The sequence below is a fragment of the Burkholderia sp. FW306-1C-G01B genome (assembly GCF_058781685.1).
Genome location: NZ_JBYSWZ010000008.1, coordinates 1 through 57,671, shown reverse-complemented (window position 1 = coordinate 57,671; position 57,671 = coordinate 1). Strand labels below are relative to the sequence as shown.

The following is a 57,671-nucleotide window of genomic DNA, read 5'->3' as shown; positions in this document are numbered from 1 at the left end:
CGTGAGAACGCCGGCGTCGTCGCGTTCGCGCGGGTGCACGCGTGTGACTTGATTTGCCGGTCGACCGAATTGTCCAGACAGTGTTTGTACAATCCACGCCCGGCCCCAAGTTCGCGACAAACGTGGAGCGCACCTCAGTCCAGGAATAGCGACTCGACCGCTGTTCGTGAGTTCGTGCTCGCGGCACGGAGCTTCGCCGACGCGTGACGTCGGCGATATCCGCTGGACCACCCGTTCTGTTGTTTGAACCGTCTAAAGCATGCGAAAACACTCCGCCTTGCGCCGCCGACCGCTGACGAAGGTGCAATTGCTCCCACTTCCCGCCGACCAGGTCCGCCGCTTGTCGCTCAAGCACCATCTCGCGTTTGCAGCGCTATGTAGCGGATGCGGTGACGTTGAGTCGATCGCCACGCTGTCCAATATGCTCACACTCGCGTTCCACTTACGGGCCGACGGCGAAGCCGAACTATATCGCTGCGCGGATTCCGCACTCGCTCAGTGCATTGCGCGGGTAGAACGCGGGGACGCGTGGATCTTGACGGACGCTGAGCGGGCTGCACTCGAACCGTTGCTTCTTGTCCATGATGAGCAACTTGCTGCAGTGCCTGTCCATCGCTACCTTGAAGCGCTGGAGCAGGTGCAGCATGTCGGCACGCCGGCCTTTGCCTTGCCGATCGAATCCGACTGATACTCGAGCGTTGTCTGCCTGCGGTGGCAAATGCACCGAGCGTCTGATACGCAGGGATGAACCTGCAAGGCGGCACAGCCAACACGAGGTCCGTGTGTGCAGGGGGGCGGTGCGCGAGGGATTTCCCATGTTGGCGGTCTTGCCGCCATTAACGACCTCGGTTTGAAGGTAGAGGGCGTGGCGGGCACGTCAGCCGGCGCGATCATGGCCGCCCTGGTGGCGGCGCACTACCGTGCCGAGCAACTACTGGATCCGTCGAAGGGTACGCTTGCGTAGGTTCCGCTTGGTCGTCCCTAGGTGGGATTAAACCGGCCGGAAAGCTGCGCCGCGTTCACGTGTTGCTGCTCGTCGTTTGTGAGGCGGCGCAGTTGCGCTTCAGGCGTACTCAGAACTTGTGGCGAACTCCGACAATTGCGAGCTCCTGCGAGTCCGTTCCGGAATTCGCACCGTACGAGCCGATCGATGCCGTTGCGTTCACCACCTTGCCGCCTGTGTTGAGCGTTCGGCCGCTTGCCTTCTGATAGCCGAACAGTGCATAGAGATCGGTGCGCTTCGACAGTGCGTAGTTCGTACCGAAGTTGATCTGGTTGTAGTGCGCCGAGGCCGGGCCCGTCAGCGACGTGTAGTTGTAGCCGACGCCCGCGCGCAGCGCCGACGTGAACTGCCAGTTGAAGAACACCGAACCGTTGTTGAACTTCGCGTTCTGGGTGAACGCCGACAACGTGTCCGTGCCGTACTGCGTGTTCGAATACGCGAGGCCGAAGGTTGCCGGACCGGCCACGTACTGGCCGGCCACGCGCACGATCTGGATCGACTTCGCGCTCGAGAAGCCCTGGTTGATCACGGTGTTGAACAGCGTGTCCGAGCTGCTCGACCACGTGCGCACGCCATTCGCGACCGTCGAGCCGCCGTTCGCGTAGAAGAAGCCGGCGCCGAGCGACAGCGGGCCGTTCGCGTAGCTTGCGCCGAAGCTGTACGTGCGGCCGTTGCCGGTGGCGCCCGCGACGCCGCCGAAGCCGTACAGTGCCGCGAACTGGAAGCCCGAGATCAGCGGGCTCGTGTACTTCACCGAGTTGCTGACGCGCAGGCTGTTGTCGTAGTTGTCGAGGTCGCCCGGCGTCGCGAACACGCCGCCGAAGTAGTTGTCCTCGGTGAGGCCCTGCACGAGATCGGTGACCGGATCGTATTGGCGGCCGAGCGTCACGGTGCCGTACGTGCTGCTCGCGAGGCCGACGACGGCCTTGCGGCCGAATTCGCGCTGGCCCTGGCCGAGCGCGCCGGTGCCGATGTTGAAGCCGTTTTCGAGCTGGAACAGCGCGGAGAGACCCCCGCCCAGGTTTTCCGTGCCGCGCAGGCCCCAGCGGCTGCCGGACAAGTTGCCGCTACTGAATTTGACGACGTTCGACGGGCTCCGGCCGTTCGCGTCCTGCACGTTGCGTACGAATGCGATGCCCGCGTCGACGATACCGTACAACGTGACGCTGCTCTGTGCGTGAGCATTGGATGCGAGCAGTGTGCTGGCCGGCAGCGCGAGAAGGGCGAGGCGCTTGATAGGCTTCATCGGATAGTTTCCCTTATGTGTTGGTTTGGTCTGATGAATCGCCGGACGATACCGTGCGTCGATTCATTGGGAAATCAATTAACTTAGAAATTTTGGTGGGGCGCCGCCGTCACGGTCATCGACCTTCGATGCCTGCCCGCCGCTCGGCGTTCTGGTTACAGGCGTCGTGCCACCTGACATCATTTCGGATGGCGAAATAATTGATTGAATCAGTCGACCGGCGAAACACGAGCCTGATCTGATCGGCATAGGTGGCTGCACGTCGAGCGCGGGCCGCGCGACCGCATTCAGGTCGGCCGCGTGGCGCTCGGTGGTCGGCGCGATCAGCTCGTGACGTTTTCAAGAACGATCACAGCCCCCTGGCTATCGACCGATTTCACGGTTAGGCGCTTACCCGAAAGTTCGTCGTAAAGCGACCGGTTCGGCGTGAGCGGCGCATCTTTCATCGAAGAAGTTGCTGGGGTTGTATCCACCAGATAGTTGTGGATATTGCTGTTCCTGTATCGCATCTCGCGTACGATCACGCCGCTGACAAACGGGTCCGTCGGTGCCCAATCCTCGAACTTGATGCCGGGCTGGCGGAACTCCAGCAACAGCCAGGAACCGTCCGAGCGCAGGATGCGGTAACCCTGCGCGCGCCCTTCTTGCCAGAGCGGTGCGAGTCGATAGGTACCCGGCTCGCGGATGACCGGCACCTCGTCGTCACTCAGCCAGCCAGCGTACAGATGGTAGTCGACCGGGTACAGCCTTCGGCCTCCGCCGCCGACGGTGTCGCTGGGATCGTCGATGCCGCCGCTCGTGCAGGCGCTGCCGAGCCGGATTTCGCTGCCGGACTCCGGGCACGCCGTTCGTGAGTTGGGGTGGCTCGCGCCCAGGTTGTGGCCGAATTCGTGGGTCCACATCCAGTACTTGTGCCCGCTCCTGTTCGACAGAATCCAGTTGCCGGGACTGGCCGCGAGGCCCGCCCAGTTGCACGCCGTCATGCCGGACGTTTCGACGAACAGGTAGTCGAAGGAACCGGGCTCCACACCACTGGCGCGCGCGGCGCTTCTAGCGGCATTGAGCAGCGCGGTCGAGTCGCAGGTAGCTGGCCGTTCGCCGATGTCCAGGCCGGAGAGCATGGTACCCGAGATCCGGAGCTTTCCACGGGAAGCGAGCTGAAGGTAATGCCGCAACGAACTGTAGTCTTCGCCGTCCCCGAACACCGCCTTTCTGACCGGCTCGGCGGCAACGGGGTTGTCGCCGCTGAAGTGCGTGACCAGCAGCAGTATCGATTTACTCCCGATCACGGGGCGGCTGGGTGACGGAATCGTTCCGTCGAAAAACCATTTGTTCACTGCGTCGTCGGTGGCCGCTCCCATGGCGGTGGCCAGCGACGCGGGCGAAGCGGCGAGCATTTCGTCGCGCCCCAGATCGCTGCGATATTTGTTGCGCAGCGAAATGCTGCCGTCGAGATTCGGGATCACCGTCCACTGGCGCATCGAGGTATAGCCGTCACCCGAGCAGGCGTCCATCTTGACCGCGGAACTCGAGTAGGCGCGCAAGCAAAGTTTCTTGCCCTCCAGATCGGCACGCGCGTTGTGTATCCGGAAGTAGCGCCCATCCTTTACGAACACCCATCCTTGGGAAGGCTGGTTCATGCACGCGGCGAATGCCACGGTGGTGTCGTTGGGGTGCAGCGCCAGGCACTGGTTTCCACCCGTTTCCGCATTCTTCAGGGACAAATAGCCATTTGTGGTCGATTCCGATTCGACCGAGTCGGACGCACTGGTGGACACCAGTGCGTCGCCCGATGGCTCGATCGCGTCGGTAGTGTTGACTTGTGCGGCGTCGGACTCGTCCGGACGCACGTCCGCCATTGCACCGGCCGACTTGTCAGCTGATGCGTCGATTGACGGTGCGATGGCATCCTCAGGATGAATTCGCGTGGTATCGGATTCATCCGGATGCGGCTCAACCGCGACGACGACACTCGCGCTCTGCGCAGGCACTTCGTCCTGGTCGCCGCCGCAGGCCGCGAGTGAGAGCACAACGGCGATCACGGCGGCACGAAAGGCCAGTGGTCGATCCCATCTGGGAGGAGTACAAACTGTTAACATCGGAATGGCACCTTGGTGATTTCCGTATTGTGCCGGCGAGCAATCGGGCAACGAGTGTTTTCCAGGGCCCGCCGTTTCGATTCACGTGAGCGTGATTTATACGGTTTTGATTTTCTAAACAAGCAATTTAACCAATCGTTATGCTGATCGGGTATTGGAATGCTCACGCGCCTTGATATTGGACAAGAATCGTAATGGGGTATGAGTGGCAACAACCTGACGGTAATGGCATGGACAACTCGTCGCAATCCAATGTATCGGTAAACGAACTGTTTTCTGATTTATATGATGGCTACGGGTCGTATCGCTTTGCATAATATGTGGGCCCGATTTTGCGCTTTCTTCCATATCGGGTGAGAGCAGGAGGGCACCCCTGACTTTCTCAATCGCTCTCTGGTTTTTGTCCCGCCTGTCGTGGCGGGACTTTTTTCCTGTCTTGAGGTTTTGCCGCCGAGCGCTGGAATAAAGGTGGCGCGACAAAAAGGCACTTGACGTTCCCGCCATGGAAGCGTCTAGACTTCAGCCGTTCTTCACAGTCAAGATTTCGATGCTTCGCTGGCGCACGTTCCTTTTCGCAATGCTGTTGATCCTGAGCCTGCCGATTGGGCTGGCCGGAGCAGTGCGGCCGCATTGCGAAGCCGCACCGGCAGTCGGCACGCCGACGCAGGTCATGCGCCATACGCCGGCAGCGGTACGTGAGGATGCCGCCGTCATGGTCCGCGCGCAGTGCCGGCACGTCGGCGCGACAGTCGCCCATTGCGCACACGCGGTCGACCAGTGTCGCGCGAGTACCTCGTGCTGCACCGGTCTGGCCGCCGCGGCCCCCACTATCGTGCCGCCCGGTTTCGACGCCGTGGGGCGCAACGTCCTTCGCCCCGTTTCCGATGCCGTGCCGAGTTTCCTGACGACCGGTATCGACCGTCCACCTTCGTCGTTCCTCTCCTGACGATCCCGGCATGCCCGTCGTGCGTGCCTTGGTGTTTCGGCAGTCCGACGGACTGTCCAATCGACTGTACGAGAGGAAAAATGAAGAACGTTATCGATGAGCCGCGTATCGCGGCACCGAAGATGCCGGCGATGGGCCGGCGCGGATTTCTCAAGGGCGCCATCGCCGGCGCAGCCGCACTGGCATTGCGGCCCGCGTTGAGCCAGGCCGCGCAGGCTGGCGCCGAGCCCGCCATCGACACGGCCGCGTCGACGCAGCTTGCCGTCGTGCGTCGGACGATCGAGGTGAACGGCCGCGCGGCCAGCGTCTACGGCATTCAGCAGGCGGATGGCACGGCCGGTATCCGGCTGCGTGAAGGACGGATGTTCGACGTCATCCTGCGTAACGAGTTGACCGAGCCAACCAGCGTTCACTGGCACGGTCTCACGCCTCCGTGGCAGAGCGATGGCGTGCTCGACGCGCCGCTTCCGTCCATCGCCGCAGGTGCTTCCCGCCACTTCAATTTTCCGGTGGGCGGCGCGGGAACCTACTGGATGCATGCCCACACGCTGCAGGAGCAGCAGCTTCTCGCGGCGCCGCTGATCGTCGACGACGTGGACCACGGGAAACGCGATGAGCAGGAGATCGTCATCCTGCTGCATGATTTTTCGTTCAGGTCGCCGCAGGAACTCCTCGCCGAACTGACGCAGGGCCAAGCCGCCGGCGGTGGCCACGGCGCGCATTCCGGCGGGCATGGAGACGGCGCCGCGACGATCACGGGCCATCATGGCATGGTTGGCATGGATATGTCCGGCGGGCATGGCTCGATGGGCAGCATGCCGATGCGTGCCGCCGCGCTGGCGATGGACCTGAACGACATCGACTACGATGCCTATCTGGCGAACGACCGCACGCTCGACGATCCCGAGGTCGTGCCCGTCGAGCGCGGTGGCCGGTTGCGGGTGCGCGTGATCAACGGGGCGACCGCAACGGCCTTCACGGTCGATTTCGGCCGGCTCGAGGGCACGCTCGTCGCGGTCGATGGCCAGCCGGTGCAACCGATTCGCGGCAGGCGCTTCCCCCTGAGCATGGCGCAGCGCGTTGACGTGCGCCTGCAACTTCCCGCCGAATCCGGCGCGTTCCCGATTTTCGCGCTACGCGAAGGCGAGCGGGAGCGCACCGGCATTGTGTTGCGGACGAAGGGCGCAAGGGTGGCGAAGCTGGCTGCGGCCGCAGCAGCAGCGGGGCCGGTTCTCGATCTCGGCCTCGAATCGCGGCTGCGTGCCCTCGCGCCGCTTGCGCCGCGGCGGGTGGACAAAGCGTTCGACATGGCGCTCACCGGCGACATGGCTACCTACCGCTGGGGCCTGGAAGTCCAGCGTCGGCTTGCCGTCGATCGCGGAGATCGGGTCGAGGTGACACTGCGCAACACGAGCATGATGGCGCATCCCATGCACCTGCACGGACATCGCTTCCAGGTCGTCGCGATCGACGGCCGCCGCTTTGCCGGCGCGGTGAGAGATACCGTTCTGGTGCCGCCCGGGCGTTCGGTCACGATCGCAACCGATGCCGATAATGTCGGCCAGTGGGCCTTCCATTGCCATCATCTGTATCACATGGCAGCCGGGATGATGGCGACGTTTGCGTATAACGCGTGAGTAGACCGACGCGAGGACCGCGGCCGGCGAGCCATCAACGTCGGCCGCGGTCCTCGATCCCATTGATTCGGCCATCCGTCCGGTCGCGCAGCGAGTTGCGACGCAACGCGTAACGTGGAAAACAGCAAGCGCCGTTGCGGTGTGGATTCGAAATCGAATGCGTCGACTACGTTTCGCACGGTCAGGCCGAGTTCTGTATCGCCCTGCAACACCAGGCGCCGATTGAAGAACATGCTATCCGCGTCGATCTCTCTCGTGGCCAGCATGAGCAAATCGCGGCCGGTCGCCGTGATACGCAAATCAGCCTGATCGTTGGGCGGACGCGCTTCAAAGCGCCGGGTGGTCAGCGTGAGACCGATCTCGATGCTGATGTCCGGGACATCGATGACGTACAGGCGGTTTTCCATGCGCGTGCGCGTGAGCGGATCGAGGTCAGTCAGCATCAATCGATTGAGCGCGGCACCTAAGCGACTGCGGGCGGCCGGGCCAGCAGCGGGCTCAGAAAGTTGCGCAGCGATCGAGGGGGAAAGGCTCGCGCGAAGGTCACGGCCGGTCTCCTTCATTGCTCGCAATGTTGCAATATGCGAGATCGCGACGGAGCGTCTGCGCGAAGCGGCCGGTATTGGTCAAGGACGGGCTTCGCGACGAGATCATGCTGCTGGCCGCGCGTGTATGGCGACTACATTGCCGCAGAGATGGCCGTGACGTCGCGGCATCGGCGATTGCCGCTCCAGACGCGCATCATGAACGGCCGGCTTCATGACGGAACCCGAGCGGCTGCCCGATGGATTGCGCAAGCACGGGGGCTTCGCCATCGACCAGACCCAGTGCGCCGGCGAGCGGGCCGGCGACGAACTCGCCGCGTATCACGGAGGCAAGCCCGGTCGCGGCACAGTACAGCGACACGTTCTGGGCGATGCATCCGACCGTGATCAGCGACGACGTTGCGGTTTCGGCCGATCGCTCGCGGGATCCATTCTTGTCCACGACGACATAGACCAGGTTCAACGGTGCGCCCGCAACGAAATCCTGGGAGCCCGTCAGCGCGCGAGCGTCGAGCGCACGCCTGAGGATCAGGCAGTGCGCGAGTGCTTCGTAACGGTAGACCCCACTGGGCAGTACCGCGTAAATGTCGATGTGATAGAGGTCGCGCTTCACTGGCGCAGTCTGTCCCGACGCGAACATCCGGTTGATGCCCGATGCGGCCCAGAGCATCTCGCCGATCATCCAGTCAGGCAGCACGCCGGGAGAAAACTCGCGGGCGCTGGCGCGACGAGCCAGCGCGGTCATCAGCGTGGCGCTGCCCAGAAGATCCGGTGCGGGAAGCTCGATTACGCCAAGTACATCGTCCGGCGCGTGCCCGGGTCGAGCAACGTCTTCGGCTTTCGGATGCCCGGCCTGGTTATCGATCATTTAGAACTCCGTTGTTTATATCGAGACGTCTTGCCGAATACATTGTGCGGTATCCGGCGTCCGAGCGAACGCAGGATGGCACGGAGATGCATGCGGACCTTGAGAGTTGTCAACGTATGTGTGTTGGCCGGGCAGTTCGGCCATCCGTGCCGTTATGCGTTCGTTCGTTATCGGCATCACATGGGTAGCGCGAGACACCGGAGCCGGAACTCGGACGCTCGAAACGAGAGCTCGAGGTATTGGGCCACTGTGCGGCGGGTGTTCCGTTGGTCGAGATCGTCCGCATGACGCTCGCGTGACGGAAGGCATACATCGTTCGGATTAGTCCGCCATACGTAGCGACTGATTGTCTCGCTGTCCTATCGGCGGATAGGCCAGGCCACCGATCCTCTCTACCCTTGTCATGAAACCCTTCAGGACAATGAGGATCGCACGATGAGCGTGGCCAGACTGCCGACCGCCACCGACACGGCACGGGATAACCGGGCGTGGCGCGTACTGGGCGCAAGCACTTTTTCATTCACGATCTGCTTCGCGATCTGGATGATCTTTGCCATTCTCGGCATTCCGCTCAAACAGCAGCTGCATCTGACGGACACGGAGTTCGGACTGGTCGTGGCCACGCCGGTGCTTACCGGCTCACTTGCGCGTGTGCCGCTCGGCGTATGGTCGGACCGTTTCGGAGGCCGTATCGTCTTCTTTGGCGCGATGATCGTCACCGTGCTGCCAATCTGGCTGATCTCGTACGCCACCGAACTCTGGCAATTTCTCGTGCTGGGTTTGTTCATCGGATTGGCGGGAGCCACGTTTTCGGTGGGTACGCCCTATGTTGCCCGCTGGTTTCCGAAGTCGCGCCAGGGTCTGGCGATGGGCATATTCGGCGCGGGTAATTCGGGCGCCGCACTCAACAAGTTCGCCGCCCCGGCACTCATGCTCGCCGCGGGCACCTGGACCATCGTGCCCAAGGTCTATTCCGTGGCGATGCTGATCACCGCGCTTGGCTTCCTGCTCGTGTCCGCTTCGGATCCTTCCCATCGAAATCCGGCAAAGCAGAGTTTCGGCAGCCAGATGCGCGTGCTGACGGATCGGCGCGTGCTGCGCTACTCGCAGTACTACTCCGTCGTATTTGGCGGTTATGTCGGCCTGGCCTTGTGGATGCCTCAATACTACGTGAACCAGTATGGCTTCGACATCCAGCATGCCGCGTTTCTTGCCGCTTGTTTTTCGCTGCCGGGCGGCGTGTTGCGCGCGCTGGGCGGCTGGTTGTCGGATCGTCTCGGCGCCCGGCGGACGACACAGGCCGTGATGTGGACGACGCTCGCCTGCTTCTTCCTGCTCAGCTACCCCGATACCGACTTTGTCATCCATGCGGCCAACGGCCCGCTCGCATTCCGTATCTCGACGGGGCCCGTCGCTTACACGGTGCTGATGTTCGTTGTCGGTGTGGCGATGGCAATCGGAAAGGCATCCGTTTTCAAGTACGTCTCCGACGATTTTTCCACGAACATCGGCGCGGTATCCGGCATGGTCGGCCTTGTCGGCGGATTGGCCGGCTTCCTCTTGCCCATCATGTTCGGATTGCTGAAGGACGTTACCGGCGTGAACAGCTCCTGCTTCATGCTGATGTTCGGCGCCACGGCCGTCAGTCTCATCTGGATGCGTTTCACGTTCCGCGCGCACGAGTGTGGCGGACGGTGACGGTCAACACGCAGGCTGAATGCAATTTCCTATGTATCACGCGCTTCGCGCGCGCCATCTCATCGAGCAAATACCATGTCCAGATATCTTCTTACCCAATGGGAGCCCGAGAATACGAGCTTCTGGAAGGCGAGCGGCGAAGCCGTCGCACGCCGCAACCTTTGGATTTCGATTCCCGCGCTGATGCTGGCGTTCGTCGTCTGGTCGCTATGGAGCGTCGTGGTCGTGAACCTCGACAAGGGCGGATTCCATTTCTCGAAAGACCAACTGTTCTGGCTCACCGCGCTGCCCGCGGTGTCCGGCGCAACGCTGCGCATTTTTTACTCGTTCCTCGTGCCGATCTTCGGTGGACGGCGCTTTACCGCGATCTCGACCGCGAGCCTGCTGATTCCGGCGCTCGGGATGGGTTTTGCGCTGCGTGACCCGTCGACGAGCTATTCGACGCTGCTGGCATTCGCATTGCTGTGCGGCCTGGGCGGGGCGAACTTCAGCTCGTCCATGGCCAACATCAGCTTCTTCTTTCCGAAATCGAAGAAAGGTTTCGCAACCGGGATGAACGCCGGGATCGGCAATCTCGGTGTGTCGGCGGTGCAGTTCGTCACGCCGCTCGTGGTGTCGACCGCCTTGCTCAGCGGGTTCTTCGGTGACGGTCAGACGGTCGTCAGCCATGGCGTCGAGCACCGCATCTGGTTGCAGAACGCGGGCTTCGTGTGGGTGCCGTTCATCGCGCTGACGGCGATCGTGGCGTGGTTCGGCATGAACGACATCGCGGACGCGAAGGCTTCGTTCGCCGAGCAGGCCGTGATCTTCAAACGTCGGCACAACTGGCTGATGTGCGTGCTCTATATCGGTACCTTCGGCTCGTTCATCGGCTTTTCGGCAGGTCTCGCATTGCTGACGAAGGCGGAGTTTCCGGCGGTCAACCCGACTACTTACGCGTTTCTCGGGCCGCTGGCCGGCGCGCTGACGCGTCCGGTCGGCGGCTGGATCTCGGATCGGCTCGGCGGCGCGCGCGTGACGCTGTGGACGTTCATCGCCATGATCGCGGCGGTCGCCGGCGTCATCGCGTTCCTGCCGAGCGGCGGGACGGGCGGTAATTTCGCCGGTTTCCTCGCGATGTTCATCGTGCTGTTCGCGCTGACCGGCATCGGCAACGGCTCGACGTTCCGGATGATCCCGGTGATTTTCCTGACACAGAAACAGCGCGAGGCGGAAGGCCAGCCCGAACATCGCCGGGCGGAGTTGCTTCGCGAGGCGGGCAAGGAATCGGCCGCGGTGCTCGGGTTTACCGCAGCCATCGGCGCGTATGGCGGGTTCTTCATTCCGAAAAGTTTCGGGACCTCGCTGAACCTGACGGGGTCGCCCGTCATGGCGCTGTACTGCTTCATTGGTTTCTATGTCGTCTGCGCCGCGGTGACGTGGTTCTGCTACGCCCGGCGCAATGCCGGCATGCCGTGCTGACGACGGCCGCCGGCTACGTCTTTCGGACTAGTCCATGCGGAGTGGCCGAAGTCGGCCACTAGTCCGGATGCACCGGCATACCTGCTCCCTTCGAGGAATGGGTAGCGGACCATCGCGCCCATACACTCTAACCGTCGCATCAGTGGCCGCGCAGGTGCACATACGTGCAGCGCGCGCTTGCCAAGCCCGGAGATACGAATGAGTCACTTTCTGGACCGGTTGAAGTTCATGTCGCGCGTCAAGTCGACCTTTTCAGGTGGGCATGGCGCGGTGGTGGATGAAGATCGCAAATGGGAAAACGGTTATCGCAGCCGATGGCAACACGACAAGATCGTGCGCTCGACGCATGGCGTGAACTGCACGGGATCGTGCTCGTGGAAGGTCTATGTCAAGAACGGCCTGATCACGTGGGAAACGCAGCAGACCGACTACCCGCGCACGCGTGCCGACCTGCCCAATCACGAGCCGCGCGGCTGCCCGCGCGGCGCGTCGTATAGCTGGTATGTGTACTCGGCGCAGCGCGTCAAGTATCCGATGATCCGCGGCCGCCTGATGGAAATGTGGCGCGAGGCGCGCCGGACGCTGGACCCGGTCGCGGCCTGGGCATCGATCTGCGAGGATCCCGTCAAGGCGAAACGCTACAAGAGCGTGCGGGGGCTCGGCGGCTTCGTGCGCGCGGACTGGGACACCGCCACCGAAATCATCGCCGCGGCCAACGCGCATACGATCGGGAAGTACGGCCCCGACCGCGTAGTCGGCTTCTCGCCGATTCCGGCCATGTCGATGGTGTCCTATGCCGCAGGTGCGCGATACCTGAGCCTGATTGGCGGGACCTGCCTGTCCTTCTACGACTGGTACTGCGACCTGCCGCCTGCATCGCCGCAAGTGTGGGGCGAGCAGACCGACGTTCCCGAATCGGCGGACTGGTACAACTCCACCTACCTGATGGTGTGGGGCTCGAACGTGCCGCAAACCCGGACGCCGGATGCGCATTTCTACACCGAGGTGCGCTACAAGGGAACGAAGACGGTGGCGGTTTCGTCGGACTTCGGCGAAATGGTCAAGTTCGGCGACATCTGGCTCGCGCCGAAGCAGGGGACCGACGCGGCGCTCGCGATGGCGATGGGTCACGTGGTGCTCAAGGAGTTCCACGCGACCGGCAAGTCGGCGTACTTCCGCGATTACGTCAAGCAGTATACCGATATGCCGATGCTGGTCGTACTGCGCGAAAACGACGGCGCGTGGGTCCCGGACCAGTTTCTGCGCGCGTCGCAGCTCGCCGGCAATCTCGACGAAGCGAACCATCCGCAATGGAAAACGCTCGTGTTCGACGCGACGAGCGGCGACATCGTGGCACCGAACGGCTCGATCGGTTTTCGCTGGGGTGAAGGCGAACATAACGACGGCGAGAAAGTGGGCCGCTGGAACCTCGAACTCAAGGACGGCGGCAGCACACGCACGATTGACCCGCGACTCTCGCTGGTCGACGCGCACGATGATGTCATCGAGGTGAGCTTTCCCTATTTCGGCGGCGAACGGGATGCGTTGCTCGCGCGCCGCGTGCCGGTGCGGCGCGTGGCGCTGGTGGACGGCACGAGCGCGCTGGTGGCGACCGTGTACGACCTGCAGTTGGCCAACTACGGAGTCGACCAGGGTTTGGGCGGCCCGAACGTGGCCGCGTCGTTCGACGACGACGTGCCGTACACGCCGGCATGGCAGGAAAAGCACACGACCGTGCCGCGCAAGTTGGTGATCCAGGTTGCGCGCGAATTTGCCGACAATGCCGACCGTACGCACGGCCGAAGCATGGTGATCGTCGGCGCGGCGCTCAATCACTGGTACCACAACGACATGATTTACCGCGGCATCATCAATCTGTTGATGATGTGCGGCTGCATCGGGCAGAGCGGCGGCGGCTGGGCACACTATGTCGGCCAGGAGAAGCTGCGCCCGCAGTTCGGCTGGGCGCCGCTCGCGTTCGCGCTCGACTGGTCGCGCCCGCCGAGGCAGATGAACGGTACGTCGTTCTTCTACAACCATACGAGTCAATGGCGCCACGAAAAGGTGGGGCTCGATGAAATCCTGTCGCCGACGGCCGACCGCGGGCGTTACGGCAAGCTGTCAATGCTCGACCTGAACGCGAAGTCGGAGCGCATGGGGTGGCTGCCGTCGGCACCGCAGCTCGGCGCAAATCCGCTCGATGTGGTCGACGCCGCGAAGCGCGCGGGATACGAGCCGATCGAATATGCAGTCGAGCAGCTCAAGTCCGGTGCGCTGAACTTCGCCTGCGACGACCCGGACAATCCGGTGAACTTTCCGCGCAACATGTTCGTCTGGCGCTCGAACATCCTGGGCAGCTCGGGCAAGGGACACGAATATTTCCTCAAGTATCTGCTGGGCACGCAGAACGCGTTGTTCGGCGACGAGGCCGATGCGATCAAGCCTGCCGAGGTGAAGGTGCGCGACGCCGCGGAAGGGAAGCTGGATCTGCTGACGGTGCTCGATTTCCGCATGAGCACCACATGCCTGTACGGCGACATCGTGCTGCCGAGCGCGACCTTCTACGAGAAGGACGATCTCAACACGTCGGACATGCATCCGTTCATTCACCCGCTGTCGGAGGCAGTGCAGCCGCTGTGGGAAAGCCGAAGCGATTGGGAAATCTACAAGGCCATCGCCCGGAAGTTCTCGGAGATCGGCGGCGCGCATCTGGGCACGCGTACCGATCTCGTCTGCACGCCGCTGATGCATGACACGCCGGGCGAGCTCGGCCAGGCATTCGAGCCGAAGGACTGGCGCCACGGCGAATGCGACCTGGTGCCCGGCAAGACGGCGCCTTCGATGACGCTCGTCGAGCGGGACTACCGTGAAATCTTCAACAAGTTCACAACAGTCGGCCCGCTGCTCGACAAGCTCGGCAACGGCGGCAAGGGGATCAACTGGAATACGGCGCACGAGGTCGACGAGCTTGCGCAGCTCACCGGAAGAGCCCACCGCGCGGGGGTGAGCGCTGGCCGTCCGCGGCTCGAAACGGCAATCGACGCCGCCGAAATGATCCTGACGTTTGCGCCCGAGACCAACGGTCACGTTGCAGTCAAGGCGTGGGAGGCGCTCTCGAAGATCACCGGGCGCGCGCATACGCACCTGGCCAACGGCCGCGAGCACGACAAGATTCGCTTTCGCGACGTGCAGGCCCAGCCGCGCAAGATCATTTCCGCGCCCACGTGGTCGGGGCTCGAATCGGAAGAGGTCAGCTACAACGCCGGCTACACGAACGTGCACGAGCTGATTCCATGGCGCACGCTGACGGGCCGGCAGCAGTTCTATCAGGACCATCGATGGATGCTGGACTTCGGCGAAGGTTCGTGCGTGTACAAGCCGGCAATCGACACCAAGACGATCTCGCCGATGCTCGGCGCGAAGCCGAACGGCGAGCATGAACTGGTGCTCAACTGGATCACGCCGCACCAGAAATGGGGCATCCACTCCACGTACACGGACAACCTGCGCATGCTCACGCTCTCGCGCGGCGGGCCGCATGTCTGGGTGTCGGAGTCCGAGGCGAAGGAAGCCGGCATCCGGGACAACGACTGGGTCGAGGTGTTCAACGTGAACGGCACGCTCACGGCGCGCGTGGTGGTCAGCCAGCGGGTGCCGCGCGGCATGTGCCTCATGTATCACGCGCAGGAGAAGATCATCAATGTACCGGGCGCCGAGACGAGCGGCATGCGCGGCGGCATCCACAACTCGGTCACGCGCACCGTGCTCAAGCCCACGCACATGATCGGCGGTTACGCGCAGCAAGCCTACGGCTTCAACTATTACGGGACCGTGGGCAGCAACCGGGACGAATACGTGATCGTGCGAAAGATGAAAAAGGTCGAATGGTTGGAAGGGCCGCTGAAGGAAGGAGCCGCATCATGAAAATCCGCGCCCAGGTGGCGATGGTCCTGAATCTGGACAAGTGCATTGGCTGCCATACGTGTTCCGTGACGTGCAAGAACGTATGGACTTCCCGCGACGGCGTCGAGTACGCGTGGTTCAACAACGTCGAGACGAAGCCGGGTATCGGCTATCCGAAGGAATGGGAGAACCAGGAGAAGTGGCAGGGCGGTTGGGTACGCAAGGGCGAAGGACGCATCGAACCGCGTCAGGGAGCGAAGCTGAAGCTGCTCGCGAATCTGTTCGCGAACCCCAATCTGCCGGCGATCGACGATTACTACGAGCCGTTCACCTACGATTACGAGCATTTGCAGAAGGCGCCGCTCTCGCAGACGCCGCCCACGGCGCGTCCGGTGTCGGTGCTGACCGGCAAGAAGATGGAAAAGATTCACTGGGGGCCGAACTGGGAAGACGATCTGGGCGGGGAATTCGAGTCGCGCAGCCGGGACCAGCTGTTCGAGAACGTGCAAAAGGAGATGTACTCGAGCTTCGAGAACACCTTCATGATGTACCTGCCGCGCCTGTGCGAGCATTGCCTGAACCCGGCATGCGTCGCATCATGCCCGTCGGGCTCGGTCTACAAGCGCGAGGATGACGGGATCGTGCTCGTCGACCAGGACAAGTGCCGTGGCTGGCGGATGTGTATTTCCGGTTGCCCGTACAAGAAGATGTACTTCAACTGGAAGTCGGGAAAGGCGGAAAAATGCATATTTTGTTTTCCGAGGCTGGAGGCCGGCCAGCCGACCGTGTGCTCGGAGACCTGCGTGGGGCGCATCCGCTACCTGGGCGTGATGCTCTATGACGCGGATCGTATTTCCAGCGCCGCGGCAGTCGAGGCGCCCACGGATCTCTATCAGGCTCAGCTCGATCTGTTCCTCGATCCGTCCGATCCGGAGGTGCGCGCCGAGGCGTTGCGCCAGGGCATCTCGCAAAGCTGGCTGGATGCGGCAGTGCGCTCGCCGGTCTATCGCATGGCGTGCGAGTGGAAGGTTGCGTTCCCGCTGCATCCGGAGTATCGGACGCTGCCGATGGTGTGGTATGTCCCGCCTCTGTCGCCCATTCAGTCTGCCGCGGACGCAGGCCACATCGGCATGGACGGCGTGATTCCGGATGTGCAGAGCCTGCGCATACCGATGCGCTACCTGGCGAACCTGTTGACGGCGGGTGACGAGGCGCCTGTCGTCGCCGCGCTGAACCGGATGCTCACGATGCGCGCTTACAAGCGTGCGCAGACCGTGCACGGCGTCGCCGACGAGCTGCTGCTTCGCAAGGCAGGGCTGACGGCGGAGCAGGTCGAGCAGATGTATCAGGTCATGGCGATCGCGAATTACGAGGATCGCTTCGTCGTTCCGTCGTCGCACAAGGAGATGGTGGAGGACAGCTTCAACGAAAAGGGCAGCTGCGGGTTCACGTTCGGCAACGGCTGTTCGGGAGGGGCCACCGGGGCCTCGCTGTTCGGCGCCCGGACGGAGGGCAGCGTGGTGTTCGCCGATATGCCCGGGTCGCGCAAGAAGTCCGCCTCGAACGGATGACGACCGGTTGATCCACGGAGATTATGATGACGCTCTATCCCATTCTCTCGGCGTTGCTCGACTATCCGGGAGAGGAACTGCTCGACGCGCTGCCTGCGATCAAGGATGCGCTGCGCGCGTCACCTCACGCGCAACGCGAACTGGCGCCGCTGCTCGCGGCGCTCGAAAGCCGTTCGTTGATCGACTCGCAGCAGGTGTATGTCGCCACGTTCGATCGCAATCCTTCGCATTCGCTGCACTTGTTCGAGCACGTGCACGGCGAAAGTCGCGAGCGCGGACAGGCCATGGTGGATCTGTTGAACGAGTATCGTCTGCACGATCTGGACGTGACCGCAAACGAGTTGCCGGATTACGTGCCGCTGTTCATCGAGGTGCTGGGCCTCGTCGAACCAGCGGTTGCCCAGGCCCTGCTCGACGAGGCCATCCACATTCTGGCCGCGGTCGGCGAACGGCTCGCGTGCAGCGAAAGCCCCTATGCCGGGGTGTTTACGGTGCTTCGTCAGCACAGCACGGTCGAGCCGAAACCGATGATGAAACCACCCGTCCGCGACATGGACGAGGCGCTCGAAGTCTTCGGCGTCGGTCCGGACGGCGTCGAACCGCTGCTCACACCGGACAAGATCCAGACCATCCACTTCCATCCGCGCAATCCGGCGCCCGCTTCGGAGCCGGCCGCCAACGCGCACATCGAAAAGGACGCGAGATGAATACCTTCAACCAGTTCCTCTTCGGCATCTACCCGTATATCGCCTTTTGCATATTTCTGTTCGGCAGCCTCGTGCGCTTCGAGCGCGAACAATATACGTGGAAGGCGGACAGCACCCAGCTGGTTCACCGGGGCAACCTGCGGCTGGGGAACATACTTTTTCATGTGGGCATCCTGGGACTGTTCTTCGGTCATCTGGTCGGCTTGCTCACCCCGGTCGCCGTATGGGACTGGCTCGGCGTACCGCATCACGTCAAGCAAGTGGTCGCCATGATCGCCGGCGGCATGATGGGCACGATTTGCCTCGCCGGCCTCGTCATCCTGTTGCATCGCCGGCTCACCAACGCGCGGCTGTCCGCGCTCACGAAAGCGGGTGACCGGGTGCTGCTGCTCTGGATTCTCGCGACGTTGCTGCTCGGCTTGTCGACGATTGGCGAATCGACCAATCACATGGACGGGGCAATGATGGTGCGGTTGATGACGTGGGCGCAACATGTCGTGACGTTCCAGGGTGATGCCGCGGCGTATGTGGCCGGCACGCCGATCGTGTTCCGCCTTCATCTGTTCATGGGGATGACATTGTTCGTGATCTTTCCTTTCACGCGGCTGGTACACGTATGGAGCGGATTCGCTTCCGTGACCTACCTGTCGCGTGCGTGGCAGCTCGTGCGCGGTCGCTGAGCAACGGGGCGCGGCGAAGTGACGACGTCCTTTGCCGACGCATCGCGTTGCGATGGATCATGCGGAAGCCACGATGACCCATCTGACCGACTGTCGATGTGGTGGATAATCGTTGAATCATTCATCGTGCCAATGACTTTCACATGGCTATCGATACGCAGGGCGAAATAGCCCGAGGGCCATTGCTGCGCCAGCGGCTGACGACGCGCATCGTCGTGCTTTCAGTCGTTACGCTCACCCTGGTGCTGACCATGATCGGCGGCACGTTGTATCTGTCGTGGCAGCTCCAGGGCGCCGGCGCGGCCATCAACGACGCCGGTAGCCTGCGCATGGGGGCGGAAGCGGTTGCCGTGGCGCTCGTCGACGCCCGCGCGACAGAGCCGTCGAGCCTGCATGCAGAGCTGGGCCGGATCGACGCCACGCTCGAGCGATTGCAGCGCGGCGATCCCGCCCGCCCGCTGCTGTTGCCCAACGATGCGGCGATCCAGCGCCAATTCGGCACCGTGGTCGACGCGTGGCGTCTGCAACTCGAGCCGGCGGTGCTGGACGACCTGCGCGCTGGACCGATGGCCGCACGGACGTCGTATCGCGCGTTGCTGCCGCGTTTCGTCGCAGAGGCGGACGCGCTGGTGCGCCTGATCGAACAGGAAAATGCGCGCAAGACCGACTGGCTGCGCATCTCGCAGATCTCGCTCGCGGCACTCTCGTGCGTCGGAACGGTTGCGATCATGTATCTGTTGTACCTGTGGTTCGTCGTGCCGGTCCAGCGGCTGCAGGAAGGACTGGCACATATCGAGGCGCGCCAGTTCGACGTTCGACTGCCGGTCGATACCCGCGATGAATTCGGCCATCTCGCGCTGGGTTTCAACCGGATGACGACCGAGCTGCAGGCGCTTTACCGCGATCTCGAACAGCGGGTCGACGAAAAGACCGCCACGCTGGCCGCGCAGAACCGTGAGCTGACGGCGCTTTATGAAATGACTGCGTTTCTGAACCGGCCCGACGATGTCGACGAACTGTGTCGCGGCTTTCTGGCGCGCCTGGTGCGCCAGTTCGACGCGGATGGCGGAACCCTGAGGGTCGTTTCCGGCGAGGACAACCGTCTGCACCTCGTCGCATCGGAGGGTGTCCCGGAAGCGCTGGCCGATGCCGAGCGCTGTATTTCCACAGATGACTGCCTATGCGGAACGGTAACGAAGCAAGGCGCGTCGACGGTTCAGATGCTGCGCGACGGAGACACCGGGGCGGACGCGTTTGCCGGGCATTGCCGCCGCGCCGGATTTGTCGACGTCGCGGCCTTCAGGATCGCTTCGCAAGGAGAAATGCTTGGATCGTTCTCGTTGCATTTTCGTCGCGCGCATCCCGTTTCCGCGTCCGAGGCCAAATTGCTCGAGACGCTCGGCAAGCATCTGGGGACCGCGCTCAAGAGCCGGCGACTCGCGACTGTCGCGCGCCAGCTTGCCGTCTCCGAAGAGCGCAACCTGGTCGCGCAGGGGCTGCACGACAGCATTGCCCAGGGACTCAACTTCCTCAAGATGCAGGTGCATCTGCTCGATCGCGCCACGCAAGCGCAGCGGCTGGCTGAAATTCGCGAAATCGTGCCGTTGCTGGCCGGCGGCATCAAGGAAAGCTATGACGACGTGCGGGAACTGCTGTTGAATTTCCGCTCGAAGCTGGGCGCCGGCGAACTCCGGCACGCCGTCGACGATACGATCGAGCGCTTTCGTCGACAGACAGGCATGCCCGTCACACTGGACTACCGCGAGGATGGCGGCCCGCTGCTCCCGGCGGACCAGCAACTGCAGGTGCTGTTCATCCTGCAGGAAGCGCTCTCGAACGTGCGCAAGCATGCGCAAGCGCAACATGTTCGCGTGACGATCGCCAATGCGCGCGACTTCCACCTGCTGGTCGAGGATGACGGCCTGGGTTTCGAGCCGGAAAAGATCGCTGCCGCGGGTGAGGCCCACGTGGGGTTGCGCATCATGCGCGAGCGCGCGGGCAGGCTGGCGGCGACGTTGCGGCTATCGTCCTCGCCGGGACAGGGCGCGTGCGTCGATCTCACATTACCGGCCGACGCACGGCAGGCCGCTTGAGACAACCGGGCCGATTCCATTTCCTGATCGACGCATGACTATTCGCATCCTCCTGATCGACGACCACACGCTCTTCCGCTCGGGTGTCCGCGCCCTCTTGCAGCGGGAGGCGGACTTCGAAGTCGTGGGCGAAGCTGCCGACGGACTCGAAGGACTCAAGCGCGCGAAGCAATTCCTGCCCGACGTGATCCTGCTCGACCTCAACATGCCGGGGTTGTCCGGCCTGGAGACGCTCAAGCTTCTTGTGCAGGACCTGCATGACACGGCCGTGGTGATGCTGACCGTTTCGGAAGAAGTGGATGAACTGACAGTCGCGTTGCGCGAGGGCGCGTGCGGCTATCTGCTGAAGAACATCGAGGCCGACACGCTTGCTGCGTCGATCCGCAAGGCCGCAGCGGGGCAACCGGTGATCGCCGACGACATGACGGCAAAACTCGTGGCGCGATTGCGCGAGCCGGCTCCAGCGCCGGCACCGGCACCGGCACCGGCACCGGCACCGGCACCGGCCGGCGATGGCATCGAGGCATTGACCACGCGCGAGAACGACATCATGCGCGAACTGGCACGAGGCGCCAGCAACAAGGAAATCGCGCGAGTGCTGGATCTGGCCGAAAGCACGGTCAAGATTCATGTGCGCAACATTCTGCGCAAGCTCAACCTGACGAGCCGTGTCCAGGTGGCCATCTACGCAGTAGGGCGGGACTCCGGATCCGCGGATGCCGACAAAGGAACGAATACGCAACCGGAAGTGAAATGAATCGGCAGTCCGTGATGTTGAGCAAGGCAAATTTCGAGCAGTTGTCCGAATTCCGTTACCAGATCCGATGCTTCGAGCGGTTTTCCGAGCGTGCGGCAAAGTCGGAAGGGATCACGCCGCTGCAGTACCTGCTGCTTCTCCATATCAAAGGGTTTCCAACGCGCGAGTGGGCCAGTATCGGCGAGTTGGCCTCACGGCTTCAGGCGCGGCACAATGCGGTCGTCGCATTGGTGACGCGCTGTGAGGCATTGGGGCTCGTGATGCGCCGGGGCAACGAAACGGACGGTCGGACGGTCGAGGTCCACCTGTCGCGCCTCGGAGAGGTGATCCTTGCCCGGCTGGCGCAGATGCACCGCGCGGAGTTGACTTCGATCTCGGAAAGCTATCTCGGTCTGCATGCCGGCATCGACACGGATTGCGATCGTTGAATTCGTCCGATCGATCTGTCATCGTGCCCGCCCAGGCGGGACGGCGGGGTGGCGGCGGGCATCGGCGCCGAACGACGACCATTGCGCGGCGAACAACAACGACGCACTCGACAGGTGTCGCAGATAGCTGCCGAGATCAGGCTCGAACAGCATCGATACCGCCACGTGGCCGATCGCGACGCACGCGAGCAGTGCTTGGTGCGGATGAGCGCCGTTGCGTGCGCGGCGCCACATGACCGCCAGCGCGATCGCGACGAACAGTTGCATCCCGATCTCCTTGGGCCCGGGCGAGAACAGCACGGGCAAGTTCAGGCGCAATACCGCGTAGAGGTAGTTCGCGCAGAATCCGATGAGTGAATTCGGCGCGACCGGGTTATGGAAACTGGTACGCGCGCCGAACGGCGAACCGTATGCGAGGTAGTCGGCCGCCATGTCCCGCGGATGCAGCAGCAGGTAATACACGTCGGACGGCAGCAGGCACAGTGCGGCGAGTGCCGCGATCGTCAGCCACACCCGGCCGCGCCACGACGCACGCAGGAACAGGAACGCGGCAAACGCGGCCAGGAGGATCAGCGCGAAATAGCTGCGCACGACGGCTGCATAGCCGGTATAAAGCGCAATGGTCGCGACGAAGATCGGCCACGCCGCCCGGCACCGCGCGATGCGGACCAGCACGATGGCCATCAGCACGACGAGCGTGTCCTTGCTCGCGACGAAGAGATTGAAGAATACGCACGGCGTCAGCAGCACGAGGTTTGCCGCCAGCGACCCCGCGCGACGGCATTCGATGATCATGCGCCAGATGAACAGCGTGCCGATCACGACGACGGCGAGATGCGTGCCGGTCGAGCCCAGCATCGCGTAGAACTGCGCGACTGCATCGAACGACGTGCCTTCGTAGGTATCGCCGCCGCCGATCTGGCTCTGGATCTTCTCCGCGTCGCGGAACACGAATTCGGGCAGAAACGCATCCGCCTTCGCATAGACGGCCCAGTAGCCGAGCACGGCCAACGCGGCGATCACGCGCACGAGCCCGCGGCCGTACACCGCGTGCTCGGTGATTGGATCACGCCGCATCGGACGGTGCCCTGCGGAGCGTGCGTGCCGCCTTGCCCCGCGTCACGATCAGCAAGAGCGATACCGTGATCGCGGTGCTCACCGCGAGATGCGCGAACGCCGCACCGGTGGCGCCTGCCTCCGCGATCAGGCTCCACGCGACCGGCAGGTACGACAGCGCGATGGCCGCCATCGACAGCAGCACGGTGGTCCCGGCGCGCAGTGCGATGGTGGCCGTCCACAGCACGTCGGCGACCGAGCGCAGCACGAACGACACGAGCAGCACCGCGAGCATCGCGACGTCGTTCGCGCTCGCTGATTCATGCGCGATCAGGAACACGTCCTCGTGCAAGGCGAGGATCGCTGCCGACGCGAGCATCGTGACGGCCACACTCGCGGTCGCCGCGCGCGCAAGTTGCCCGTGAAACGCGGCGGGCGTGTCGGCCAGCGTACGGACGAAGCGCGGGCCGGCCGTGACCGACACGGTCGCGAACGCAACCGTCTGCACCGCATTCGCGATCGACCACGCGAACACATAGCGGCCGAGCGCATCAGCGCTCAGATGGCCGGCGGCGATGAATCGTTCCGCGTACTGCAGCGTCGCCAGGATGACCCCGGCGCTATAGAACGGCAAGCCGCGGCGCCATACCGCGAACACGCCCGGGCCATTCCGCGCGTCTGCGAATGACCGGGCCGGGCGCGTGTGGCGCGTGAGCGCGCCGATGCGGCGCCACACGATCGCGACGACGAGCGCATTGCTCGCGAACCACAAGGCGAAGACCGCTTCGATGGAATGCAGTACGTGCAGGACCAGGCCAGCGCACGCGATGCCCGCCCATGCGCCGGTCCGGATGAACAGCAACCACGAACCCGTGCGCGAGCGATGCAGCGAGAACATCCATGAATTGGCTTCGAATGCCGCGTGCTCGGACAGCGCGACAAGCAGCACGCCCCATGCCAGCCGCGAGGGCAGGCCAAACGCGTCGGTCGTGGCACCGCTCAACGTCGGAATCGCGAACAGTGCGCCGAGCAGCAGATACAACCCGCCGTAACGGACGGCGAGCACGCGCGTGTCGCGCAGCGCCGGCAACGGCTCGGCTTCGCTGAGCCGCCGGTTGAGTTCCGGACTGAAGCCGAGCCCGAGTACCTTCGAAGCCACGACCGAAATGGCCACCGCGAGCCCGTAGGCGCCGACCGCGTCGAAGCCGAGTGTGCGCGCGACAACGATGGCGAGCGCGAATTTCAGGCCTAGCGCGGCAAACCTGAGGAAGAATCGAGGGAGCATGCTGGGGTCCGGTCGGGGTTAGGCGCGCCGGGCGGCGCGCAAGGCATCGAGCAGGCGTTCGCGGTCGGCGCGGATTCGTGCAAAGCCGGTCTGGGCGGCCTGCCAGAACGTGAGGGCCGCGTCGGACGCGAGCACGGTGCGCGCGACCTGCACTGGATCGAAGTCCGCGCCGTTGACGACCCAGTCGCCGAGCCGCATGTCGGCATAGGCGCCGAAGCCCTTGCGCTCGTAGCTCAGATGAAACGCGGGGACGCCGTGCAGGACCGATTCCAGTGCGCCATGCAGGCGAACGGAGATCACGCGGTCCGGCCGGTCGCGCTCGAGCAGCGTTCTGAGCGGAACGAGTTCGTCCCGGATACCGATACTGCGGTAATAGGCGACATCGTCGTTGCCGCGACCGGTACTCTGCACGGCGAAACTGATGCGGCACGACGCGCGCAGCAGTTCGACGAGCCGCGCGATCGATGCATCGTAGCGCTTGCGCCGCTCGCGCCCCCAGGCCGGCGCGCGGCGCAGCACGAGTGCGACGTGGCCGGCATTGCCGCCGGCCTGCGCGGCGCGGCGCACGATCTCGTCGCCACGGTGTCCGACCTCGAGCACGGCGAGGTCCGGCGCGCGCCGCGTGTTCGCGTTTGCGGCGAGAAAGGCGGACGAACGATCGTCACGCACGAAGACGGTGTCGAACGACGCGAGCAGTTGCTGCAGATGGACGCCGACGGGCAGCGCGGGTTCTGCCGGCCCGATACTTTGCGGCAGGTACACGGCGGGCTTGCCGGACGCCTGCGCCGCGCGCATTTGCAGCAGATGGCCGGCTTCCAGCTTGAGCGCCTCGACCGCGGTGCGTGCGCGCAGATATCCGCCGCCGACGCCGACGATGAGATCGGCGTCGGCGAGCAGGCGGCGCAGTTCGCCGAGCCGTCCGTTCGCGCGCACGGGCAGCGCGGCGCTGGCCGCGGCAAGCAGCCGGCGCTTGCCGCGCTCGGCGAGCACGGGGGCGGCGCGAACATCGTCGTGGGCGGGAAACGACGCAGGATCGGCTGCGACGATCGACACGCGGGCCGCCTCGCCGAATGCCTCCTTCATGAGCGCGACGGACAGGTCGACCAACAGGCCGTCCCCGGAATTGCATGCGCTGTACGCATGAAGCAGTGCGATGTGAGTGGTTGAAGTCATTCGGTTTCCCGATGCGCGATGCGTCGATAGAGGTCAAGCGTGCGGCGAACCATCGCCGCGGCCGAGTAGTGTTCGAAGGCCAGCGAGCAGTTCTCCCGCATCCGGTTCCGAAGCGCCGCGTCGCCGGCAAGGTTGACGATGGCGTGCTTGAAGTCGGTGGTGTCGTCGTCGTTCGGTACGACAAGGCCGATCCGCCGGGCCTGGATCAGCTCTGCCGCGCCGGCGACGTTCGACGCGACGATCGGCACTTGGGCGGCCATCGCCTCGAGGCATACATAGGGAAAGCCTTCGTAGCGGCTCGGCAGCGCGAAGATGTCGAACGCGGAGAAATAGCGGCTCGCCCGGTCGAGCGTGCCGATGACGTGCAGGTTCGGCGTCGTGTCGTCAGCGTCGCGGCCGGCCGCCGCGGTGAAATCGCCCGGGCCGATCACGACAAACTGAACGGTGTGGCCGCACTGCCGATACACGCCACGCGCGATCCGTACGAGGCGGTCGACTCCCTTCTGGTGGTCGAGGCGACCGACGAAGCCGACGACGAGCGCGTTGTCCGCAAGCCCGAGCGCGCGACGCGCGTGGCTGCGCGTCATCAACGCGGGCGGTGCGACGCCGTTGATGATCGTCTCGATGCGCTGCGCCGGGATGCCGAGCACCTCGTTCAGGTGCGTGGCTTCGTCGTGCGATACCGCAATGATCCGGTTCGTACTCCGGCGGCCGAGCAGGCTTTCGATCGCGCCGTAGAAGCGTCGCTGGCGCTCGGTCAGCGACGGATTGAGCGTGTAGACCGCATGTGGCGTATAGACATGCCGCCACGGCCCCCGGCAAACGCGCGCGATGGCGCCGGCCTTCGAACTGTGACTGTGGACGATGTCAGGGCGGATGCGCCGAAGCAGGCGATACACGTGCGCGACCGAGATCGCGTCGCGCCAGCCGACCGCGCGCGCAATCGGCACCGTGTGCACCGATTCGCAGCGCGCGAGGACGCTGGCATCGAGTATCGACGCGTCGAACCGCGGCCCCTGAGGCACGATGAGGTGCAGCGCGATTCCGTCGTGCGCGCTCAGGCCCTCGATCAGATCGGCGAGATGGACCGCGACGCCTCCGCCCGCGGCTTCGGCGACGAGCACGACGCGCAAATGCGGCGCCGTCGCCGCGCCTGTCCGGTGCGGCTCGGCGACGGGGAGCGACGTGGGCTCGCGGTCCGCGTCGCGGCGGGTGACGTCGTCGACGTCGATCAGGTCGTTCATCGCCCACCGCCTTGCCGTACCCGGGCGGCGAACGCACGCAGCGCGCGCACGAGCGGCGACGCCGCGGAGTGCTCGAGCGGTGCGTAGTCGTATTGCGTGTAGCGATAGGCGCCGTGCCGGGTGCCATACCGGCGCGCGCGAGAGTCGATGCCGTTGAGCAGCACGCCGCTTGTCGCGATCCCGCCATGCGCGAGGCGGCGGGTTGCCTCGCTCAGCTCGGCGACACGTGTCTTGCCGGCGCGCGCCACGAGCAGAGCGGTGCCCGCGCAACGACCCAGCAACACGGCGTCGGTCACGGGAAGAATCGGTGCTGAATCGACCACGACCACGTCGTAGCGCGCCGACAGCGTGCCGATCGCCGTGGCGATCCGCGGATCGGCCAGCAGTTCGGTGGGGTTCGGCGGAAACTCGCCGGTCGAGATGAAGTCGAGATTCGGAACGACATTCGCGTGAATGGCGTCTTGCGGCGCGACAGTTCCCAATGCGAGTTCCCTGAAGCCGCATTCACGCGTGACGCCAAAATACGCGTGCAGATAACCCCTGCGCAGGTCGCCGTCGATCAGCAGTACCCGTAGGCCTGTCGCGGCAAGCAGCGCCGCGAAGTTCGCGGACACGAACGATTTGCCCGCGCCCGGCACCGGGCTACTCAGCAATAGCACATTGTTGCGTGCATCCTGCATCGCGAAGTGCAGTGCGGTGCACAAGCTTCGCAAGCTCTCGATTGCCGGATCATACGGATGATGCATGCCGAGCAGATGCGGGCCGGGAGCGTGTACGGCCATTTGCAGGGCGATCTTCCGCTGACTCGCGGAGTCCGGAATCGTTGCGTAGACGCTCACGCCGAGGTGGCGCTCGATCTCGTCGGCGCTGTCGACACCGCCGAACAGGAAATCGCGAGCGAAGGCGATCGCGGTGCCGAGCAGCAGCCCGAGCAGCGCGGTGATGCCCACGACAGCCGGGCGGTTGGGGCGCACCGGCTTCTCGGGCACGATCGGTGCATCGACGAGCCGCACGTTGCCGGTCTTGCCCGCCTTGACGAGCTCGAGTTGCTGCGCGTTCGCGAGCAGCGCGGTGTAGAGGTCGGTATCGACCTTGACGTCGAGCATCAATCGCAACGCATCCTGCTGGAGATCGGGCAGGCGCTTGACCTGTTGGTCGAAGGCCTGTTGCTGGCGCTCCAGCGTCGCGATCTGCGCGCCGAGCGCGAGCATGTCGGGATGATCCGGCGTGAAGCGCGTCACCATCTCGTCGCGTTTTTGCCGGAGTTCCAGCAGGCGCGTCTTCGCGTCGGCGGTCTGCTGCAGGATCAGCTTCGATTCCTCGGTCAGGTCGATCGTGCCATTCGCATTGCGCATGTTCGTGTAGCGCTGCTCGGCCGCCTGCAGCTGTTGCTTCAATTGAGGAAGCTGCTTGCCGAGAAAGGAAAGTGATTGCGCCGCGTCGGCGGACTTGCGCTCGATGTTCTGCCGGATGTAGTGATTCGCGATTTCGCGAAGTTCCGCCTGCACGCGCAGCGGATCCGGTCCGCGCAGCGTTGCGACGATCACGCCCGATTGCTTGACTTTTTCCTGCACATCGAGCGCGCGGCGAAGTGCATCGATCGTCGTCGTGCGCGATTCGCGCACGAGCGTGAATGCGGTGCCCGGATACGCGTCGAAGCGCGTCACGTCGATGACGATGGGTCCTTCGTCGGTCGAAAACTGCCCGACGCGGCCCAATTGCCCCGTCACGGGTTCGGGCAGCGCCGATCCCGCCAGCTGGTAGCGGTTGGCATCGAGCATCGTGAGCTCGAAACGATCGCCTTCGAGCGGTTTCGGCACGTCGAAGCGAGCGAGCTCGGCGCGCTCGTCGCCCCACGCGTAGCCGCCGATGCCGAGCACGCCCGGGAGGGCAATGCCGCTGTTCAGGCGCGAGATGAAATCGCCGACGATCGGGAAGCGCTTCGGCTCCACGACGATGTAGCTGCGCAGCGTATCGACGGCACGGGTGACAACGAATCGCGACGCGAGGACCTGCGCTTCGGCGGCTGCGGTCGACTTGACGTCGAACAGCGACGACACGTCGCCGAACGCGCTTTTCACGGCGGAAGCATCGTTGCTGTCCTCGACCTGCACCAGGATGTCGGCCTGATAGAGCGGATGGCAGAGAAAGGCATACAACATGCCGGCGGCGAAGCATGCGGCAGTCGTGAGCGCGATGGTCCAACGATGGGTGAGGAGCACGTCGAGTACGACGGCGAGCGTGATCTCGTCGGCGCGGTCGTCGATGCGCTGGGGGGATTGGAGTGAAGTCATCGGTTCAGTCGGGTGAAATCCGTGCGGAGGAGGTCGGCCACAGAGGGCCGTCCTGCGGGGTCGCGGGCAGTCGCGTTGCGCTCGGCGCGATGCGCTCGCACCAGCGTTCGACGCCGCGCTCGATGAGCGCGAGGCTGTGTTCGAACGCCGCGCGCGGGCCGAGGTACGGGTCCGGTACGTCGAAGCCCGAGCCGACGCCGCCGGGCGTCACGCAGAATTCGCCGAGTCGGAAGACCCGGCCGCACAGCACCGGATCGTGGTGCTCGAGCCAGCGTCTTTGTTCGAGATCCATCGTCAGGATCAGGCCGGCTCGCATGCAGAGCCGCGAAGACAACTGACGTGCGCGGTGCGAGGACAGGTCGAGGCCACGATCTCGCATCAGGGCAACGGCGTGCGGGTCGGCGCCATGCCCGCCCAGTGCGCCAAAGCCTGCCGACTGCACCTCGACACTCGGCAGGCGTGCACGCAGCAGCACCTCGGCCATCGGGCTGCGGCAAACGTTCCCGATGCATACGACGAGGAGCGTGGATACGGCGATCATTTGACGGCGAGCGCGGCGGTGGCGCTCGAGTTGAGGCTCGGCAGCAGCAGGCTCAGCACGCGGCTGAAGCGTACGAGACCGTTTCCGTCGACGTAGACGATGTCCTTGGGCTGTAGTTCGAATTCGTTGGCGAGCACCATCGACACCGGCGAACGTGCGTCGAGATGGAATACCTGTGGCGTGTCCGTCTGCGAACCGCGAATCACGAACATCTGGGCGGTATCGGCGGTATTCGCATTCACGCTGCCGGATTGCGACAGCGCGTCGGACAGCGTCAGCCTGCCGTCGCGCAGCGGCAGCGCGAGCGACGGCTTGTTGACCTCGCCCATCACGTACACGCCGTATTCGCTGCGCGCCGGCACGTGCAGCAAATCACCGGCCGCGAGCACGATATCCGCGGGATTGCGGCCGGCGCGCAGCATTTGCGTCAGGTCCAGCCGATGGGACACGCCGTCGCGCACGAGCGCGAGGCGGCTCTGATCGGCGGAAGCGCTCATGCCGCCGGCGCGCCCGAGCGCTTCGTAGAGCGTCATCGGCACGTCGTTGACGGGCTGGCTGCCCGGCGAGTGCACTTCGCCGTCGATGTAGACCTGCTTGGAACGGAACGAGGCGACGCGCAGCGTGACTTGCGGATCGCGGTACACGCGCGCGAGCGCGCCGGCGATGCGTGAGCGCGCGTCGTCGGACGTCAGGCCGGCGACCGGCACCGCGCCGGCAAACGGAAACGAAACGTTGCCGTTCTGATCGACGACGAGGCCGGCGACAGGGTCGGCCGCGCGGGACACGTTCGGCGTTGCGGTGCCTTGCGCCGCCGCGAGCTCGGGATGGTCCCAGACCGTGATCTGCAGAACGTCGCCGGTGCCGATCCTGTAAGCGGCGGGCGGCGCGGTGAGGAGCCTGATCTGCTCCGCGCGTTGCTGCACGGCGTCGGCTTTCAACGTGCGGATGAGCTCCGCATCGATCGTCGTGATCTGGTAGGGCGGCAATTCGCCCGCTGTTTGCGCGTCGGAGGACGCCGGCGGCGGGGCGCTCATCCGCATGCCGGGTGCGAATGCGCAGGCGGTAAGCGCGACGCAGATCGCGGCCGTCAGCAGCAGGCGCCCGCCGGACAGGCTCGCGCTCGCGATTCGCGCTGTCACGTCTGTGTTCATCTGTAATCCTTTTGGGCGATACGCGAACGCGTCAGTACGCGTTGCTGTGAGTCCATCCGCTCGTGATGGTGGCGAGGACGATGCGCATGTCGAGGGCGAATGACCAGTTGCGCAGGTAATAGAGATCGGCTTCGATGCGGCGCTGCATCTTGTCGATGCGGTCGGTTTCGCCGCGCAGGCCGTTGATCTGCGCCCAGCCGGTGATGCCGGGTTTGACGCGGTAGCGGTGGATGTAGCCGTCGACGATCGTCTGGTACAGGTTGTCGTGCTCGATCGCGTGCGGACGCGGCCCGACCACCGACATGTCGCCGCGAAGCACGTTGATGAATTGCGGCAGTTCGTCGAGACTCGTGCGGCGCAGGAACGCGCCGATCCGTGTGACGCGCGGATCGCCGCGCGTGGCCTGTTGCACGACGCCGTCGGCGGCCGCGTGCAACCGCATGGTCCGGAATTTGTAGATCGTGAAGACCTTGCCGTCGGCGCCCTTGCGATGCTGACGAAACAGCGCGGGCCCCGGTGACGACAGCCTGATCGCGACGGCGATCGCGAGCATCAGCGGCGCGATCCCGACGAGCGCGGCCGCCGCGAAGACGCGGTCGAAGACTGCTTTTTGAACGCGCGCGTACGACGACAGCGGTGACGCCACCAGATTGATCGCCGGCGCGCCGGCGAGGTCGACCATCTCGCCATCGAACATCGCGAGCTGACTGACGTCGGGCATGAAACGGACATTCACGAGATCATGCCGAAAGGTGTCGAGTACGCGGATGACGTCGCGCGCCTCCGTGATGGGTAATGCAATCCATACTTCGGGTATTGCGTGTGTGCGGATGTACGATGCGAACGTGCTCAGTTCGTCGAAGTGCGGGACGTCGCTGCCGTTGTCGTTCGTCGCGCCGAACATGTCGAAGATGGCCGCTGCGCGAAACCCGGGCGGCGGTGATTGCGCGATCCGATCGAGAATGGCATCGACGTGCGCGCCGGTGCCGGCGATCGCGACCGGGCAGTCGCGACGCGTCGTGCGGCGCAGCCGATCGAGCATCGTGCCCGTGACGAGCCGCGACGCGACGAGAGCGAGGGTGCTCGTCAACACCCAGCCCAGTTGCCAGACTGGCGGGACGAACAGGGTGTGATACAGCGAGAAGATTGCAAGTGTCGCGCATGCTTGCGAGATGATCCATGCAGTACACGTGTATGCGGCGACGCGATACTTCGATCGGTTATGTTTCGCCTGATAGACACCGAATACCGGGAACAACATCATCGCGAAGGTTGTCGCCGAAGCGACGAGCGATGCTTCGGCGGTCGGATGGCCGCTGCCGCGGGTCAGAACCATGGTCGTCGATAGCGCACTAAGTGCAATCAAGCCGATGTCCGACATACGCGCAAGGAGTCCGACAGCCGCCGACGACGCGCCAGCCCGTCGTTCTTCGAGTTCCGTTTGCATAACCCTTTCTGTACGTTCGTTGAGTTTGTGTCCGTCGTGCCGATCGCAGCGCCTCAGGTGACACTCGGATCATGTGGCTACTGCTTCGTCAGAACTGCAACGAAGAAATGAGAAGATGACCGATTGATATATAAGGTTTGGATACCGAATGAATGGCATCATTAAGCTGTCATATGGCCGTTCTGGGTAACGCATGCCAAAGCGTCGCGATCAATGGATCGAGACGCAATTTTCGGTGACCGGGATGGCGCTGTATATGGGACGTGCGTGGCCACACACGTCGGACGTGTACTAAATTTCTGCGGCCAATTCGGGCAAATTAAGCGGGGAGCTGGATGGTGAAGTCTCGAAATATCGCAAATGCGCAGAGGCGGTCCGCATGCCGCATATGTCGGCATGCGAATCGGGCTGACGTGACAATGGACCTTCGACAACAGAAGTGATGCGGTGACGCGGCGTGATCAATGAGGGTGCATGGTGGCCATCGCGCCGACCGATGCATCCAATCCTACTGTAAACGTTTCGCCATGGCGGGAACGTGCTTGTTCGTCGCCGGGGAACCGCTACGGGGATCATCTCGGGCACACCGTCCGCCGCCACACCTGTCACGATCTACGTCGTCACCGGCAGCAACAGCGCGGGCAGCGTCACGGCGTCGGTCATGATCTCGGTGGTATCGACGGGGAAATGCCTGCCGGTGGATTTCCTGAATACGGCTCGCGCGCTCCATACCGCGACGCTGCTGCCCGACGGTCGGGTACTCGTTGCGGGTGGCCTGACCATGATTTCCTTTGCCGTGCGGCCCATATCCGCCACCGAAGTCTATGTTCCGTAGAGATCGGCTCGAGCAGCCTGCTTGTGTTGCCTGACGACGTTCCGGCATGCGCGCGCAGAGAGGTTTGGGGAATGATTTGTCTCGCGCACGCCGCCGTCCCGGCCATCGGGAAGGGCTGTCGCTGCATGCGGAAAACCCGCGTCGAATCGCGCCAATGACAGGCTTGCCGCGCGCGCGTATTCGCGAAAATGCCGCAGTACTCGATCTTACGATCATTGACATTATGCGTCGTGCATTTGCCTATACTGGCCGCCCCCTTGGGCGATGCGCTGTCGTTCCGAACGCGATTGTCCTTCCTTCAATCAATTTCTATGGAATCCGATATGAATCTTTCTCGACGGCTCGCAGCCGAGGTATTCGGGACCTTCTGGCTGGTGCTCGGCGGATGCGGTAGCGCCGTGCTGGCAGCCGCCTTTCCGGGCCTCGGCATCGGCTTTGCCGGCGTCGCGCTGGCCTTCGGCCTCACCGTACTGACGATGGCGTTTGCGATCGGACATGTTTCGGGCTGCCATCTGAATCCCGCGGTAAGCGTGGGACTCACGGTTGCCGGCCGCTTCCCGGCACGCGATCTCGCGCCGTACGTCGTCGCACAGGTGATCGGCGCGACGCTCGGTGCGTTCGTGCTGTACCTGATCGCGACTGGCAAGCCGGGCTTCGACGTCATCGGCAGCGGCTTCGCGACGAACGGCTTCGGCGCGCGTTCGCCGGGCCAATACTCGCTTGGCGCGGCATTCATCTGCGAAGTCGTGATGACGGGCTTCTTCCTGTTCGTGATCCTCGGTGCCACCGACAAGCGCGCGCCGGCCGGCTTCGCGCCGATCGCGATCGGCCTGTGCCTGACGTTGATCCACCTGATCTCGATTCCGGTCACCAACACGTCGGTGAACCCGGCCCGCTCGACCGGCCCCGCACTGTTCGTGGGCGGCGAGGCGATCGGCCAGCTGTGGCTGTTCTGGGTCGCGCCGATCATCGGCGCGGCCATCGCAGGGATCATCTACCCGCTGATCGCTGGGCGCGACGATGCCGTTGCCCTGCTGCCCGCAGCCGCTCATGCGGTTGAATAGCGCGGCCGGCATCCGTAAGCGGATGCCATTCGCCGGGGAAACACGGCGAGCTGGATGAGTTTGACGACGGGCGCCGACGGCGCCCGTTTTTCATGCTGGGGGGGCACGGAAACCAGCCGTGCCATCCGGCAGGACGATCGTCACGCAACCCACGTTGTCGTGATCGCGCGTATCGACCGATGAACGCTTTTCGAACTTCTGCGATGGATGGCGGGTTCGTTACGCTGCACAATTTCCTTGCCCGTCAATTGATCTCCGTCATTGGGTGGGAGAAGGGTGTCCCCGCACCCGACTCTCTAAAAACCATTCAGGTTTTGGTCCCGCCGCGCCTGGCGGGATTTTTTTGTCCTGACGGTTTTTCGTTGAGTGCCAGTCTCCAGTACTGTCCATCGGCGTCTTGCGACGTTCGTTCCGCTGTTCGGCCGGCGACGCCTCATTTCGCGAGCCTGATATGTGCGTGAGATTCGATGTGTCGCGCAAGTCGGCCTCCAATGCTTGACTGGGAGTACAGGGGAAAAGGTCGGAATCCTGAAGGATGGGCGACGAAGACCTGACGGGGCCTGGCTAGTCGTGCCAGCCGGATAGTCGAAGTGCGAATGGTGCCGCCGCCGGCGAGGTTTGCCGCACGATCAAGCCGGTCCATCCGCTCCAATCGGGCATCGGGGCGCTGTCGGGGCTGGCGGAGAATGCAAGTATTCATCGTGCGGTACCGAACGGCCTGCCCGGATGCATCACGGTGGCCGTCAATTTCGATCCGTCGATCATGGATTTCCAGGTGAGGCCAACCGCAACCGAGCAATTTCCGCTGCGCGATGCTCACGCTCCAGAGGCTACGCGACGGCACCTTCGGCGCCAACGCAATGTTCTCCTTGGCGGCGGCGTGATCGTATCTGCGGTCCTTGTCATCGCCACGTCCGTTGGAATGTGGCTGAGCGCACGCGATTACGTGGCAGGACGATATGCCGGGTTCGTCCAGCACGTGGGCTGGATGCAGCGCGATATTGCTGCACGCGAACAGCTCCTGCGTGTCGAGCATTACCACGGGAAGGCGGTCTGGACCGAACGATCGTCCGCGGCATCGGAAGTCATGAACGCGTTTGTCCACGGACGAGGTGAGCTGTTGATGCAGGGCAACGGCGGTACCGCGCCGATTCTCGTGGCCGGCGACCTCCAGGCGCCGCCGGCAATGGGATTCGCTCGGCTCCTGTCCTTCGCACAGGAATTCAGCGATCGAATCGATGCCTACTCGACCGGCAGGGGCGCGGTGCTGGACAGCTATTTCTACGGCGCTGATGGAAGCTTCATTGACATCGTACCGATACCCGGGCGACCACTGCCGCGTCGGGGCGATGCAACGATCGATACGCGAACGCTGATCCACTCCATGATGCCGGACTACAGTCCAGCCGACGCGCGCGCGAACAGCGGGATCGAGACCGCGTGGCTGCCGCCTGTTTCCAATCCGCTGACCGGCAGGCCCGTGATCCGTGCAGTGTCGAAAGTTAATGCGGACGGCCGACCGTTTCTCGTCTTCGGGAGTGAAATGGCGGTTGACACGTTGCAGGCGAGACTGGGGCGGCAGCAGCCTGATGAAATTGCCTGGATCGCGAACACCGATGGCAAGCCGATCGCGCTTGCCGACAGCACACGATCGGAGCACGTATCGATCATGACGACGCTGACGAAGGCGTTCGTGCCGGCGCCGGACGGCATGAAGCCAGATTTCCGCCATCAGGACGGACGCATGGTATTCAGGGCGGCATTGCCGGGGGCCGGATGGGTCGGGTATCAGACGATGACGTGGAGAACCGTGCTGCACGATATGTGGCGCGGATATGCGGTCGTGGTGGGTCTGCTGATCGGCTCGATCGTCGTGCTGGGGGGACTGTTGCTCGCGGTGACTCGACGACGTATGCCGAGGCCGATCAGCGAAAGCGCGCGGCATGTGCCCGAAAGCGACAACGTCGACACGGCGGCGGCAATGGCGGGACCCGCCGGGTTTGCCGCGAAGGACCTCGCAAATGCCGCGGATCGCCAGCGACGTGCACGCGGTCTCGCCGCGGCCTCGCAAGCGGAAGCGCCGGCGCATAGCGTGGAATCCGTCGATCTCGCGTCCATCGGCAACGAGATCGGTACGCAACTGGAGCTGATTGTCGACGGCCTGGAGACGCTTGTCGACGTGCCGCTGACCGACATGCAACGCAAGCGTCTGCAGGCGGCGCTTTCGTCGGGAAAGTCGCTTCTGGACATTCACAATGACCTGCTCGATTTGTTGAAAGCCGAAGCCGGACAAACATCGATCAAGCATGTCGCTTTTGACCTGGCATCGCTCGCGCGCGACGTCGCCGCCATGTTAGAGCCGAGCTCGAGGGCGAAGGGGCTTGCTTTCACTTGCGTGATCGACAAGTGGCTGGCGCCCGGGTATTTCGGCGATCCGGCTCGTCTACGCAAGGTCATGATCACCCTTTTAAGGAACGCGATCGAATTGACCGATTACGGAGAAATCGTGTTCGAGCTCTATCTCGGGGACGAAGCCCGGCCCGATCAGATCACGATTGGCGTCATCGACTCGGGTGTCGGCATGGTCGTGGCATGGCAGCAATGTATCGCCAACGGAATCAATCCGTCCGCCGTGCCGGACATTCGACATCCGGATGGCGGCGCGGTGGTCGATCTCGCTCTCTGCAAGGAGCTGGTCGCTTTGATGGAGGGCGACATTGAATACGTGGCCGATCCACGCATCGGCGGCACATGTGTCGTTCGCCTGAAACTTCGTGTCGATGACGAGCTGACGGTATCCGATGCGGATGAAGCGACGCCGGGCGCGCACGTGCGCACGGTCGACGGTTTCGAGATACTGGTTGCCGACGATCACCCCGTGACCCGGAATATCCTGCGTGACCGGCTCGCCAAGCTTGGCCATGGATCGGACGTTGCCGACGACGGCATGTCCGCATTGCGGATGACCATCGGAAAGCGCTATCAATTGCTGATGACGGACCTGAATATGCCGGGCATGAACGGCTACACGCTCGCACGTATGGTTCGCGATCGCGATGCATCGATACCGATCATTGCGATCACGGCACATGTGACCGAGCATGAGCGCATGATGTGCACGGAAGCCGGCATCGACGAGATACTGATGAAGTCTGCTTCCCTGGTTGAGATCGATGATGCTATCCGGCGTGCCGTCGAACGACACGGATCGGCGGTGATCGACGCAAGGGGGCGTGCAGATCCGGTCGACGAGACACTTCCGGCGCCGATTCGGCAGGCGCTGTTGAGTACACTCGCGGTGTCGGTCGATCACATCAACGATGCGATTGCGCGACTGGATTCCGAAGCCGTGATGGGAGAATTGCATTCGATCAAGGGCGCGTTTGCGATGGTACGCGAGATGGCCATCGTTCAGTTGTGCGAGCAGTTCGAGTGTTTTGCGAGAGAGGGGACTCTGCCTGCTGTCGATGAAATCAATGCGCTCGCGGCGGTCGCGCGCGATGCGCTCGCACGCCGTGTTTGAGAAGCGCATTGCGCGACCACGTCAGCGTCGGGTTCGCTCATATGCCGGAACTGGCTTTCGCGCCGACCACCGGCAAGGTCGAGGCGTCAGGGGGGGCGACCCGCGCCGGAATCGGGAGGCGCGCGAATGCCGAACAAGGGGAGACGGTATGAAGCGATCAGATCGCGGAAATGCCGGCGGCACGGTGTTGCATGATCGGCCTGCCTTCTCGGAATGCGCCGCGTCTACCGGGCGGCGGGAACCTTGAGACTCGATTGCGCCGGGCTGGCGGTGTCGCCGGATGCGGCCAGCGAGACCCCCATCACGTACTTGACGAGATCGGTGTCGCTGTCGAGACCGAGCTTCTTCATTGCGCTCGTCTTCTGCGAACTGATCGTCTGCTTGCTTCGCTTGAGCTGCTCGGCGATCTGATTCACGCTCAGCCCGGAGACAAACAGCCGGACGACTTCCTCTTCACGCATGGTCAGCGCGCCACTTGCGGTATTGCCGTCTTCGATATGAACCTGCCGCGCGACGTCCGCAATCGACGGTGAAAAATACCGGCCCGATGCGAATGCCCCCTGGATGGCAGTCAGTACGTGATCGGTACTGTCGGATTTGCTGAGAATACAGTGGATGTCGAGCTTGAGCAGCGACCGGATGGTGCCGGGATTGTTCATCATCGTCAATACGACGATGTGCGTATCGGGGTAGCGTCGCCGCAGAAACGAAAAGAGCGTCACGCCATCACCGAACTCGCCGCCCGGCATTGCGTAATCGGAAACGAGCACATCGCAAGGGTACGTGTTGAGTGCCGCGACGAGTTCCGTTGAATTCGATGCGGTCGCAACGACCTTTACGGTCGTGTGATTCGCAAGCGAAGCCACGATCCCGCTGATGATGGCGGGGTGATCATCAGCAATCATGACGCGAATGGCGAATTGATCCATGTTCTTTCCGTCTGGTTCTCGGGCATCCCGCTCGGCAACGCCAGTCGTGCCCGTTTCGATTCTCACGCGTGCTCCTTGACCGTTTGAATGCTGCTTTGGCCCAGCGGGACGGCGGTCTTGCAACGCATTGACAGCGACACTTTAGTTCAGTTGCCGATTGAAATCTATTGATCTCGAATCGAAGATTCTAGGACTAGTACGAAGTGCGTTGCGCGATCTAGCCCTAATAATGTCGCATCCCGCCGCAGCCGCGCCTGACATTGGCGGTGCGCCTGTCCATTCGTCGGGATCGACACATTTTGGACTAGTACGAGGCCAATCGATTTTCGGTCGCATATCGCACAGGGGGTTATTTCCTGAAAATTGAGTCCGTTTCGTGGACCGGACGGTAGTCCGATGGATCGCCAACACATGGCGGCCTGCCGAAAGGCGGCCTGATTTCCCCATCGCTCTCGCTCCCGATCCCGTCGAGTGCACGCAGAAGGCAATGGACGCGTTCTAGACCAGGCCGTCGCATCTTCATGCAGAGTCGGCGGGCAGCACGCAACCTGTCGTGGAAGATTGTCGCGGATCGCGTCAGCAGATGACCGTCTGCCATGCCCGCAACCGGCGCGTGGTCGTGCGCGCGGACATGACGAACGCGAACCGACCGATATTTTCGGTCGTGTGAATCCGCTGGCCCGGATGGTCTCGCCAGTGCTACGGATTCCATATTTATTGCGATCGTCGGATCGCCCACCGTCCTTCATTGGATTGCAAGAACCTCAGCGATGTCAGACCTCAAGCGAAGACTGTCCCCCAACGTGATGCTAGTGTTGTGCGCGTTCGTTGATCTCGATGAAGAATCGCAACGGGCATTCAATGGCGCGATGAACGAATACCTGCTCGCGTCGAACATGAAGCGTCGGCAGATCGTCAAGCAATGGCGCGATTGTCCTTTCGATCAGAGAGATCCGGAATCCGAACTGTGCAAACGTTGCCGTTGCGCCGATCGAGGCTGAAATCCGCTTCTATCGGCGCCACGTACGGGCTGACATGGATTTGAAACAGATGAAAGCAATCAGATCCGCAATTCTCGAATTTTGTTACTCGTACCCGAAGAGGGAAATCAAAATGAAAAATGTAATGCTGGCCTTTGCCGTCACCGGCCTGGCACTGGGTGCATCGGCTGTTGCCAATGCGGGCGTGGCTGAAAGCGCCCCGCACTGGACCTACGACGGCGCGAGCGGCCCCGCGCATTGGGGAAAAATCAGTGCGGGGTTTCATCTTTGCGAAGCCGGCAAGGCGGGCTCGCCGATCGATGTCCGGAGCGCCAGGAAAGCATCGGCCGATACACCGCGTATCCGGTTTTCGTATGAGCCGATGCCTGTCCGTCTGTTGAATAGCGGCCATGCGGTGCAATTCATGGCGATGCCGGGAAAAAGCTCGGTGAACCTGGGTAATACGCAGTACCAGCTCGTTCAGTTCCACTTCCATTCGCCTGGTGAAGAGCGCTTCGCGGGCCGCGCATCGCCGATGGACATGCATTTGGTTCATGCCGATGCCGATGGCAAGTTGCTGGTGGTCGCGGTGCAGTTCGTGGTCGGCGACAAGCCGAATCCGGTGCTCGATGCGCTGATCGACGACATCCCTGCGCATTCAGGAGCGGAAAACAAGGATGATTCACTGTTGATCAATCCGATCGGCATGCTGCCGTCGACGACATCGGGCTATTACACATACTCCGGCTCGCTGACGACGCCGCCATGCAGCGAAGGCGTCACGTGGGTCGAAATGAAAGTACCCGTCACGATCAATCGCGCGCAGTTGGAGAAACTTCGCGCGTTCTACTATCACAATCAGCGTCCCGTGCAATCGCTCAACGGACGGGAAATTCTCGAAGTGGACTGAGCGACCCTCTACCTGAGCGACGCCGGCGAAGCGGTGTCGCAAGGAGCCGCGCAATAGCCACCACGTTTGGCGCGTTGCGCGGCAATGCGCCGGCTGGCCCGCTCATTGGCGGGCAGCCAGGGCGACCCATCGGCAGCCAGGCTGCCGGCCGCATGGAAAATCCTCTCAAACAGCGCGGCGGTCATCCAAACACTCGACCAAGCGTGCCTTATCCGCATGCTGGAAATCGACGTCCGTTTCTGGCCCCTTCATGGCCGCGCTCGTCTCTTCCCTTGTCACCGCGACGTGCCGGCCCCGGCGAGTACTCGTCCTGAATTCATTAAACATACATCCTCGACGCATTTTCACGTTTTTAAATTTTTTGATGAATTGAACAGGAAGTTGCACCTGTTCAGGAATTTTGATTTAAATCAATCAATGAATTTTGTAATTGATTTGTATGCATCTAGTATGTTTATTGAATTATTTGCATTATTTGAAGTATTGAATGCCGGGGCGGCGAGCGACGAAATACAGATTCGAAGCCGTCACCCAAACGATGCGATGGAGACCACGAGGCCTTAGTACGGGAATGGGCCCGTGTTGTGCCGAAGGGTGGTTTCTGGCGTGGGTGGTTGTCGTGGGAGGGCGGCGGGGCTGTCGGCCAACCGGGGAACCGACTTCGGAATGCGTTCGTGCGATCAGGGCGGGCTTGGCCCGGCGCACGCGGGGGAGACAATGTCTATCGAAAAGCAAGTGCTTGCGCTGCCAAGCGGGCTGAAGGTGTATGTCGAGCGTCATGTGTTCGACCCCGCTTTCGAGACGATCATCCTGGTCAACGGCGCGCTGGCGACGACTGCGTCGTTCGGGCAGACCGTCCAGTATCTCGGCGAGCGGATGAACTCGATCTGCTTCGACCTGCCGTATGCCGGACAGTCGCGCCAGCACAATCCGGGACGCTTCATCCTGACGAAGGACGATGAAATCGCGATCCTGCTGTATCTCGTCGAGTGGTTTCAGCCGGCGTATCTCGCGTCGGTGTCGTGGGGCGGCGTCGCGTCACTGTTTGCGCTCGCGCGCGGCTGCCCGAGTGTGCGGCGCGCGGTGATCTCGTCGTTCTCGCCGTTTCTCAACGACGCGATGGTCGACTACGTGACGCGCGCGCGCGACCACATCGCGGCGGGCGAGAACCTGAAGGCGGCGCAACTGCTGAACGACACCGTGGGCCGCTATCTGCCGCGCATCATGAAGCTGTACAACTATCGCTACCTGACGCGCTTGCCGCGCGACGAACAGCACCAGGTTGCGTTTCATGTCGACCAGATCCTGGCACTCGATCCGCAACAGTATCTGAGCGAGTTCGCGAACATCCGCAGCGAGGTCCTGTTCGTCAATGGTGCGCGCGACGAATACACGACGGCCGACGATGTGCGCCGGCTCGCGGACCACGTGCCGTGGACGCAGTTCGTGACGATTCCCGACGCCGGGCATTTTCTCGAGATCGAAGGGCGCAAGCAGCGCGAAAGCACGCGTGCCGCGGTGCTCGACTTCCTGTACGGGCCGCCGCGCGAACGGCCCGTGCGACCGTGCGATGCCGATGCGCCGCGGATGTCCGCGATGTCGTCGTGACGTCGTGCCCATTGCCCGTGCGGCGTCGCGCGGTTCCGATCTTCATTCCATTCCAGGCAGGTGAATCGTGAATATCGTTCAGAGTATGGCCGTCGTCGTTCCCTGGGCCGCATGGCTCGCGTACTGGATCGCCACGTCGAAGACCGTGAAGGCGACCGTGCGCAAGGAGGCGTCGCGCTCACGCACGCTGCAGTCGATTCCGCTGATCGTCGGCGGCGCACTGATCATCCTGCCCGATCCGTCATGGCAGGCGCTCGTGCCGGACTGGCAGCGCTTCGGCCTGCAGGCGCAGTGCGGGCTCGCGGTGCTGATCGCGGGGCTGCTGTTCTCCGTGTGGGCGCGGCTGCATCTCGGCACGAACTGGAGCGTGTCGGTCACGCTGAAGGAAAACCACGAACTCGTCCGCACGGGGCCGTACGCGCTCGCACGCCATCCGATCTATGCCGGCTGCCTGTTCGCGCTGGTCGGCGCCGCGCTGATCGGCGGCGAATGGCGCGGCGCGCTCGGCGTGCTGCTCGTATTTGCGTCGCTCGCGTACAAGGTGCGCGTCGAGGAGCGCTGGCTGACCGACCACTTCGGGGCAGCCTATGCGCAATACCGTCGCGAAGTTGCGGCGCTGATCCCTGGTGTCTACTGATTGCCGCGAGGTGCCGAATGACAAAGATGATCATGACCGCGATCGGCTCGGCGGGCGACGTGCATCCGCTGCTCGGCGTCGCGCGCGTGCTCGCGATGCGCGGCCACGCGATCGTGTTCTGCACGCATCCGCCGTTCGAGGCGGCCGTGCGCCGCTGCGGTTTCACGTTCGTGCCGGTCGGCACCGCGGCCGAATACGAGGCCGCGATGGCGAACCCTGCGTTGTGGAATCCGCGCACGTCGTTCCGCGCGCTGTGGCAGGTGATCGCGCCCGTGCTGCGCCCGCACTACGACGCGCTGCATGCGCTGACCGACGACGATACGGTGCTCGTCGGCACGCTGTGGGCGTTCTCCGCGCGCTTCATGCAGGAGCTGCACGGCACGCCGTACGTATCGGTGCAGGTGTCGCCGTCGACGCTGCTGTCCGTGCACGCGCCGCCGACGCATCCGCGCCTGACGATTCGCGCGCGCTGGCCGCTGCCGGTGAAGACTGCGCTGATGACGCTGATCGAGCGACAGGTGCTCGACCGCGTCTGCGGGCCGGCGCTCAATGCAGTGCGCCGCGACCTCGGGCTCGCGCCCGCGCGGCGCGTGCTGGGCCGCTGGCTGCATTCGACCGACGGCGTGCTGTGCCTGTTTCCCGACTGGTTCGCGCCGGCGCAGCCCGACTGGCCGTCGAATCATCTGCAAAGCGGCTTTCCGCTGTTCAACGACATCGCGGCGCCTGACGAAGATGCGGAACTCGATGCGTTTCTTGCGGCCGGCGAGCCGCCCGTGGTGTTTACCGCCGGGTCGACGCGCGTCGATCACGCCGTGTATGCGCGCGCGGTCGGCGAAGCGCTGCGCGCCACCGGTGCGCGCGGCATCCTGCTGAGTCCGCACGATGCGGCGCCGGACGGCAACCGGTTGCTGGTGCGCCGCTTCGTGCCGATGCGCACGCTGCTGCCGCGTTGCCGCGCGCTCGTGCATCACGGCGGGATCGGCACCGCGGCGCTCGCGTTCGAGGCCGGGATCCCGCAGGTCGTGACGCCGTTCGCGCACGACCAGTTCGACAATGCGCAGCGCGTCGCGGCGAGCGGTGCGGGCGTACGCGTCGACGGTCCGGTCGACGGCGCGCGTCTCGGTGCGGCGCTCATGCGCGTATTGGGCGAACCCGAATTCGCCGTGTATGCGGAGCGCACGCGCGCCCTGATCAACGCCGCGCCGGACGGCTGCGAGACGGCCGCCGATTTCATCGAGCGCTTTGCACCGAAACACGGCCGCGCGAGCTCGCCGGCCGCTGTCGCGACGGCGGGCGTATGAGCACGGCATCGTCGCTTCAGGACACGCCCGCCGCCTTCGATGCGAGCGAACCCGCCCGCGCCGCGCAGCCGCTGCGCGGCATCCGGCTCGCGCTGCTGACGTTCGCGCTGTCGCTCGCGACCTTCATCGAGGTGCTCGATTCGACCGTGACGAACGTCGCGGTGCCGGCGATCTCCGGCAGTCTCGGCGTATCGAACAGCCAGGGCACGTGGGTAATCAGTTCGTATTCGGTCGCGGCCGCGATCGCGGTGCCGTTGACCGGCTGGCTCGCGCGCCGCGTCGGCGAATTGCGGCTGTTCGTCGGCGCGGTGCTGTTGTTCACGCTGACGTCGCTGCTGTGCGGGCTCGCGCGCGACCTGCACGTGCTGGTGATCTGCCGCGCGCTGCAAGGGCTGTGCTCGGGGCCGATGGTGCCGCTGTCGCAGACGATCCTGTTGCGCACGTTCCCGCCGGACAAGCGCACGATCGCGCTCGCGTTGTGGGCGATGACGGTGCTGCTCGCGCCGATCTTCGGGCCGGTGGTCGGCGGCTGGATCGTCGACAACTTCTCGTGGCCGTGGATCTTCCTGATCAATTTGCCGATCGGACTGTTCTCGTTCGCGGTGTGCACCGCGATGCTGCGCCCCGACGCGCAGCGCGGCGCGGCCGGCCCGATCGACGTGCCGGGCATCGTGCTGCTGGTGATCGGCGTCGGCTCGCTGCAGGCGATGCTCGATCTCGGCCACGATCGCGGCTGGTTCGATTCGCCGCTGATCGTCACGCTCGCGGTGGTCGCGACGCTCGCGATCGTGTCGCTGCTGATCTGGGAGGCGGGCGAAGCGCATCCCGTCGTCGATCTCGGCCTGTTTCGCGACCGCACGTTCTCGTTCTGCGTGCTGATCATCTCGCTCGGGATGATGAGCTTCTCGGTGGTCGGCGTCGTGTTTCCGCTGTGGATGCAGGCCGTGATGGGCTACAACGCGTTTCATGCCGGGCTCGCGACCGCATCGCTCGGCGTGCTCGCGCTCGTGTTCTCGATCCTCGTCGGGCTGCATGCGCACCGCTTCGACGCGCGCGTGCTCGCGACGTTCGGCTTCCTCGTGTTCGCGGGCGTGCTCGCGTGGGACGCGCATTTCACGCTGAAGATGACGTTCGCGCAGATCGCCGCGCCGGGGCTGATCCAGGGGATCGGGCTGCCGTGCTTCTTCATTCCGCTGACCGCCGCGACGCTGTCGCGGATTCCGGACGACCGGCTCGCCGCCGCGTCGAGCCTGTCGAACTTCCTGCGCACGTTGTCGGCCGCGTTCGGCACCGCGATGAGCGTGACGCTGTGGGACAACCGCGCGACCTATCACTACGACGTCGTGTCGCAATCCGTCACGCATGCGTCGGCGAATACGCAGCGCTTCGTGCACACGCTGAACGCGATGGGCGTGGACGGCGTGCGCGAGCTGACGACGCTGCACCAGGTCGTGATGCAGCAGGCTTACATGATGGCGACGAACGACATGTTCTGGATGGCGAGCATGACCTGCCTCGTGCTCGCCGCGATGATGTGGCTGACGCGGCCGAAGCGCGGCGCGGCCGCGTCCTTCGGGCATTGAGGAGACGAACATGACGACACTCGGCGCACTCGTGATCCTGTATCACCCGAGCGATGCGCAGCTCGAAGCGCTCGGCGCGTGGCGGCATGCGTGCGACGCGTTGCTCGTCGTCGACAACACGCCGCAGCCCGATGCGCGGGCGCGCGACCTGTGCGCACGCGAAGGCATCGCGCTGCTGCATCACGGCAACCGCGGCGGGATCGCGGGCGCATACAACGCGGGGCTCGCGGCGCTGTTTCGCGACCGCATCGATGCGGTCGCGCTGTTCGACCAGGATTCGTCGGTGCCGGCCGCGTATTTCCCGGCGATGCGCGATGTCTGCGCGGGGCTCGCGGGGCGCGCGTTCCTGGCCGGCCCGCGCATCTTCGACGAGAATGCGCGCAGCTTCCTGCCCGAACTCTCGACCAACGGGATCGGGCTGCGCCGCCTGCGCATCGAGCCGGGTGCGCCGCTGCAGCGCTGCGCGTTCCTGATCTCGTCGGGCTGCGTCGTATCGCGCGACGCGTTCGACATGCTCGGACGGTTCGACGAGACGCTGTTCATCGATCACGTCGACACCGAGTACAGCTTCCGCGCGCTCGCGCGCAACGTGCCGCTCTACGTCGTGCCGTCGCTGGTGCTGCCGCACCGTATCGGCGCGAAGCAGCGTCATGCGATCGGCCCTTTTGAAATGACGTCGATGAATCACTCGTGGCAACGGCGCTACTACAGCGCGCGCAATGCGGTGCAGCTCGGGATGCAGTACGGGCTGCGCTTTCCGGTGGCGATCGTGCCGAACCTGCTGACCGTGTGGCAGGTCGTGCAGATCGCGCTCGTCGAGCGCGACAAGCGCGCGAAGCTCGCCGGCATCCTGTTCGGTGTCGCCGATGGCCTGTTCGGCCGGCTCGGCCCGCTCGAACGCACGCGGCCGCGGCTCGTGGCGCGACAGCAACGGCGTGTGCATGGAGGAGGGGCATGATGCGGGAGCCGTTGGAGGGGGGCGGCTGGAAGGCGGGGCGGGCAGCCGCCGCGCTGGCTGTGCTGCTGATGCTGGACGGCTGCACGCCGTCGGGCTTGGCGCCGTCGCTGTCGGTGCGCGCGCCGGCCGACGACGCGCTCGCGCAGACGGCCGGCCCCGGCACGAACGGCGCGTGGCCCGCGCCCGACTGGGTGAAGCAGTTGCAGGACCGCCAGCTCGAGCAACTGATTGCCGACGCGCTGCAGAACAACCCCGATCTGCAGGTCGCGCAGGCGCGGTTGCGGATCGCACACGCGCAATTGCAGCAGTTCGACGCGTTGACCGGGCTGGTCGGCACCATGGGCGCGACCGTGAGCCGCGCACGGATGCCGCAGCCGGGGGACGTCGCCAACGTGTCGGTCGCCGGCTACCGGATTCCGGTAGAGATCTTCGGCGATCCGAATACATCGCCGGCCTCGGTGTTCGTCGGGCTGAACTACCAGCTGGACCTGTGGGGCAGGAACCGTGCGGCCGCGAAGAGCCTGATGTCGCTGCGCGACGCGGCGCGCGTCGAGGCCGAGCAGGCGCGGCTCACGCTGTCGACCGCGATCGTCACCGTGTATTGCCAGCTCGGTCAGGCGTATGCGACGCAGGATCTGCTGCAGCAGAAACTGAAGGTCAGCCAGCGGATCACGACCGTGCTGCGCGAGCGCGCCGCGCGCGGTCTCGACGGCGCATACGATGCGAGCGACGCGTCGATCAAGCGCAGCAAGCTGCTCGCGCAGATCGCACTGAATGACGAACAGATCAAGCTTGCGCGACTGCAGCTCGGCGTGCTGTCGGGGCACGGTCCGGAACGCGGCCTCGCGCTGCAGCGCCCCCATCTCGGTGAGTTCGGCAACGGGCCGCTGCCCGCGCGGCTGCCGGCTGACCTGCTGGGCCGTCGGCCCGACATCGTTGCCGCGCGGCTGCGCGTCGACGCCGCGTTCGCGAATGCCGATTCCACGCGCGCGCAGTTCTATCCGGACGTGAATCTCGTCGCGCTCGGCGGCGTGTTCGCGCTGACGCCCGCGTCGCTGTTCTCGCGCGACGCGCTCGCCGGCTCCGTCGGCCCCGCGATCTCGCTGCCGATCTTCGACCGCGGCCGGCTGAAGGCCAAGCTCGGCGCGGACGTCGCGCAGGCCGACGTCGCGATCGGGCTGTACAACAAGACCGTCGACGACGCGCTCGGGCAGGTCGCGAAGCTCGTCACGTCGCTGCTGACCGCGCAGACGCTCGTCGCGCGGCAGCAGGAGGCGGTGGCCGATGCGCGGAAGATCGTGCAGGTCGCGACCGACCGGCAACGACGCGGCCTGCTGATGCAGAAGGACGTCGATGTCGCGGAGCTGACGCTGATCGACGAGCGCGCGCAGATGATCGACCTGCTCGGCAAGCAGCGCACGCTGCGCGTCAGCCTGATTGGCGCGCTGGGCGGCGGCTTCGATGCAGCGCCCGATACGTCGACTCGACCACCGGCCGCCGCATCGGCGATCGTGTTGCCCGATGCTTCCCGCATCTCGGATGCGCGTGCGATTCCGCCGTTCCAGCATGATCGCGTGACCGTTATGGAAAGCGACTGAATGCAAGATTACCAACACGCTCATCCGCATACGGCGCCGCAGGCCGACGCCGCGCTCGAAGCTCGACGCGCGATGCGCCGTAAGCGCTTCGCGTATTTCATCGCCGTAGTGCTCGTCGTCGCGCTCGTATGGCTCGGGTTCCGGCTGTTCAGCACCCGCTTCCACGAGGAGACTGACAACGCATACGTCGCCGGCAGCATCGTGCAGGTCGCGGCACAGGTGCCGGGAACCGTCACCGACGTGCTCGTTGCCGATACGCAGCGCGTGCGCGCCGGGCAGGTACTCGTGCGGCTCGACGACGTGCAAGCATCGGCTGCTTTCGCACAGGCGGAGGCACAGCTCGTGCAGGCGGTGCGGCAAGTCGCGAACGCGAAGATCTCGAGTGCGATGTATGTCGATGCGGTAAAGGCGCGCGAAGTGGAGCTGTCATTCGCCCAGCGCGCGCTCGCCGCGCGCGAGCACGCAGCGGCCGAGATCGTCGCGCCCGAGGAGCTCGGGCGAGCCCGCGCGGCCGTTGCCGGTGCGCGGGCACTGCTTGCGGCCGCGCAGGCCCAGCGCGACGCCGCGCGCGCGCTCGGCAGCACACTGCCGATCGACGAGAGCCCGGCCGTCGTGCAGGCGGCCGCGCAGTTCAAGCTTGCGTACCGGAACCTGAAGCGCACGACCATCGTCGCGCCGGTCGACGGCACGGTCGGCCAGCGCGCGGTACAGGTCGGCCAGCCGGTCGGGCCGGGCGTGCCGCTGATGTCGGTCGTGCAACTGAACCGTCTGTGGATCGAGGCGAATTTCAAGGAAGGACAGATTCGCTACATGCGCGTCGGGCAGCCGGTCGAGGTGGTGTCGGACCTGTATGGGTCGCGCGTCGCCTATCGCGGCCGCGTGCAGGGCTTCTCGGCGGGGACGGGCAGCGCGTTCTCGATGCTGCCGTCGCAGAACGCGGCCGGCAACTGGATCAAGGTCGTGCAGCGCGTGCCGGTCGTGATCGCGATCGATCCCCGCGACCTGGCCGTGCACCCGCTGCGGGTCGGGCTGTCGATGCGCGTGACGGTCGACACGCGCGATCTGGGCTACCGGACCGACAGCGAGCGGCCGACGCCGGCCGACCACACGCGTAGGGACGACGGCGCCGCGCGCGAGGCCGCCGATGCTGACGCAGCCGCCGCGGCAGTCATTAATGCGGCTCAACGGGGATAGGGGCTGCCGACCGAAATCGCCGGAGCCTCGTTTCCTTACATTTTCTTTGGCTCGGCCATAAAAAATTCGTCCCATTTGCCGATATTGTGTGAGAGTGCCTGTTTGATTTAAATCAACCGGTGCCGGCGAGAGCCGCGTCAATGGAACTATGAATGAATCGCACTATTGAATTGATGTGGCCAAAGCAAGCCCCTAGAATACATTTCCGGAACTGGTTTCCCCACATCAATCGGAGAGCGTCACGATGAAAGCCAAACGCATGCCACCTGGCCTGGCGGCCATCCTGCTGTCCCTGCTGGTTCCTGCGGCGGCACATGCGCAGACGGCGACTACCGGCACCATCAACTTCACCGGCAGCATTACCGACGTTCCCTGCGAAATCGACACGGCCGCCACCAGCAGCACCGTGCCGATGGCAAAGGTATTCGCCAACGACTTCAGCGGCGTGGGATCGACCACCGGCACGACGGCGTTCCAGATCGTTCTCAAGAACTGCGGCGCCTCGACCACGGGTGCCACGGTATTGTTTACGGGCACGACCGACGCGACCAACCCCACGGCACTGCAGACCACAGCCAGCGGCGCGAGCGGCGTGGCCCTGCAACTGGTGGACGATACCGGTACGGCGATCAGCATTGGTTCGAGCAGCAAGGCATACACGATTGCCGAGGGAGACAACACGTTCAACTTCGCGGCGCGCTATATCGCGACGTCGGCCACGGTGACGGGCGGCGCGGCGAATGCCACGGCCTTGTTCGCACTGACGTACAAATAAGGTGCCGTCAGGCAGGCGAACCTGCCGGACCTGCATCCCGTCATCCAGTTCCCCCGTTACGGCGCCGACGCCGTGCGCTCCCTAAAGCGAGACAACTCATGCGTATGACTACCGTTTGCCATGTCGCGGTCGCCACCGCGCTCAGCGTGATCAGTGTTGCATCCCTTGCCGGCATCCAGGTCGGCGGCACGCGCGTCATCTTCGACGCGAAAGACCATTCGCGCGATACCTCCGTTGCCGTGCGCAACAAGGGCGACACACCCTACGTGATCCAGACGTTCGTCGACGACGGGAACGGCGTTACCCGGCGGATGCCGTTTACCGTCACGCCGCCCACGTTCCGCCTGGACGGCGGCAAGGAGCAGCTCGTGGGCATCCGCTACGTGCAGCGGGGCAAGGGCCTTCCGCAAGACATCGAATCGGTGTATTGGCTCAACGTGAAGGAGATCCCGCCCACCGACAAGAGCAAGGCGGGCGTCAACACACTCAAGATCGCCGTGCTGACGCGCATCAAGCTCTTCTATCGTCCGACCGGACTCGCGGGCAAGGCGGCCGACGCGCCGTCGCAGCTCAAGTGGTCTGTCGTGGCGAGCCCGATCGGCCACGGCGCGGCGCTAAAGGTCAGCAATCCGACGCCATACCACGTGACCTTTTCGACGCTCGACGTGCAGGGTGCACAGAACGAGAGTGTCAACGTGGATATGGTGAATCCCCGGAGCGACCTGATCATCCCTGTCCCGTCCAGGGCTGTGCCCAACGTTGGGGCGATCAAATTCAGCTACACGACCATCAACGACTACGGCGCCGTGACGCCGGCGACGGAAGTGACGGCGCAGCCTGCCGGCGCGCCAGAGGCCGCGCGGCAGTAAGCCTCGATGGTCCCGCGCTTCGCGGTCGGCCCCGACCTTCGCGGCGGGGCCGGCTTTTCGCGCGTGCGTGCCGCGGCGTTGGCGGCCGCGCTGTTGGCATCATCGTTTGCATCCCATGCCGCGGAGCCGCTCGAGTTCGACCCGGCCTTTCTCGAACTGGGCGGCGGACAGGGCGGGGCCGACCTGTCGATCTATGCGACCGCCAACCGGGTGCTGCCGGGTGTTTACCTGGTGTCCGTGTTCGTCAATGGCGAGGCGGCCGACAGGCGTGAAATCAATTTCCGGACCGACGGCGCGGCCGATGCCGCGCCCTGCGTGACCACGCCGATGCTGTCGGAATGGGGCGTCGACACGATCGCGTTTCCGGGGCTGACTCAGGCCGGCGCGGAAACCTGCGTCGACGTTGCGCACAGTATTCCGGGTGCGCGCATCGGTTTCGACAGCTATCAGCACCGGCTGAACATCACGGTGCCGCAGGCAGCGATGAAGCGCCGTGCCCGCGGGGCGGTGGATCCTGCGCGCTGGGATCAGGGCATCAACGCCGCGTTGCTGGACTACCAGTTCAGCGCTGCCCAGTATGCCGGCAGCAATTACGCCAATGTCAATTCGCGCAACACCCTTTACGCCGGGCTGCGCGGCGGTATCAACCTTGGAGCCTGGCGGCTGTCGCATGCGTCGTCGTTCATGCGCGGGCTCGACGGCCAGAACCGCTTTCAGATCATCAACACCTTCGTGCAGCGCGACATCGCGAGCTGGACGAGCCGACTTCTGGTCGGCGAAGGGACGACGCCGTCGAACATCTTCGACGGCTTCCAGTTTCGCGGCATACAGCTGAATACCGACGAGACGATGTTGCCCGACAGCTTGCAGGGATATGCGCCCACCGTGCATGGTATCGCGCAGACCAACGCGCAAGTGACGATCCGGCAGAATGGGTTCGTCATCTACAGCACATTCGTGCCGCCAGGGCCCTTCACGATCGACGACCTTTATCCGACTTCGTCGTCGGGCAATCTGGAGGTGGTGATCACCGAGGCGGACGGGCATGTCACCACGTTCACGCAGCCGTATTCCGCCGTACCGATGCTGTTGCGCGACGGCGCGTGGCGCTACAACGTCACGGCCGGTCAGTATCGTGACGGCATTTCCGGCTCGCATCCAAGCTTTGGCATGGCGACCGTCGCGCGCGGCTTCCCGGGCGAATTCTCGCTATATGGCGGAGTCATTGCATCGGATGTCTATCAATCGGTGCTGGCTGGCATCGGCAAGAACCTTGGTGTCGTCGGCGCCGTGTCGTTCGACGTGACGCATGCGCGCAGCATGACCGACCTGGCAAACAGCCGTTCGGTGTCCGGAAATGCCATTCGCATGTTGTACGCGAAGACGGTCGGCGGTTGGGGCACGGATTTCCGCGTGCTCGCCGACCACTATTTCAGTGCCGGCTACCGCGGTTTTGCCGACGCCGTGCAACTGCGCGACGGCACCGAACCCGCCGCGCTGGGCGCCAAGCGCCAACGGCTGGAGGGTACGGTCAACCAGCGGCTGGGACGGCTCGGATCGGTGTTTGCGACGGTTGTCGTGCAGACCTACTGGGGTAGCGCAGCGCGTAGCGATGTCTTCCAGCTCGGGTACAGCGGGAGCCGGGGGGGCGTCAGCTACGGTGTCTACGGCAACTACAGCAAGGGCAGCGGCGTGTCCTCCAGCTGGAACGTGTCGCTGTCGGTGTCGCTGCCGTTCGAGGTGTTCTTCGGCGGTTCCGGTGCGCGGGGGCTCGCGGGAAGCGGCCCGAACCTTGCGTATTTCGTCAGCCGCAACAACGAGAATCACGTCAACCAGCAACTGACGGCTTCCGGTATCAGCAGCGACCAGCGGCTGAGTTATAGCGTAGGCGTTGCCCATTCGAACCAGTCAAATGTGAGCGAGACGGCATCGACCAGCTACCTCGCGCCGTTCGGCCGCTACGACGCGTCGGTCGGCAATGGCCACGGTTACTCGCAGGCGGCTTTCACGGCAGCGGGCGGCCTGCTGTGGCACGGCACCGGCCTCCTGTTCACGCAACCGCTCGGCGATACCGTCGCGGTGGTGGACGTGCCCAACGTCAAGGGCGTGCACTTCGAGATGCACCCGGGCGTGAGCACCAACCGCGCAGGCGAGGCCGTGATTCCGCATTTGAATCCGTACCGCATCAACCGCATCGTCGTCGACCAGCGCCGGCTGCCGCAGGATGTGGAGATCCGGAACCCGGCGACCGAAGTCGTGCCGACTCGCGCGGCCGTGGTACAGGCCGGCTTCGATTCCGTGATCGGCCACCGGGCGATGTTCACCGTCACGCGTTCGGATGGCACGCCGCCGCCGCAGGGCGCAACGGTGGAGAACGCCGCCGGGCAGGCATTGGGTATCGTCGGCATGGATGGTGAGGCGTTCGTCGCTGGATTGTCGGACGTACGCGGGAGCTTTGTCGTGCGCTGGGGACCCGAGCGGCAGAGCCGATGCGAGGCGAGCTACACGCTTCCGCAAGGAGGGACGGACGACGCGTATTCGGAGGTCGAGGCGATATGCAAATGAAACGTGCAATACGCGGGACGCCCCGCGTCATCCGGACGGCGATATGTGTCATGTGCCTGATGTTTGCGATGGTGCCGACCGGTGTGCGGGCCGCGACCTGTGAAGGCGACAAGACGCTCGTCACGCTTCCGTCGATCGTGGTCGCATCCGATGCGCCGGTGGGGTCTGTCCTGTGGAGTCAGAAGGGCATTGCGTTCAGCACGTACTGCCAGTGGTTCGTGATCGATACGAGCAAGATTTACTTATGGCGCACGGATTTGAGCTCCACGCTTCAGCAGTACGGGCTGACGTTCTGGCTCACTTACGGGGGGGTAAGCGGCAACACCGCGGTACAAATCAAGGAGCCGATAGTCGTCGACCTTGGCTGGTCGAGCGGCTATGCCAGCGGGACGGTCGATCTTGAACTCCGCAAGACGGCCACTACGCCCGCTACGGGCGCCGTGACCGCGGCCGACATCCCCGCGTTCTATCTGGACAGCAATACGAACAACCAGAAGGGTTCGCACTACATCCGCGGCCTGACGAACATCAGTTTCGTGTCGTACACCTGCGACATCGACACGGGTTCGCGCAGCATTACCGTGCCGCTCGGCGCCGTGCGCGTCGACCGTTTCTCCGGGATCGGGTCGACTTACGGAGATCGACCGTTCAACATCGGGCTGACCTGCACGCAGCCTGCCGGGACGTATAACGTGTCGCTCACGTTCAGTGCGACGGCCGACAGTTCGGGCGCGTCGGGCGTGCTGGCAATCCTTCAAAGTTCGGACGCGGCGGCCGGCGTCGGCATCCAGTTGCTGATGAACGGATCGCCCGTGGTCTTCGATACCGCGCTCGACGCCGGCAGCGCGACGGCCGGCGCCACGCTGACGATCCCGATGACGGCACGCTATTACCAGACGGGCAGCGTGATCACGCCGGGGACGGCGAACGGCATCGCCACTTTCACGATCAGCTACAAGTGATGCACGCCCGTTAGGCAAGCGCGCGGCGGCGCGTGGTGCGGGGGCCATCTCGCGCCAAAAAATTCGGAGAACTTCGATATCGGCCCGGCGAGCGTGCCTGTAATGTCATGGGCGGCAAATAGCCATGCAGCCGTGCCCGGATTTCGGTCGTTGCTCATGTCTTCTGGTGGTCGATGGTGCGTGGCTGCGGATCCTGTCCGCTCGGACGGAACCTTGGCCGATCGTGTCTCCATCCCCAAACTGAACCTTCATGAAAACCATCGTGCTGATGCTCCTGGCCGCCCTGGCCGGGTGTACGTCCTCCTCCACACCGTCGACTGACGTCTACTCCGTCAAATCCGAGGACGGTGTTCAGCAGTATGGAATCACCTGTTCGGGCTTGCTGGGGGGATGGAGGACCTGTTCGCACCGTGCAGCAGAGGTGTGCGACGGGAAAGAGGTCAAGGTCCTGGGCGTGAAAGAGCGCGGTGCCATCACCTTCATCTGCGAAGCGGTGTAATGCGTGGTCGGCGCGCGGCAATGCACGGGCGATCGGATTGATCGGAACGCCACGAATTCAGGGAATGAAAAATATCGCTATTTTTATGTTGTTCGCGCTCGCGGGGGGCACGGCCTAAACGGGGCCGGCGGTCGATGCGCGACCGGTGGGCAATGATCAGGCGCAGGCGAAAACGTTCGAGGTCGTCTGCACGGGCCTCCTGGTGCAGACGGGATCGTGCCTGAAGAAGGCGCAGGAATTGTGCGGGATCCTGCCTGGCTCGCCGTCCGTGCCATCGCCTGCGCAAGTCCTGCTGCACGGCGACGCGCTGTCCGATTTCGACCGGGCGGACCTCAAGCCGGCACGCAAGCGGGAATTGGACAGTGTGATCGGCGAAGGCAAGCGATTCCGCGTCGTGCAAGTGTCCGGCTACACCGATTCGGTCGGCTCCGACGACTACGACAATGCGCTTTCGGCACGACGGGCGCGTGAAGTCTCGCCGCGGACGGTATTCCGGGGTGATCCAGCCTGAAATTACGATTCATGTCGGCCCAAAGTCGATCGATGGTTGTCGAGGCGAATTTTCTCGCTCGATGAATTCGATTTAACAAGATTTAAAAGAATGGCGGGCAGCAACGGGGTTTCTAAGGAAAAAATCTGTTGGCTCGATTAAGTAATACGAATTCATTTCGTGTGCGGCGAAACGACGCGCGGCGGATTGGCGTCCCTCGGCGCGGCCTGTCCAGGCTTCAGTCGATCGATCTGCATAGCCTTGCGGGGTCATATCGTACTGCGATTTCGAACTATTACGATATTTTCATTTTGCTTATCTCTGTATCTTTGGAACCTGGGTTTCGCAGGTTCTTGTGAAAACATTTGGGCTTCGATGAGTCTTTGAATCATCCGATTTGACGGATCGATTCTCGATTCCGGCCGTGCTTTGGCGATGTCGCGAATTCGATACGAGCTTTCTGAGCCTTCTATTCGCATAGTTTTCCTAAATAAATATGGCTAGGAGTATTGCATGAACAAGATCTATAAAACAGTGTGGTGCGAATCGACGCGTACTTGGGTTGCGGTGTCGGAGCATGCAGTGGGGCACGGTAGCGGAGCTTCGAGCGTCGGGGAACCGGCGGTCGAACCGAAACGCTGGCTGAAGCGGTCGCTTTTGGGTGCCGCATCGTTGATTGCGATGGGTGTGGTCGGGCCGTTTGCAGGCGAGGCAATGGCTGCGAACAACGCTGGTGTGTGTGTGACGTACAACGGTAACACCAACAATGTTGCCGCTAACGGGGGAATCTCAATTGGTGCCGATGGTTGTAATTCGGCCGGTTGGGTCAATGGCATGATCAAGGGTAGTTCGAACGATTGGGTCGGGTTTACCGCCGACGACACGCAGATCGTTCTCGACGGCAGCGCGGGCAAAATTTATTACCGGACGGGCGGCGTGAACGGCAACGTGCTGACGATGTCGAACGCCACCGGTGGTGTATTGCTCAGCGGCCTGGCTGCCGGTGTCAATTCGACCGATGCCGTCAACATGTCCCAGTTGACCTCGCTGTCGACTTCGACGGCAACGAGTGTCACCTCGCTGTCGACTTCGACGGCAAACAGCATTGCATCGATCTCGACGAGCCTGCTTTCGGTTGGCGTGGGCGTCGTGTCGCAAGATGCATCGACCGGCGCAATCACTGTCGGCGCGGGTACGCCGGGCCTGACGGTGGATTTCTCGGGGGGGCAGGGAACTCGTACGCTGACGGGCATCACTGCCGGCGTCAACGCCACGGATGCGGTCAACGTCGGTCAGCTGACGTCTTTGTCGACTGCTACGTCGACCGGCTTGGCTTCTCTGTCGACGTCCACGTCGACCGGTCTGTCGTCGGCGACCAGCTCGATCAGCTCGCTGTCGACTGGCCTCAGCTCGACCGACAGCACGGTGGCGTCGGTGTCGACGTCCACATCGACCGGCCTGTCCTCGGCGACCAGCTCGATCAGCTCGCTGTCCACGTCGACCTCGACGGGTATCAACTCGCTGTCGACTGGCCTCAGCTCGACCGACAGCACGGTGGCGTCGGTGTCGACGTCCACGTCGACCGGCCTGTCGTCGGCGACCAGCTCGATCAGCTCGCTGTCCACGTCGACTTCGACCGGCATCGACTCGCTGTCGACGGGCCTCAGCTCGACCGACAGCACGGTGGTGTCGCTGTCGACCTCGACGTCGAGCGGCTTGGCCTCGCTGTCGACCACGGCGTCAAGCAGCCTGGCTTCTCTGTCGACGGGGCTGTCCACCACCGACAACGGTGTCGCGTCGTTGTCCACGTCGCTGCTCGGCACCGCCGATGAAGTGACGACGCTGTCGACCAGCCTCAGCACGGTCAATGCGAATCTGAGCGACCTCGACACAAGCATCACGGGCCTTCAGACTTCGGTGGGCAACGCAGTGTCTTATGACGATACGTCGAAGACGCAGATCACGCTCGGCGGCGTGGGTTCCACAACTCCGGTCCTGCTGACGAACGTGGCGGCCGGCTCGATTTCCGCCGCCAGCACGGATGCCGTAAACGGTTCGCAGCTCTATACGTTGCAGCAGGAATTTGTCCAGAAGTACGATCTTCTGACGTCGCAGGTGTCGTCGCTGAGCACGTCCGTGTCGGACTTGGAAAGCACGGCCTCGTCGAGCACGGCGACCGGTGACAACAGCACGGCGAGCGGCACGAACTCGACGGCCTCGGGCGACAACAGCACGGCGACCGGCACGAACTCGACGGCGACGGGTGACAACAGCACGGCGAGCGGTACGAACTCGACGGCGACGGGTGAAAACAGCACGGCGACGGGTACGGACTCGACGGCGTCAGGCAACAACACGACGGCGAGCGGCACGAACTCGACCGCGTCGGGCGACAACAGCACGGCAACCGGTACGAACTCGACGGCGACGGGCGAAAACAGCACGGCGACGGGTACGGACTCGACGGCGTCGGGCAACAACACGACGGCGAGCGGCACGAACTCGACCGCGTCGGGCGACAACAGCACGGCAACCGGTACGAACTCGACGGCGACGGG

General features: G+C 63.9%; 46 protein-coding genes. 33 read left to right on the top strand and 13 right to left on the bottom strand.

The genetic code is table 11. The annotated features are described in order from the left end of the window. The first annotated feature begins 259 nt into the window (after positions 1-259). Positions 260-688: a hypothetical protein gene (locus AC3WLY_RS17190; RefSeq protein WP_492309181.1), complete on the top strand. Its 429-nt coding sequence runs from the start codon at positions 260-262 to the stop codon at positions 686-688. A gap of 96 nt (positions 689-784) precedes the next feature. Beyond that, on the top strand, positions 785-964 hold the full coding sequence (locus AC3WLY_RS17185; protein WP_492309182.1) for a patatin-like phospholipase family protein: 180 nt from the start codon (positions 785-787) through the stop codon (positions 962-964). A gap of 109 nt (positions 965-1,073) precedes the next feature. Here the strand turns inward: AC3WLY_RS17185 and AC3WLY_RS17180 are convergent, their stop codons facing one another. Both AC3WLY_RS17180 and AC3WLY_RS17175 read right to left on the bottom strand, forming a co-directional pair. Beyond that, the gene (locus AC3WLY_RS17180; RefSeq protein ID WP_492309183.1) at positions 1,074-2,249 is read right to left on the bottom strand and encodes a porin; all 1,176 of its coding nucleotides are present in this window, start codon (positions 2,247-2,249) and stop codon (positions 1,074-1,076) included. 323 nt (positions 2,250-2,572) lie between these two features. Further along, positions 2,573-4,291, bottom strand: coding sequence for a carbohydrate-binding protein (locus tag AC3WLY_RS17175; RefSeq protein ID WP_492309184.1), 1,719 nt, complete (start codon positions 4,289-4,291; stop codon positions 2,573-2,575). 559 nt (positions 4,292-4,850) lie between these two features. On the opposite strand from AC3WLY_RS17175, the gene AC3WLY_RS17170 reads away from it, so the two are divergent. Together AC3WLY_RS17170 and AC3WLY_RS17165 are read left to right on the top strand one after the other, a co-directional pair. Next, the gene (locus AC3WLY_RS17170; protein ID WP_492309185.1) at positions 4,851-5,294 is read left to right on the top strand and encodes a hypothetical protein; all 444 of its coding nucleotides are present in this window, start codon (positions 4,851-4,853) and stop codon (positions 5,292-5,294) included. A gap of 80 nt (positions 5,295-5,374) precedes the next feature. Next, positions 5,375-6,931 carry a multicopper oxidase family protein gene (locus AC3WLY_RS17165; protein ID WP_492309186.1) on the top strand — a complete coding sequence of 519 codons (1,557 nt, stop codon included), beginning with the start codon at positions 5,375-5,377 and terminating at the stop codon, positions 6,929-6,931. Here AC3WLY_RS17165 and ubiT read toward each other — a convergent pair. Beyond that, a complete protein-coding gene (gene ubiT, locus AC3WLY_RS17160) occupies positions 6,886-7,494 on the bottom strand; it encodes a ubiquinone anaerobic biosynthesis accessory factor UbiT (RefSeq protein WP_492309187.1) in 609 nt (202 codons plus the stop codon). The genes AC3WLY_RS17165 and ubiT overlap by 46 nt on opposite strands. A 178-nt stretch (positions 7,495-7,672) precedes the next feature. Beyond that, positions 7,673-8,344 (bottom strand): nitroreductase family protein, encoded by a 672-nt coding sequence (locus AC3WLY_RS17155; RefSeq protein ID WP_492309188.1) that lies wholly within the window; start codon positions 8,342-8,344, stop codon positions 7,673-7,675. Positions 8,345-8,779: 435 nt separating this feature from the next. Between AC3WLY_RS17155 and AC3WLY_RS17150 the strand changes: the two genes are divergently transcribed. From AC3WLY_RS17150 to AC3WLY_RS17110, 9 genes are all read left to right on the top strand, one after another. Beyond that, positions 8,780-10,042, top strand: coding sequence for an MFS transporter (locus tag AC3WLY_RS17150; RefSeq protein ID WP_492309189.1), 1,263 nt, complete (start codon positions 8,780-8,782; stop codon positions 10,040-10,042). Between the two features lie 75 nt (positions 10,043-10,117). After that, a complete protein-coding gene (locus tag AC3WLY_RS17145) occupies positions 10,118-11,503 on the top strand; it encodes a NarK family nitrate/nitrite MFS transporter (RefSeq protein ID WP_492309190.1) in 1,386 nt (461 codons plus the stop codon). A 198-nt stretch (positions 11,504-11,701) separates the two neighbouring features. Beyond that, positions 11,702-15,427, top strand: coding sequence for a nitrate reductase subunit alpha (locus AC3WLY_RS17140; RefSeq protein WP_492309191.1), 3,726 nt, complete (start codon positions 11,702-11,704; stop codon positions 15,425-15,427). Continuing rightward, positions 15,424-16,977, top strand: a complete 1,554-nt coding sequence (narH, locus tag AC3WLY_RS17135) for a nitrate reductase subunit beta (RefSeq protein WP_492309192.1) — start codon at positions 15,424-15,426, stop codon at positions 16,975-16,977. Before AC3WLY_RS17140 ends, narH begins: the two co-directional genes overlap by 4 nt. 26 nt (positions 16,978-17,003) lie before the next feature. Then, the gene (narJ, locus tag AC3WLY_RS17130) at positions 17,004-17,684 is read left to right on the top strand and encodes a nitrate reductase molybdenum cofactor assembly chaperone (protein WP_492309193.1); all 681 of its coding nucleotides are present in this window, start codon (positions 17,004-17,006) and stop codon (positions 17,682-17,684) included. Continuing rightward, positions 17,681-18,364 (top strand): respiratory nitrate reductase subunit gamma, encoded by a 684-nt coding sequence (gene narI, locus AC3WLY_RS17125; protein WP_492309194.1) that lies wholly within the window; start codon positions 17,681-17,683, stop codon positions 18,362-18,364. The genes narJ and narI overlap by 4 nt, the downstream gene beginning before the upstream one ends. Positions 18,365-18,507: 143 nt before the next feature. Beyond that, positions 18,508-20,457 (top strand): type IV pili methyl-accepting chemotaxis transducer N-terminal domain-containing protein, encoded by a 1,950-nt coding sequence (locus tag AC3WLY_RS17120; RefSeq protein WP_492309195.1) that lies wholly within the window; start codon positions 18,508-18,510, stop codon positions 20,455-20,457. A 34-nt stretch (positions 20,458-20,491) separates the two neighbouring features. Next, entirely contained in the window at positions 20,492-21,214 is a 723-nt protein-coding gene (locus AC3WLY_RS17115; protein ID WP_492309196.1) for a response regulator, read from the top strand. Next, the gene (locus tag AC3WLY_RS17110; protein ID WP_492309197.1) at positions 21,211-21,642 is read left to right on the top strand and encodes a MarR family winged helix-turn-helix transcriptional regulator; all 432 of its coding nucleotides are present in this window, start codon (positions 21,211-21,213) and stop codon (positions 21,640-21,642) included. Before AC3WLY_RS17115 ends, AC3WLY_RS17110 begins: the two co-directional genes overlap by 4 nt. Positions 21,643-21,660: 18 nt before the next feature. Here the strand turns inward: AC3WLY_RS17110 and AC3WLY_RS17105 are convergent, their stop codons facing one another. The 8 genes from AC3WLY_RS17105 to AC3WLY_RS17070 are packed head-to-tail and all read right to left on the bottom strand — an operon-like array spanning position 21,661 to position 31,833. Further along, the gene (locus tag AC3WLY_RS17105; protein WP_492309198.1) at positions 21,661-22,719 is read right to left on the bottom strand and encodes a hypothetical protein; all 1,059 of its coding nucleotides are present in this window, start codon (positions 22,717-22,719) and stop codon (positions 21,661-21,663) included. Next, positions 22,709-23,983: a lipopolysaccharide biosynthesis protein gene (locus AC3WLY_RS17100; RefSeq protein WP_492309199.1), complete on the bottom strand. Its 1,275-nt coding sequence runs from the start codon at positions 23,981-23,983 to the stop codon at positions 22,709-22,711. The genes AC3WLY_RS17105 and AC3WLY_RS17100 overlap by 11 nt, the downstream gene beginning before the upstream one ends. A gap of 18 nt (positions 23,984-24,001) precedes the next feature. Beyond that, on the bottom strand, positions 24,002-25,156 hold the full coding sequence (locus AC3WLY_RS17095; protein ID WP_492309200.1) for a polysaccharide pyruvyl transferase family protein: 1,155 nt from the start codon (positions 25,154-25,156) through the stop codon (positions 24,002-24,004). Continuing rightward, positions 25,153-26,400, bottom strand: a complete 1,248-nt coding sequence (locus AC3WLY_RS17090) for a glycosyltransferase (RefSeq protein WP_492309201.1) — start codon at positions 26,398-26,400, stop codon at positions 25,153-25,155. Before AC3WLY_RS17090 ends, AC3WLY_RS17095 begins: the two co-directional genes overlap by 4 nt. Next, entirely contained in the window at positions 26,397-28,694 is a 2,298-nt protein-coding gene (locus AC3WLY_RS17085) for a polysaccharide biosynthesis tyrosine autokinase (protein WP_492309202.1), read from the bottom strand. The genes AC3WLY_RS17090 and AC3WLY_RS17085 overlap by 4 nt, the downstream gene beginning before the upstream one ends. A 4-nt stretch (positions 28,695-28,698) precedes the next feature. After that, positions 28,699-29,235: a low molecular weight protein-tyrosine-phosphatase gene (locus AC3WLY_RS17080; RefSeq protein ID WP_492309203.1), complete on the bottom strand. Its 537-nt coding sequence runs from the start codon at positions 29,233-29,235 to the stop codon at positions 28,699-28,701. After that, a complete protein-coding gene (locus AC3WLY_RS17075) occupies positions 29,232-30,386 on the bottom strand; it encodes a polysaccharide biosynthesis/export family protein (RefSeq protein WP_492309204.1) in 1,155 nt (384 codons plus the stop codon). Before AC3WLY_RS17075 ends, AC3WLY_RS17080 begins: the two co-directional genes overlap by 4 nt. Positions 30,387-30,417: 31 nt before the next feature. Continuing rightward, positions 30,418-31,833 (bottom strand): undecaprenyl-phosphate glucose phosphotransferase, encoded by a 1,416-nt coding sequence (locus AC3WLY_RS17070; protein WP_492309205.1) that lies wholly within the window; start codon positions 31,831-31,833, stop codon positions 30,418-30,420. A gap of 538 nt (positions 31,834-32,371) precedes the next feature. Between AC3WLY_RS17070 and AC3WLY_RS17065 the strand changes: the two genes are divergently transcribed. The 3 genes from AC3WLY_RS17065 to AC3WLY_RS17055 all read left to right on the top strand — a co-directional run bounded on the left by AC3WLY_RS17065 (position 32,372) and on the right by AC3WLY_RS17055 (position 37,255). Continuing rightward, positions 32,372-32,668: a hypothetical protein gene (locus tag AC3WLY_RS17065; protein WP_492309206.1), complete on the top strand. Its 297-nt coding sequence runs from the start codon at positions 32,372-32,374 to the stop codon at positions 32,666-32,668. A 323-nt stretch (positions 32,669-32,991) separates the two neighbouring features. After that, the gene (gene aqpZ, locus AC3WLY_RS17060; RefSeq protein WP_492309207.1) at positions 32,992-33,732 is read left to right on the top strand and encodes an aquaporin Z; all 741 of its coding nucleotides are present in this window, start codon (positions 32,992-32,994) and stop codon (positions 33,730-33,732) included. A 736-nt stretch (positions 33,733-34,468) separates the two neighbouring features. After that, on the top strand, positions 34,469-37,255 hold the full coding sequence (locus tag AC3WLY_RS17055; RefSeq protein WP_492309208.1) for an Hpt domain-containing protein: 2,787 nt from the start codon (positions 34,469-34,471) through the stop codon (positions 37,253-37,255). 224 nt (positions 37,256-37,479) lie between these two features. Here AC3WLY_RS17055 and AC3WLY_RS17050 read toward each other — a convergent pair whose 3' ends face one another. Next, positions 37,480-38,184, bottom strand: a complete 705-nt coding sequence (locus AC3WLY_RS17050) for a response regulator (protein WP_492309216.1) — start codon at positions 38,182-38,184, stop codon at positions 37,480-37,482. 770 nt (positions 38,185-38,954) lie between these two features. Between AC3WLY_RS17050 and AC3WLY_RS17045 the strand changes: the two genes are divergently transcribed. The 17 genes from AC3WLY_RS17045 to AC3WLY_RS16965 form a co-directional block, all read left to right on the top strand. Next, positions 38,955-39,185 (top strand): hypothetical protein, encoded by a 231-nt coding sequence (locus tag AC3WLY_RS17045; RefSeq protein ID WP_492309209.1) that lies wholly within the window; start codon positions 38,955-38,957, stop codon positions 39,183-39,185. 34 nt (positions 39,186-39,219) lie between these two features. Next, complete coding sequence (locus AC3WLY_RS17040; RefSeq protein ID WP_492309210.1) at positions 39,220-40,074, top strand: carbonic anhydrase; 855 nt, start codon at positions 39,220-39,222, stop codon at positions 40,072-40,074. Positions 40,075-40,158: 84 nt separating this feature from the next. Then, positions 40,159-40,638: a hypothetical protein gene (locus tag AC3WLY_RS17035; protein WP_492309211.1), complete on the top strand. Its 480-nt coding sequence runs from the start codon at positions 40,159-40,161 to the stop codon at positions 40,636-40,638. A gap of 153 nt (positions 40,639-40,791) precedes the next feature. Continuing rightward, complete coding sequence (locus AC3WLY_RS17030) at positions 40,792-41,682, top strand: alpha/beta fold hydrolase (RefSeq protein ID WP_492309212.1); 891 nt, start codon at positions 40,792-40,794, stop codon at positions 41,680-41,682. A 67-nt stretch (positions 41,683-41,749) separates the two neighbouring features. Continuing rightward, the gene (locus AC3WLY_RS17025; RefSeq protein WP_492309213.1) at positions 41,750-42,319 is read left to right on the top strand and encodes a methyltransferase family protein; all 570 of its coding nucleotides are present in this window, start codon (positions 41,750-41,752) and stop codon (positions 42,317-42,319) included. Positions 42,320-42,336: 17 nt separating this feature from the next. Next, positions 42,337-43,620 carry a glycosyltransferase gene (locus AC3WLY_RS17020; RefSeq protein ID WP_492309214.1) on the top strand — a complete coding sequence of 428 codons (1,284 nt, stop codon included), beginning with the start codon at positions 42,337-42,339 and terminating at the stop codon, positions 43,618-43,620. Beyond that, the gene (locus AC3WLY_RS17015; protein WP_492332699.1) at positions 43,617-45,203 is read left to right on the top strand and encodes a DHA2 family efflux MFS transporter permease subunit; all 1,587 of its coding nucleotides are present in this window, start codon (positions 43,617-43,619) and stop codon (positions 45,201-45,203) included. Before AC3WLY_RS17020 ends, AC3WLY_RS17015 begins: the two co-directional genes overlap by 4 nt. 10 nt (positions 45,204-45,213) lie before the next feature. Then, positions 45,214-46,161: a glycosyltransferase family 2 protein gene (locus tag AC3WLY_RS17010; RefSeq protein ID WP_492332698.1), complete on the top strand. Its 948-nt coding sequence runs from the start codon at positions 45,214-45,216 to the stop codon at positions 46,159-46,161. Then, on the top strand, positions 46,161-47,759 hold the full coding sequence (locus AC3WLY_RS17005) for an efflux transporter outer membrane subunit (RefSeq protein WP_492332697.1): 1,599 nt from the start codon (positions 46,161-46,163) through the stop codon (positions 47,757-47,759). Before AC3WLY_RS17010 ends, AC3WLY_RS17005 begins: the two co-directional genes overlap by 1 nt. Next, entirely contained in the window at positions 47,760-48,953 is a 1,194-nt protein-coding gene (locus AC3WLY_RS17000; protein WP_492308633.1) for an HlyD family secretion protein, read from the top strand. It begins immediately after the preceding gene. A gap of 244 nt (positions 48,954-49,197) precedes the next feature. Next, a complete protein-coding gene (locus AC3WLY_RS16995; RefSeq protein WP_492308632.1) occupies positions 49,198-49,728 on the top strand; it encodes a fimbrial protein in 531 nt (176 codons plus the stop codon). A 98-nt stretch (positions 49,729-49,826) separates the two neighbouring features. Continuing rightward, positions 49,827-50,597, top strand: coding sequence for a fimbrial biogenesis chaperone (locus AC3WLY_RS16990; protein ID WP_492308631.1), 771 nt, complete (start codon positions 49,827-49,829; stop codon positions 50,595-50,597). 6 nt (positions 50,598-50,603) lie between these two features. Then, positions 50,604-53,162 (top strand): fimbria/pilus outer membrane usher protein, encoded by a 2,559-nt coding sequence (locus AC3WLY_RS16985; protein WP_492308630.1) that lies wholly within the window; start codon positions 50,604-50,606, stop codon positions 53,160-53,162. Further along, positions 53,153-54,124, top strand: a complete 972-nt coding sequence (locus tag AC3WLY_RS16980) for a fimbrial protein (protein ID WP_492308629.1) — start codon at positions 53,153-53,155, stop codon at positions 54,122-54,124. Before AC3WLY_RS16985 ends, AC3WLY_RS16980 begins: the two co-directional genes overlap by 10 nt. A gap of 250 nt (positions 54,125-54,374) precedes the next feature. Next, positions 54,375-54,623 carry a hypothetical protein gene (locus AC3WLY_RS16975; protein ID WP_492308628.1) on the top strand — a complete coding sequence of 83 codons (249 nt, stop codon included), beginning with the start codon at positions 54,375-54,377 and terminating at the stop codon, positions 54,621-54,623. 145 nt (positions 54,624-54,768) lie between these two features. Next, the gene (locus AC3WLY_RS16970) at positions 54,769-55,134 is read left to right on the top strand and encodes an OmpA family protein (protein WP_492308627.1); all 366 of its coding nucleotides are present in this window, start codon (positions 54,769-54,771) and stop codon (positions 55,132-55,134) included. A gap of 492 nt (positions 55,135-55,626) precedes the next feature. Then, positions 55,627-57,671 (top strand): ESPR-type extended signal peptide-containing protein (locus AC3WLY_RS16965; RefSeq protein WP_492332696.1); only part of this gene is annotated, 2,045 nt, incomplete at its 3' end.

Coding starts and splice junctions, on each gene's coding strand:
- AC3WLY_RS17020 (WP_492309214.1), top strand. CDS start 42,337: ATGACAAAGATGATCATGACCGCGATCGGCTCGGCGGGCGACGTGCAT.
- AC3WLY_RS17145 (WP_492309190.1), top strand. CDS start 10,118: ATGTCCAGATATCTTCTTACCCAATGGGAGCCCGAGAATACGAGCTTC.
- AC3WLY_RS17005 (WP_492332697.1), top strand. CDS start 46,161: ATGCGGGAGCCGTTGGAGGGGGGCGGCTGGAAGGCGGGGCGGGCAGCC.
- AC3WLY_RS16980 (WP_492308629.1), top strand. CDS start 53,153: ATGCAAATGAAACGTGCAATACGCGGGACGCCCCGCGTCATCCGGACG.
- AC3WLY_RS17115 (WP_492309196.1), top strand. CDS start 20,492: ATGACTATTCGCATCCTCCTGATCGACGACCACACGCTCTTCCGCTCG.
- AC3WLY_RS17000 (WP_492308633.1), top strand. CDS start 47,760: ATGCAAGATTACCAACACGCTCATCCGCATACGGCGCCGCAGGCCGAC.
- AC3WLY_RS17100 (WP_492309199.1), bottom strand. CDS start 23,983: ATGCTCCCTCGATTCTTCCTCAGGTTTGCCGCGCTAGGCCTGAAATTC.
- AC3WLY_RS17075 (WP_492309204.1), bottom strand. CDS start 30,386: ATGAACACAGACGTGACAGCGCGAATCGCGAGCGCGAGCCTGTCCGGC.
- AC3WLY_RS17035 (WP_492309211.1), top strand. CDS start 40,159: ATGCGCCGGCTGGCCCGCTCATTGGCGGGCAGCCAGGGCGACCCATCG.
- AC3WLY_RS16990 (WP_492308631.1), top strand. CDS start 49,827: ATGCGTATGACTACCGTTTGCCATGTCGCGGTCGCCACCGCGCTCAGC.
- narI (WP_492309194.1), top strand. CDS start 17,681: ATGAATACCTTCAACCAGTTCCTCTTCGGCATCTACCCGTATATCGCC.
- AC3WLY_RS17170 (WP_492309185.1), top strand. CDS start 4,851: ATGGAAGCGTCTAGACTTCAGCCGTTCTTCACAGTCAAGATTTCGATG.
- AC3WLY_RS17015 (WP_492332699.1), top strand. CDS start 43,617: ATGAGCACGGCATCGTCGCTTCAGGACACGCCCGCCGCCTTCGATGCG.
- AC3WLY_RS17080 (WP_492309203.1), bottom strand. CDS start 29,235: ATGATCGCCGTATCCACGCTCCTCGTCGTATGCATCGGGAACGTTTGC.
- AC3WLY_RS17070 (WP_492309205.1), bottom strand. CDS start 31,833: ATGCAAACGGAACTCGAAGAACGACGGGCTGGCGCGTCGTCGGCGGCT.
- AC3WLY_RS17030 (WP_492309212.1), top strand. CDS start 40,792: ATGTCTATCGAAAAGCAAGTGCTTGCGCTGCCAAGCGGGCTGAAGGTG.
- AC3WLY_RS17105 (WP_492309198.1), bottom strand. CDS start 22,719: ATGCGGCGTGATCCAATCACCGAGCACGCGGTGTACGGCCGCGGGCTC.
- AC3WLY_RS17085 (WP_492309202.1), bottom strand. CDS start 28,694: ATGACTTCACTCCAATCCCCCCAGCGCATCGACGACCGCGCCGACGAG.
- AC3WLY_RS16995 (WP_492308632.1), top strand. CDS start 49,198: ATGAAAGCCAAACGCATGCCACCTGGCCTGGCGGCCATCCTGCTGTCC.
- AC3WLY_RS17120 (WP_492309195.1), top strand. CDS start 18,508: ATGGCTATCGATACGCAGGGCGAAATAGCCCGAGGGCCATTGCTGCGC.
- AC3WLY_RS17165 (WP_492309186.1), top strand. CDS start 5,375: ATGAAGAACGTTATCGATGAGCCGCGTATCGCGGCACCGAAGATGCCG.
- AC3WLY_RS17150 (WP_492309189.1), top strand. CDS start 8,780: ATGAGCGTGGCCAGACTGCCGACCGCCACCGACACGGCACGGGATAAC.
- AC3WLY_RS17050 (WP_492309216.1), bottom strand. CDS start 38,184: ATGGATCAATTCGCCATTCGCGTCATGATTGCTGATGATCACCCCGCC.
- AC3WLY_RS17110 (WP_492309197.1), top strand. CDS start 21,211: ATGAATCGGCAGTCCGTGATGTTGAGCAAGGCAAATTTCGAGCAGTTG.
- ubiT (WP_492309187.1), bottom strand. CDS start 7,494: ATGAAGGAGACCGGCCGTGACCTTCGCGCGAGCCTTTCCCCCTCGATC.
- AC3WLY_RS17155 (WP_492309188.1), bottom strand. CDS start 8,344: ATGATCGATAACCAGGCCGGGCATCCGAAAGCCGAAGACGTTGCTCGA.
- aqpZ (WP_492309207.1), top strand. CDS start 32,992: ATGAATCTTTCTCGACGGCTCGCAGCCGAGGTATTCGGGACCTTCTGG.
- AC3WLY_RS17140 (WP_492309191.1), top strand. CDS start 11,702: ATGAGTCACTTTCTGGACCGGTTGAAGTTCATGTCGCGCGTCAAGTCG.
- AC3WLY_RS16975 (WP_492308628.1), top strand. CDS start 54,375: ATGAAAACCATCGTGCTGATGCTCCTGGCCGCCCTGGCCGGGTGTACG.
- AC3WLY_RS17040 (WP_492309210.1), top strand. CDS start 39,220: ATGGATTTGAAACAGATGAAAGCAATCAGATCCGCAATTCTCGAATTT.
- narJ (WP_492309193.1), top strand. CDS start 17,004: ATGACGCTCTATCCCATTCTCTCGGCGTTGCTCGACTATCCGGGAGAG.
- AC3WLY_RS17045 (WP_492309209.1), top strand. CDS start 38,955: ATGTCAGACCTCAAGCGAAGACTGTCCCCCAACGTGATGCTAGTGTTG.
- AC3WLY_RS16985 (WP_492308630.1), top strand. CDS start 50,604: ATGGTCCCGCGCTTCGCGGTCGGCCCCGACCTTCGCGGCGGGGCCGGC.
- AC3WLY_RS17095 (WP_492309200.1), bottom strand. CDS start 25,156: ATGACTTCAACCACTCACATCGCACTGCTTCATGCGTACAGCGCATGC.
- AC3WLY_RS17190 (WP_492309181.1), top strand. CDS start 260: ATGCGAAAACACTCCGCCTTGCGCCGCCGACCGCTGACGAAGGTGCAA.
- AC3WLY_RS17090 (WP_492309201.1), bottom strand. CDS start 26,400: ATGAACGACCTGATCGACGTCGACGACGTCACCCGCCGCGACGCGGAC.
- AC3WLY_RS17180 (WP_492309183.1), bottom strand. CDS start 2,249: ATGAAGCCTATCAAGCGCCTCGCCCTTCTCGCGCTGCCGGCCAGCACA.
- AC3WLY_RS17010 (WP_492332698.1), top strand. CDS start 45,214: ATGACGACACTCGGCGCACTCGTGATCCTGTATCACCCGAGCGATGCG.
- narH (WP_492309192.1), top strand. CDS start 15,424: ATGAAAATCCGCGCCCAGGTGGCGATGGTCCTGAATCTGGACAAGTGC.